This window comes from Mesorhizobium sp. WSM4848, from assembly GCF_055811375.1.
Genome location: NZ_JBVVPX010000002.1, coordinates 24,888 through 82,558 on the forward strand (window position 1 = coordinate 24,888; position 57,671 = coordinate 82,558).

General features: G+C 63.7%; 43 protein-coding genes and 2 pseudogenes (1 of these 45 only partly in view). 30 read left to right on the top strand and 15 right to left on the bottom strand.

Annotation, left to right across the window (positions count from 1 at the left end; genetic code table 11):
- Positions 1–203: 203 nt before the first annotated feature.
- The 4 genes from AC0L16_RS02535 to AC0L16_RS02550 are packed head-to-tail and all read left to right on the top strand — an operon-like array spanning position 204 to position 4,268.
- Positions 204–1,751 carry a sugar ABC transporter ATP-binding protein gene (locus tag AC0L16_RS02535; protein ID WP_473618818.1) on the top strand — a complete coding sequence of 516 codons (1,548 nt, stop codon included), beginning with the start codon at positions 204–206 and terminating at the stop codon, positions 1,749–1,751.
- On the top strand, positions 1,748–2,728 hold the full coding sequence (locus AC0L16_RS02540; protein WP_473618819.1) for an ABC transporter permease: 981 nt from the start codon (positions 1,748–1,750) through the stop codon (positions 2,726–2,728). Before AC0L16_RS02535 ends, AC0L16_RS02540 begins: the two co-directional genes overlap by 4 nt.
- A complete protein-coding gene (locus AC0L16_RS02545; RefSeq protein ID WP_473618820.1) occupies positions 2,725–3,711 on the top strand; it encodes an ABC transporter permease in 987 nt (328 codons plus the stop codon). Before AC0L16_RS02540 ends, AC0L16_RS02545 begins: the two co-directional genes overlap by 4 nt.
- An 8-nt stretch (positions 3,712–3,719) precedes the next feature.
- A complete protein-coding gene (locus tag AC0L16_RS02550; RefSeq protein ID WP_473618822.1) occupies positions 3,720–4,268 on the top strand; it encodes a gluconokinase in 549 nt (182 codons plus the stop codon).
- Positions 4,269–4,309: 41 nt separating this feature from the next.
- Here the strand turns inward: AC0L16_RS02550 and AC0L16_RS02555 are convergent, their stop codons facing one another.
- Positions 4,310–4,768 carry an RrF2 family transcriptional regulator gene (locus tag AC0L16_RS02555; protein ID WP_473619134.1) on the bottom strand — a complete coding sequence of 153 codons (459 nt, stop codon included), beginning with the start codon at positions 4,766–4,768 and terminating at the stop codon, positions 4,310–4,312.
- 245 nt (positions 4,769–5,013) lie between these two features.
- A complete protein-coding gene (locus tag AC0L16_RS02560; RefSeq protein WP_473618823.1) occupies positions 5,014–6,000 on the bottom strand; it encodes a sulfate ABC transporter substrate-binding protein in 987 nt (328 codons plus the stop codon).
- A 252-nt stretch (positions 6,001–6,252) separates the two neighbouring features.
- Between AC0L16_RS02560 and AC0L16_RS02565 the strand changes: the two genes are divergently transcribed.
- Both AC0L16_RS02565 and AC0L16_RS02570 read left to right on the top strand, forming a co-directional pair.
- Positions 6,253–6,525, top strand: a complete 273-nt coding sequence (locus AC0L16_RS02565) for an antitoxin (protein ID WP_473618824.1) — start codon at positions 6,253–6,255, stop codon at positions 6,523–6,525.
- An 86-nt stretch (positions 6,526–6,611) separates the two neighbouring features.
- A pseudogene (locus AC0L16_RS02570) lies at positions 6,612–6,712 on the top strand (type II toxin-antitoxin system VapC family toxin); the annotation flags it as partial.
- A 14-nt stretch (positions 6,713–6,726) separates the two neighbouring features.
- On the opposite strand, the gene AC0L16_RS02575 reads toward AC0L16_RS02570, so the two are convergent.
- The 7 genes from AC0L16_RS02575 to AC0L16_RS02605 form a co-directional block, all read right to left on the bottom strand.
- Complete coding sequence (locus AC0L16_RS02575) at positions 6,727–7,767, bottom strand: sulfate/molybdate ABC transporter ATP-binding protein (protein ID WP_473618825.1); 1,041 nt, start codon at positions 7,765–7,767, stop codon at positions 6,727–6,729.
- Positions 7,768–7,835: 68 nt separating this feature from the next.
- The gene (gene cysW, locus AC0L16_RS02580) at positions 7,836–8,720 is read right to left on the bottom strand and encodes a sulfate ABC transporter permease subunit CysW (RefSeq protein ID WP_473618826.1); all 885 of its coding nucleotides are present in this window, start codon (positions 8,718–8,720) and stop codon (positions 7,836–7,838) included.
- Entirely contained in the window at positions 8,713–9,564 is an 852-nt protein-coding gene (gene cysT, locus AC0L16_RS02585; protein ID WP_473618828.1) for a sulfate ABC transporter permease subunit CysT, read from the bottom strand. The genes cysW and cysT overlap by 8 nt, the downstream gene beginning before the upstream one ends.
- A 32-nt stretch (positions 9,565–9,596) precedes the next feature.
- The gene (locus AC0L16_RS02590) at positions 9,597–10,625 is read right to left on the bottom strand and encodes a sulfate ABC transporter substrate-binding protein (RefSeq protein WP_473618829.1); all 1,029 of its coding nucleotides are present in this window, start codon (positions 10,623–10,625) and stop codon (positions 9,597–9,599) included.
- Positions 10,626–10,866: 241 nt separating this feature from the next.
- A complete protein-coding gene (locus AC0L16_RS02595; RefSeq protein WP_473618831.1) occupies positions 10,867–11,589 on the bottom strand; it encodes a M15 family metallopeptidase in 723 nt (240 codons plus the stop codon).
- Between the two features lies 1 nt (position 11,590).
- Complete coding sequence (gene pbpC, locus AC0L16_RS02600; RefSeq protein WP_473618832.1) at positions 11,591–13,681, bottom strand: penicillin-binding protein 1C; 2,091 nt, start codon at positions 13,679–13,681, stop codon at positions 11,591–11,593.
- 260 nt (positions 13,682–13,941) lie between these two features.
- Entirely contained in the window at positions 13,942–19,422 is a 5,481-nt protein-coding gene (locus AC0L16_RS02605; protein WP_473618833.1) for an alpha-2-macroglobulin family protein, read from the bottom strand.
- 302 nt (positions 19,423–19,724) lie between these two features.
- Here AC0L16_RS02605 and AC0L16_RS02610 point away from each other — a divergent pair, with 302 nt between their 5' ends.
- The 6 genes from AC0L16_RS02610 (at position 19,725) to AC0L16_RS02635 (ending at position 36,180) form a co-directional block, all read left to right on the top strand.
- Positions 19,725–21,653, top strand: coding sequence for an autotransporter assembly complex protein TamA (locus AC0L16_RS02610; protein ID WP_473618835.1), 1,929 nt, complete (start codon positions 19,725–19,727; stop codon positions 21,651–21,653).
- Positions 21,653–29,569, top strand: a complete 7,917-nt coding sequence (locus AC0L16_RS02615; RefSeq protein WP_473618836.1) for a translocation/assembly module TamB domain-containing protein — start codon at positions 21,653–21,655, stop codon at positions 29,567–29,569. Before AC0L16_RS02610 ends, AC0L16_RS02615 begins: the two co-directional genes overlap by 1 nt.
- 381 nt (positions 29,570–29,950) lie before the next feature.
- Positions 29,951–31,606, top strand: a complete 1,656-nt coding sequence (locus tag AC0L16_RS02620; protein ID WP_473618837.1) for an ABC transporter substrate-binding protein — start codon at positions 29,951–29,953, stop codon at positions 31,604–31,606.
- Positions 31,607–31,695: 89 nt separating this feature from the next.
- On the top strand, positions 31,696–32,730 hold the full coding sequence (locus AC0L16_RS02625; protein WP_473618839.1) for an ABC transporter permease: 1,035 nt from the start codon (positions 31,696–31,698) through the stop codon (positions 32,728–32,730).
- Between the two features lie 12 nt (positions 32,731–32,742).
- A complete protein-coding gene (locus tag AC0L16_RS02630) occupies positions 32,743–33,900 on the top strand; it encodes an ABC transporter permease (protein ID WP_473618840.1) in 1,158 nt (385 codons plus the stop codon).
- Positions 33,901–33,951: 51 nt separating this feature from the next.
- A complete protein-coding gene (locus AC0L16_RS02635; protein ID WP_473618842.1) occupies positions 33,952–36,180 on the top strand; it encodes a dipeptide ABC transporter ATP-binding protein in 2,229 nt (742 codons plus the stop codon).
- 13 nt (positions 36,181–36,193) lie between these two features.
- Here the strand turns inward: AC0L16_RS02635 and AC0L16_RS02640 are convergent, their stop codons facing one another.
- Positions 36,194–36,784, bottom strand: a complete 591-nt coding sequence (locus AC0L16_RS02640; protein ID WP_473618843.1) for a transglycosylase SLT domain-containing protein — start codon at positions 36,782–36,784, stop codon at positions 36,194–36,196.
- A gap of 103 nt (positions 36,785–36,887) precedes the next feature.
- Here AC0L16_RS02640 and AC0L16_RS02645 point away from each other — a divergent pair.
- Positions 36,888–37,217 (top strand): annotated as a pseudogene (locus tag AC0L16_RS02645) (glycine cleavage T C-terminal barrel domain-containing protein); the annotation flags it as partial.
- 114 nt (positions 37,218–37,331) lie between these two features.
- On the opposite strand, the gene AC0L16_RS02650 reads toward AC0L16_RS02645, so the two are convergent.
- Positions 37,332–38,108: a VOC family protein gene (locus tag AC0L16_RS02650; RefSeq protein ID WP_473618844.1), complete on the bottom strand. Its 777-nt coding sequence runs from the start codon at positions 38,106–38,108 to the stop codon at positions 37,332–37,334.
- A 218-nt stretch (positions 38,109–38,326) separates the two neighbouring features.
- Between AC0L16_RS02650 and AC0L16_RS02655 the strand changes: the two genes are divergently transcribed.
- The 6 genes from AC0L16_RS02655 to AC0L16_RS02680 all read left to right on the top strand — a co-directional run bounded on the left by AC0L16_RS02655 (position 38,327) and on the right by AC0L16_RS02680 (position 43,281).
- Positions 38,327–39,691, top strand: a complete 1,365-nt coding sequence (locus AC0L16_RS02655; RefSeq protein ID WP_473618845.1) for an NAD(P)-dependent oxidoreductase — start codon at positions 38,327–38,329, stop codon at positions 39,689–39,691.
- Between the two features lie 2 nt (positions 39,692–39,693).
- Entirely contained in the window at positions 39,694–41,007 is a 1,314-nt protein-coding gene (gene preA / locus AC0L16_RS02660) for an NAD-dependent dihydropyrimidine dehydrogenase subunit PreA (RefSeq protein WP_473618846.1), read from the top strand.
- A 242-nt stretch (positions 41,008–41,249) separates the two neighbouring features.
- Positions 41,250–41,768 carry an RrF2 family transcriptional regulator gene (locus AC0L16_RS02665; RefSeq protein ID WP_473618847.1) on the top strand — a complete coding sequence of 173 codons (519 nt, stop codon included), beginning with the start codon at positions 41,250–41,252 and terminating at the stop codon, positions 41,766–41,768.
- 15 nt (positions 41,769–41,783) lie between these two features.
- Positions 41,784–42,242 carry a carboxymuconolactone decarboxylase family protein gene (locus tag AC0L16_RS02670; protein WP_473618848.1) on the top strand — a complete coding sequence of 153 codons (459 nt, stop codon included), beginning with the start codon at positions 41,784–41,786 and terminating at the stop codon, positions 42,240–42,242.
- Between the two features lie 63 nt (positions 42,243–42,305).
- Entirely contained in the window at positions 42,306–42,683 is a 378-nt protein-coding gene (locus tag AC0L16_RS02675) for a DoxX family protein (protein WP_473618849.1), read from the top strand.
- Between the two features lie 103 nt (positions 42,684–42,786).
- Positions 42,787–43,281 carry a DUF3592 domain-containing protein gene (locus tag AC0L16_RS02680; RefSeq protein ID WP_473618850.1) on the top strand — a complete coding sequence of 165 codons (495 nt, stop codon included), beginning with the start codon at positions 42,787–42,789 and terminating at the stop codon, positions 43,279–43,281.
- A gap of 108 nt (positions 43,282–43,389) precedes the next feature.
- Here AC0L16_RS02680 and AC0L16_RS02685 read toward each other — a convergent pair whose 3' ends face one another.
- Positions 43,390–44,019 (bottom strand): TetR family transcriptional regulator C-terminal domain-containing protein, encoded by a 630-nt coding sequence (locus AC0L16_RS02685; protein ID WP_287077245.1) that lies wholly within the window; start codon positions 44,017–44,019, stop codon positions 43,390–43,392.
- Between the two features lie 254 nt (positions 44,020–44,273).
- Between AC0L16_RS02685 and aptA the strand changes: the two genes are divergently transcribed.
- The 5 genes from aptA to hydA are packed head-to-tail and all read left to right on the top strand — an operon-like array spanning position 44,274 to position 49,275.
- Positions 44,274–45,602 (top strand): omega-aminotransferase AptA, encoded by a 1,329-nt coding sequence (gene aptA, locus AC0L16_RS02690; RefSeq protein WP_473618851.1) that lies wholly within the window; start codon positions 44,274–44,276, stop codon positions 45,600–45,602.
- A gap of 54 nt (positions 45,603–45,656) precedes the next feature.
- Positions 45,657–46,907: a Zn-dependent hydrolase gene (locus AC0L16_RS02695; protein ID WP_473618852.1), complete on the top strand. Its 1,251-nt coding sequence runs from the start codon at positions 45,657–45,659 to the stop codon at positions 46,905–46,907.
- A 4-nt stretch (positions 46,908–46,911) separates the two neighbouring features.
- The gene (locus AC0L16_RS02700) at positions 46,912–47,595 is read left to right on the top strand and encodes a hypothetical protein (RefSeq protein WP_473618853.1); all 684 of its coding nucleotides are present in this window, start codon (positions 46,912–46,914) and stop codon (positions 47,593–47,595) included.
- Positions 47,592–47,810 carry a hypothetical protein gene (locus tag AC0L16_RS02705; protein WP_473618854.1) on the top strand — a complete coding sequence of 73 codons (219 nt, stop codon included), beginning with the start codon at positions 47,592–47,594 and terminating at the stop codon, positions 47,808–47,810. The genes AC0L16_RS02700 and AC0L16_RS02705 overlap by 4 nt, the downstream gene beginning before the upstream one ends.
- A gap of 13 nt (positions 47,811–47,823) precedes the next feature.
- The gene (hydA, locus tag AC0L16_RS02710; RefSeq protein ID WP_473618855.1) at positions 47,824–49,275 is read left to right on the top strand and encodes a dihydropyrimidinase; all 1,452 of its coding nucleotides are present in this window, start codon (positions 47,824–47,826) and stop codon (positions 49,273–49,275) included.
- A gap of 122 nt (positions 49,276–49,397) precedes the next feature.
- Here the strand turns inward: hydA and AC0L16_RS02715 are convergent, their stop codons facing one another.
- Entirely contained in the window at positions 49,398–49,802 is a 405-nt protein-coding gene (locus AC0L16_RS02715; RefSeq protein WP_473618856.1) for a cupin domain-containing protein, read from the bottom strand.
- Positions 49,803–49,912: 110 nt separating this feature from the next.
- Here AC0L16_RS02715 and AC0L16_RS02720 point away from each other — a divergent pair, with 110 nt between their 5' ends.
- The 6 genes from AC0L16_RS02720 (at position 49,913) to AC0L16_RS02745 (ending at position 54,919) form a co-directional block, all read left to right on the top strand.
- Positions 49,913–50,704 carry an ABC transporter ATP-binding protein gene (locus tag AC0L16_RS02720; RefSeq protein ID WP_292408458.1) on the top strand — a complete coding sequence of 264 codons (792 nt, stop codon included), beginning with the start codon at positions 49,913–49,915 and terminating at the stop codon, positions 50,702–50,704.
- Positions 50,694–51,224, top strand: a complete 531-nt coding sequence (locus AC0L16_RS02725; RefSeq protein WP_473618858.1) for an endonuclease domain-containing protein — start codon at positions 50,694–50,696, stop codon at positions 51,222–51,224. Before AC0L16_RS02720 ends, AC0L16_RS02725 begins: the two co-directional genes overlap by 11 nt.
- Positions 51,224–52,102 (top strand): ABC transporter permease, encoded by an 879-nt coding sequence (locus AC0L16_RS02730; RefSeq protein WP_473618859.1) that lies wholly within the window; start codon positions 51,224–51,226, stop codon positions 52,100–52,102. Before AC0L16_RS02725 ends, AC0L16_RS02730 begins: the two co-directional genes overlap by 1 nt.
- Positions 52,099–53,235, top strand: coding sequence for an ABC transporter permease (locus AC0L16_RS02735; RefSeq protein ID WP_473618860.1), 1,137 nt, complete (start codon positions 52,099–52,101; stop codon positions 53,233–53,235). Before AC0L16_RS02730 ends, AC0L16_RS02735 begins: the two co-directional genes overlap by 4 nt.
- A gap of 83 nt (positions 53,236–53,318) precedes the next feature.
- A complete protein-coding gene (locus AC0L16_RS02740; RefSeq protein ID WP_473618861.1) occupies positions 53,319–54,290 on the top strand; it encodes an ABC transporter substrate-binding protein in 972 nt (323 codons plus the stop codon).
- A gap of 179 nt (positions 54,291–54,469) precedes the next feature.
- On the top strand, positions 54,470–54,919 hold the full coding sequence (locus AC0L16_RS02745) for a CHRD domain-containing protein (protein WP_473618862.1): 450 nt from the start codon (positions 54,470–54,472) through the stop codon (positions 54,917–54,919).
- Between the two features lie 90 nt (positions 54,920–55,009).
- On the opposite strand, the gene AC0L16_RS02750 is transcribed toward AC0L16_RS02745, so the two are convergent.
- Together AC0L16_RS02750 and AC0L16_RS02755 are read right to left on the bottom strand one after the other, a co-directional pair.
- A complete protein-coding gene (locus AC0L16_RS02750) occupies positions 55,010–56,659 on the bottom strand; it encodes a thiamine pyrophosphate-binding protein (RefSeq protein ID WP_473618864.1) in 1,650 nt (549 codons plus the stop codon).
- Positions 56,656–57,671: the 3' portion of a CaiB/BaiF CoA transferase family protein gene (locus tag AC0L16_RS02755; RefSeq protein WP_473618865.1), read on the bottom strand. The gene runs 160 nt beyond the window's last position; only the last 1,016 of its 1,176 coding nucleotides appear in the window; its start codon lies off the right edge, out of view; the stop codon is at positions 56,656–56,658. The genes AC0L16_RS02750 and AC0L16_RS02755 overlap by 4 nt, the downstream gene beginning before the upstream one ends.

Below are 57,671 nucleotides of genomic sequence, written 5' to 3' on the forward strand. Positions count from 1 at the left end.
CCCCCCCCCCCCCCCCCCCCCCCCCCCCCCCCCCCCCCCCCCCCCCCCCCCCCCACCTCTCCCCCCCCCCCCCCCCCCTCACCCCCCCCCCCCAACAACCCCCCCCCCCCCCCCCCCCCCCCCCCCCCCCGCGGGCGGGGGCGGCCCCCCCCCCCCCCCCCCCCCCCCCCGGTCCCGATGAACAAGCGCCTTGGGAGGGGCCGATGGACGGTGCGGTTCCGCTCTTCCGCATGGAGGGCATATCCAAGCGCTATGGCGGTGTGCGGGCGCTGGAAAAGGCCGAGCTTTCGGTCACGCCAGGCAGCATCCACGCCATCCTCGGCGAAAACGGCGCCGGCAAATCGACGCTGATCAAGGTCATGGCCGGCGTCGTCGCGCCCGACGAAGGCCGCATGATGCTGGACGGAAGCGAGGTGAGCTTCGCGTCGCCGGCCGCGGCCAACCAGGCCGGCATCGTCTGCATCTTCCAGGAATTGTCGCTCGTCCCCGAACTCAGCGTCGCTGACAACATCGTCATTTCCGATCCGCCGAAACGCTTCGGCATGATCGACCGCAAGGCGCAGCGGCGCATCGCGGAAGAAGCCCTGGCTCGCGCAGGCGCCGCCGACATCCACCCGCTGGCGCTGGTCAAGGACCTTCCGCTTTCAAGAAGGCAGATGGTCGAGATCGCCAAAGCACTTGCCAGGAAGCCGCGCATCCTGATCCTCGACGAGGCGACCTCGGCGCTGACTGCGGCCGACGTCGCCAAAATTTTCGGTGTCTTGAAGCGGCTGCGCTCGGAAGGGCTGGCGCTGCTCTACATCTCGCACCGAATGAATGAGATCGCCGAGCTTGCCGACCAGTGCACGGTGTTCCGCAACGGCCGCAACGTCGCCAGCTATGCTGCAGGTTCGAAGAGCGACAATGAAGTCGTCGAGCTGATGATCGGCCGCGAATACAGCCATATTTTCCCACCGAAGCCGGTGCGCACGCCAGCTATCACCGCTCCGGTACTGGAGGCGCGAAAACTGTCGTGGACCGACCGGCTGGACAATATCTCGCTCACGGTCGGCGCAGGCGAAGTCGTCGGCCTCGGCGGTCTTGACGGCCAAGGTCAGCGCGAATTGCTGCTCGCCTTCTTCGGCGTGCTGCGCGGCCTCAGCGGCCAGATACTGATCGACGGCAAACCGGTGGCGATCGCCAGCCCGGCCAGGGCCCGTGGCGACCGGATCGGCATGGCGCTGATCCCGGAGGACCGCAAGACCGAAGGCCTGATGCTGCCGATGACGGTGCGCGAAAACCTCTCCTTCGCCGCACTCGACCGGTTGTCCAGAGCCGGCATCATCGACCGTGCCGCCGAGCAGCGGCTGATCGACGACATGGTCGCCCTGCTGGCGATCAAGACAGCCGGCCTCGACATCCCGGTCGGCGCGCTGTCCGGCGGCAACCAGCAGAAGGTCGTCATCGCCAAATGGCTGATGCGGCAGCCGCGCATCATCCTGCTCAACGACCCGACGCGCGGCATCGACGTCGGCACCAAGCAGGAACTGTATCAGCTGATGCGCAAGCTTGCCGACCAGGGCGCGGCGATCCTGTTTTATTCGACCGACTATGACGAGCTGATCGGCTGCTGCGACCGGGTGCTGGTGCTCTATGACGGAGCGGTCAAGCGCGAGCTGGTCGGCGCCGAGATCACCGAGCGGGCGCTGATCGCCAGCGCGCTCAACATCCATGGCGAAGAGATGCCTGTTAGCCTGGGAGCGGACGCGTGAAAGATTGGCGCTACTGGCTTGCCGAGCAACGCGGAACCTTGCTGGCGTTCGGCATCTTCATCGTGATGTTCACGATCTACACCTCGAACCATCCGGCCGGCTTTAGCGCCAATGTCGTGCAGACGGCTTCCAACAAGGGCGTGCTGCTTGCCTTCGTCGCCATGGCGCAGACGCTGGTGGTGATCACCGCCGGCATCGACCTTTCCGTCGGCATGATCTTTCTGCTGACCAACTGCCTGGCTTCCTGGCTGGTCATCGGCACCGGCATCGAGACCGCATTCGGCGTCGTCGCGGTGCTCGGCACCGGGCTGCTGTGCGGGGCGATCAACGGCGCCATCGTCATCTATGGACGGCTGCAGCCGATCGTCACCACCATCGCCACCGGCGCGGTCTATTTCGGCATCGCGCTGCTGCTGCGACCGTTCCCGGGCGGTTCGGTCAATGAGGATCTTGCCGACGCGCTGACTGGGCGGCTGTTCGGCGTGGTGCCCGCGAGCCTGGTGGCGCTGCTGGCCATCGTGCTCGTCGTCTGGGTGCCGTTCAGCCGCTCCGTGCTTGGGCGCGCGGCCTATGCCGCAGGATCTTCGGAGATGGCAGCCTACATGTCCGGCGTGCCGATCCGCCGGGGAAAATTCGCCGCCTATGCGCTGGCCGGCCTGCTCGCCGCGATCGGCGGGCTGTTCCTGACCTTCTTCACCTATACAGGAGAGGCCGCCTATGCCAGCGGCAATGCCTATACGCTGTTTTCGATCGCCGCCGTGGTGCTCGGCGGCGTCTCATTGTTCGGCGGCAAGGGCAGCGCCATCGGCGCGATTTTCGGCGCACTCGCCTTCCGCACCATCGGCGACCTGCTCTTCGTCTTCGATTTCGATCCGCTCTGGCAGCCGCTGTTCCAAGGCGTCATCCTGCTGATCGCAGTCAGCCTCGGTGCCTTCGCCCTGTTCAGAGTCCGCAACCGCCTGGAGTGGTTCCTGTGAGCGAAACGACCGTCGGCGGCATCGCTGGCCGCATGCCGAAATTCATCCGCCGCGCCGACCCTGCGGTGCTGACGGCCTTTGCCTGCATCGTGCTGCTGCTGTTCGTCGGCAGTCTCTATTCGCGCAGCTTCCTGTCGCCGGAATATCTGCTGCAGCAGCTCAAGGTGGCCTCGTTTCTCGGCGTCATCGCCACCGGCATGATGCTGGTCATCCTGCTCGGCCAGATCGACCTGTCGGTGCCGTGGTCGGTGGCGGCGGGCGCAATGATGGCCTGCGCGGCAGCCGCCTACGGCCCGGTCGGCGTGGCGCTGGCGATACCGTTCGGCATCTTCTGCGGTCTGCTGATCGGCGTCGTCAACGGCATCGGCGTCGCTTATCTGCGCATTCCCTCGATGATCATCACGCTTGCCACCAATGCCGTCGCGCAAGGGCTGATGGTGGTCTATACGGGCGGCTTCTCGCCGCAGGATTCGGCGACCCGGGCTATGCGCTATCTGGCGACCGGCTTTGCCATTCCAGGCGTGCCCAACGCGGTCGTCATCTGGGCGCTGATCGGTGCTGCGATGGTTTTCGTGCTGACCCGCACCGGCTTTGGCCGCACGGTCTACGGCATCGGAAACCGCGAGCGCGCCGCCTACCTCTCCGGTATCGACACGCGGCGCGTGGTGCTGATCGCCTTCGCCGTCTCCGGCGGGCTCTCCGCCTTCGGCGGCGTGCTTCTGGCCGGCTATGCTTCAAAGGCGGCGCAGTCGATGGGCGACGCCTATCTCCTGCCGTCGATCGCCGCGGTCGTGCTTGGCGGCACCTCGATCCTCGGCGGGCGCGGCTCCTATCTCGGCACGGTCGCGGGCGTCATCCTGATCACGCTCTTGCAATCCATTCTCTCGGTCATGCAGATGCCGGAGGCGGGGCGGCAGATCATCTACGGCGTCGTCATCGTCGTCATGCTCCTGCTTTACGGCCGCGCGCCGGCCAGCCGCTGACCCGCACCGTGGACGAAAAGGCAGCACAAACGCAGAGGCATCGCGTTCGGCCCGCACCGGCCGTCGTGGTGATGGGCGTCGCCGGTTGTGGCAAGTCGGCCGTCGGCGAAGCGCTGGCCGCAGCGTTGGGCGCTGTCTTCGTCGAGGGCGACCGGCTGCATCCACCCGAAAACGTCGCGCGCATGGCAAGCGGTGAGCCGCTGACCGACGCATTGCGCGAAGGCTGGCTCGACGCGATCGGCCGGCGCATTGCCGGATCGGTCGGCGATGGGCAAGCCGTCGTCGCCTCCTGTTCGGCGCTGAAGCGCAGCTACCGCGAACGTCTGCGCGGCTTTTGCCAAGACATCGTTTTCCTCTATCTGGAAATCGATCCCGCGACCGCAAAGCAGCGTGTCGGCTCCCGCCAGGGCCATTTCATGCCGGCAAGCCTGGTCGACAGCCAGTTCGCCACGCTCGAAGCGCCGGCAGCCGACGAGAACGCATTGACGCTCGATGCGACGCGCCCGGTCGCCGACATTGTCGGCGATGTCGTGAGCCTGTTCGAGGCGAATTCATGAGCCGGCTTCGCCGGCGCGGATCCCGCTTTAGCGGCGGCTGATCAGATCTGCGACGTCAGTTCGACTGGAAAATCGTCATTGTCGGCGTCGCGCATCGCGGCGAGGCTGCGATTGTCCAGCACCTCGGCGATCGCCTGGCGCACCTCCAGCATCATGTTCCGGACCTGGCATGTCGCTTCGTCGCAATCCTCGCAGCGCTGATATTGGGTGCGGCTGGCGCAAGGGATTGGCGCCAGCGGCCCGTCGAGGACACGCACGACATGGCCGATCTTGATCTCGGAGGCCGGGCGGGCGAGGCGATAGCCGCCTTCCTTACCCTTGCGGCTCTGGACGAAGCCGGCATTGCGCAATTCGCCCAGAATGGCATCCAGGAATTTCTTCGGGATGTTGTTGGCGACGGCAATGTCGTTGACGAACGCAAGCTGGCCGACCGGCAAGCCTGACAGATGCACGAGGGCCTTGAGGCCGTATTTGCCTTTTTTTTGGTAAGCATGCCCGATTCAGTTCATGAAAACCCCAACCGCCCGCATCTGGCGGTTGTTTGTGTGCAAATCATGACGATTTGTCGCGCGATGCAGTTTCGCGAAACAAGCCGTCCCGGGGCACAGTAGGCACAAACACGTTGATTGTTCGTGACGTTTTGCACGGCGCGCTGGGAACGTGCGGGAAATCATCTCTCCGGAGCGCGAAAACGAAGAAAGCCGGCAAAAGCCGGCTTCCTCATCACGTTCGAAGATTGCTTGCTTCAGCGGCTACCATAGGTCTGGTCGAGCAGTCCGCCGGCTGCGAAATGCTCCACCTTGACCTTGGCCCAGCCGCCGAAGACGTCCTCCACCGTCAGCAGGCGGACATCAGGAAACTCGGCCTTGTATTTGGCGGCGACCGCCGCGTCGCGAGCCCGCAGACCGTTGCGGGCGGCGATGTCCTGGCCCTCCGGCGTATAGAGGAAATCGAGATAGGTCTTGGCGAGATCACGCGTGCCATGCTCGTCGGCGACCTTGTCGACGATCGCCACCGGAAACTCCGCCAGCAGGCTGACCGAAGGCGTCACCTGCTCGAACTTGTCATCGCCATACTCCCTGCGGACGCCGCGCGTTTCCGACTCGAAGGTGATCAGCACGTCGCCGATCTCGCGCTGCACGAAGGTGGTGGTGGCGGCGCGCCCGCCAGAGTCGAAGATCGGCACGTTGTTGAACAGCTTGGTGACGAATTCCTTCACCTTGGCGTCGTCGCCCTTGAAGGCCTCCTTGGCGTAGGCGGTGGCCGCCAGATAGGTGTAGCGCGCATTGCCCGACGTTTTCGGATTGGGGAAGATCACCTGCACGTCGTCGCGCACGAGATCGTCCCAATCCTTGATGTTCTTCGGGTTGCCGGCGCGCACCAGGAAGGACGGCAGCGAATAGAAAGGCGAGGCGTTGTCGGGGAAATCCTTCTGCCAGTCGGCGGAGATAAGACCCTTCGAGACCAGGAAGTCGATGTCGATGACCTGATTGAAGGTGACGACATCCGCGCCGAGGCCCTCCGCAATGGCGCGCGCTTGCGCCGACGTCCCGGCATGCGACTGATCGATGGCCACGCCGGGGTGCTCGGTGATGAACGCCTTGTTGACCTGCGCAAACAATTCGCGGCCGACATCATAGGACGCATTCAGCAGTCTGTCGGCCGACCAGGCTTGGGAGGATGCCAGGAACAGGCCGGCCAATGTGGCGACGCCAAGCAAAAATCGCTTCATGAAAACAGAACTCCAGTGCAGTACGCTTATTGCCGAACCATAGCGGCAAGGCACGGTGGGCGACGAGACACGGAGAGCGACTTCGCCACGCCCTCGCGAGAAAAATGTTCCCATTCCGGGCCGTCGCTAGGATTTTCTTTCACGCGGAGTCTTTCGAGGCACCTGGGCAGCGGTCCCCATGCGTTGGCAAAACGATTGCATCGCGACACTGTCTGGCATTTTACAAATGATATATACAAAGGAGCCATCGCTATGGCCCAGCGCCGCCCTTCCAAAACCCCGCCGAAAGAGGCGAAGCTGTTTTGCAACAATCGCAGCCAGGCGGTGCGTATTCCTGTCGAGTTCGAGCTCCCCGGCGAAAAGGTCTTGATCAGCCGTGAAGGCGACCGCTTGGTCATCGAGCCGGTCCGCAAACCTGGCCTCTCGGCGCTGCTCGCGCAATGGGCGAAAGAGCCCCCGCTCGGTCCCGAGGACGACTTCCCCGAGACCGACGATATGCCTGTCAAATCCGAGGAATTTTTTTGATACGGTTCATGCTGGACACCAACAGTATCAGCAACATGGTCCGAAACCCGGCGGGCAGAGCCACCAACTGGCCAAGACGGCCTTTTATTGCTGCCCACGCCTACGCACTGGGCACCACCCTGGTGACTGCCAACATGGGAGAGTTCAACCGGATCAAAGGCCTGAGGTCGAGAACTGGCTGGCGTAGCGCCGGATAGAGGATCAAGCAGCCGGAAAAAGTTTCCAGCGTCGCGGCCTGAACGCCACCCGGCTTTTCTGCGCCGCCGGATGGTCGACCGGCAGCTCGATCTCGACCCGCTGGCGTTCGCCGCCGATTTCGAGCTCCACCCGTCTGGTGCCGGCGACGCGGCGGCTGGCGGCGACCGTGCCGGCAATGCAGCCATTGCATTCGTCCACCAGGTCTACATCGTGCGGGCGGAAGAACAGCGTTGCTTCGCCTTGCGGCGCCTGCGGCGCCGACAGCCCGATCGGGCGGTCGGCGATCCAGACCTGACCGTCTTCGACCTTGACGGGAAGCGCGCTCGATTCACCGATGAAGCCGTAGACGAAGGGCGAGTTCGGCGTGTCGTAGATTTCATCGGCGGTGCCGACCTGCTCGATGCTGCCCTGGCTCATCACCACGACGCGGTCGGCAAGCTCGAGCGCCTCTTCCTGGTCATGGGTGACGAAGACCGTGGTGTGGCCGGTAGCGTCGTGGATGTCGCGCAGCCAACGGCGCAGTTCGCGGCGGACCTGGGCATCGAGCGCGCCGAACGGCTCGTCGAGCAAAAGCACGGCCGGTTCGATCGCCATGGCGCGGGCCAGCGCCACACGCTGGCGCTGGCCGCCGGAAAGCTGCGCCGGATAGCGTTTCTCCAAGCCGGAAAGCTGGACGAGGTCGAGCAGCTCTGAGGCACGGCGGCGGATTTCCTGCGCCGACGGCCGTGACGGCCCGTGCCGAACTTTTAAGCCGAAGCCGATATTGTCGGCCACCGTCATATGGCGAAACAGCGCATAATGCTGGAAAACGAAGCCGACATTGCGCTCCTGGATCGACTTTTGCGACGCATCCTCCTCGCCGAAGAAGATCTTTCCTTTCGTCGGTCGCTCCAGCCCGGCTATCAGCCTGAGCAGCGTTGTCTTGCCGGAGCCGGAAGGCCCGAGCAGCGCGATCAACTCGCCGGACTTGATGTCGAGCGAAACGTCGTGGAGGGCCGGAAACCGTTCAAACTCCTTGCGTACGTTGGCAACGCGAACTTCCATCAACCGTCCCTTTTTTGTCGATGCATGTCGTTATCCCAAAACCGCTACACACTTTTGGGCGACATGCATTAGTGTCCGCGCGTCGCGGCGAGCTCGGCGCCGTAGCGCATTTCGAGAAGTGTTTTCAAGACCAGCGTGACCAGCGCCAAGCCAGCAAGCAGCGAGGCGACGGCGAAGGCGGCGGCAGCATTGTACTCGTTATAGAGGATTTCGACATGCAGCGGCATGGTGTTGGTCAGCCCGCGTATGTGGCCCGACACCACCGACACCGCGCCGAACTCGCCCATGGCGCGGGCATTGCACAACAGAACGCCGTAGAGCAGCCCCCATTTGACGTTGGGCAGCGTCACGTACCAGAACGCCTGCCAGCCATTGGCGCCAAGCGATAGCGCCGCCTCCTCGTCGCCATTGCCCTGTTCCTGCATCAAGGGGATCAGTTCGCGGGCGACGAAGGGGAAGGTGACGAAGATGGTGGCCAGCACGATGCCCGGCACGGCAAACAGGATGACGATGCCATGCGCCTTCAGCCAGGCACCGAGCAGGCCCTGCGCGCCGAACAACAGCACATAGACCAGCCCGGAAATGACCGGCGAAACTGAAAACGGCAGGTCGATGAGCGTGGTCAGAAAGGCCTTGCCCTTGAACTCGAACTTGGCGATCGCCCAGGCGGCGGAGATGCCGAAGACGATGTTGAGCGGCACCGAGATCGCCGCCACCAGCAGCGTCAGGTGGATCGCCGAGCGCGTGTCGAGGTTGGTCAGCGCCTCCGTATAGGCACTGAGGCCCTTTGCGAAGGCTTCGTTGAAGACGACGATCAGCGGCAACAGCAGGAAAATTCCGAGGAAGGCAAAGGTCACGATCATCAGCACGGCTTTCGCCGGGCGGCTTTCGGTCACTGCCGCGGACTGGCTTTCGTGGTGCGGTGCGTAGGATTTGATCTCCGGATCAGCCATAGCGCTTGCGGCTCCATGTCTGCACCAGATTGATGACCAACAGCATCACGAACGACAAAGCGAGCATGATCGCCGCGATCGCGGTCGCCGCCGCATAATTGTATTCCTCGAGCCGGATGACGATCAGAAGCGGCGCGATCTCGGATTTGTAGGGCAGGTTGCCGGCGATGAAGATGACGGAGCCATACTCGCCGACGCCGCGCGCGAAAGCCAGCGCGAAACCGGTGACGATGGCCGGCGCGAGGCCCGGAAGCAGAACCCGGGAGATTGTCTGGAAGCGATTGGCGCCGAGCGTGGCAGCCACTTCCTCCACCTCCTTGTCGATCTCCTCCATAATCGGCTGGACGGTGCGCACGACGAAGGGCAGGCCGATGAAGATCAACGCGATGACGATGCCGAGTGGCGTGTAGGCGACCTTGATGCCGAGCGGCGCCAGCAGGCTGCCGAGCCAGCCGTTCGGCGCGTAGAGCGTGGTCAGTGCGATGCCGGCAACTGCCGTCGGCAGCGCGAAGGGCAGGTCGACCATTGCATCGACGATTCGGCGGCCAGGAAAGCTGTAGCGCACCAGCACCCAGGCGACGATCGTGCCGAAGACGACATTGACCGCGGCGGCAAAGAAGGCGGTGCCGAAGCTGATTTCAAGCGCATTGATGGTGCGGCGGTCGGTGGCGATCGCCCAGAAATCGGCCCAGCCAAGCGCGGCCGATCGCCAGATCAGCCCCGACAGGGGAATGAGGATGATGAGCGTGAGGTAGGCAAGCGAGAAGCCGAGCGTCAATCCGAAACCCGGAATGACGCTCGGCTGTCTGAACCGCCACCCCGCCTTGGCGGGTGCTGTGGTCATGTCGTCCTGATCTAGAATCTAGCTTACTGGGTCTACTGGGCCGGCTTGTAGATCTGGTCGAATATACCACCGTCGCCGAAATGGTAAGGCTGTGCTTTCTTCCAACCGCCAAAAAGCGGATCGTCGATGGTAATCAGCTTGATCTCAGGCAGTTTGGCGAGGTCCTCCGCCGGTACCAAATCGGGCTTCGACGGGCGATAGTGGTTCTTGGCGATCAGCGTCTGGCCTTCCTTGGAGTAGAGATAGCCTAGATAGGCTTCAGCGACTTTTCGCGTGCCCTTGGCATCGACATTGGCGTCGACCACGGCGACCGGCGGCTCGGCCAGGATCGAGGTCGGCGGGTAGACGATATCGAAATTGTCGGTGCCGAATTCATCGAGCGCCAGATAGGCCTCGTTTTCCCAGGCCAGCAGCACGTCGCCCAGGCCTTTTTGCGCGAAGGTCACCGTCGCACCGCGCGCACCGGTGTCGAGCACCGGAACATGGGCGTACAGGTTGCCGACGAATTCCTTGGTCTTGGCCTCGTCACCGCCATCCTTGGCGTTGGCATAGGCCCAGGCGGCGAGATAGTTCCAGCGTGCGCCGCCCGAGGTCTTGGGGTTCGGCGTGATCACCTGGACGTCGTCCTTGACCAGATCGCCCCAGTCGTGGATGCCCTTCGGGTTGCCCTTGCGGACGAGGAAGATGATGGTCGAGGTGTAGGGCGCCGAATTGTTCTCGAACTTGGTCCGCCAGTCGGGATTGATCTTCTTCGATTTCTCCACGATGGCGTTGATGTCGCCTTCGAGCGCCAGCGTCACCACGTCGGCGTCGAGGCCGTCGATCACGGCGCGGGCCTGCGCGCCCGACCCGCCATGTGACTGCTGGACGGTTACCGTCTCACCGGTTTCGGCCTTCCAGTGGGCGGCAAAAGCCTCGTCGAATTGCTTGTACAACTCACGTGTCGGGTCATAGGACACGTTGAGTATGGTAGTATCGGCAAACGCGAAACCGAGCGTGCCGAACTGGACAGATGTGGCAACCAGTGCGCCGAGCAGTTTCCTGAAACGAGGATTGGTCATTTCCGCCTCCGTTGAGATCACCTCAATCTACTGAATTGGTAGAAATTAGATGCAATCAATGTTGCTTTTTTTGGCCTTGCGAAGCAATTTTTCGCCGACCTTTGGTGTCATGAGGAAATTCTTTCCTCGCAACGCTGCATCGCAGACCCGGCTCATGAAGCGATCTATCTAGAGACAGGTCGCGCCTCGGCAATGGCTGGATGTGGTGCGAGCGCGATTTGCATTCGCCGCGGCAAGTGATTCAGTCGGCGGTGACGGCAAAATCAAAGCGCTGCTTTGGAAACGGCTCGTCTTCCAGCGTGAAGTGCCACCATTCGCGCGCATAATTCCTGAAGCCGCCGGCGCGCATGGCCTCGACAAGCCTCTTGTGGTTTGCGGTTGCTTCCCCGGCCAGCGGACGGTGCGCCGTTTCGCTCATCGGGTCGAAACAGTCGAAGCCGGTGCCGAAATCAAGCGTGTCGGCATCCGGTGCGCCGCAGGCCGGTTTGGGGGCGGTGTTGCGGTCGGCCTGCGCGATGGCGACATCGACGGTCGAGCCGCGCGAATGCTTCGACAGTTCGCCGATATAGCCCTTGGCGATGAGGTCCTTGCGCTTGACCGCCGGATACCATTGCGGGTCGGGTGGTCCGCCTTCCCTGGTCCATGCGCCCATGTCGGAAACGGCGCGCGCCGGGCGGTAGCAGTCGAACACAACCAGCGTCAGCCCCTCGGCGGCAATCGCTTTCTGGACGCCGGAAAGCGCTTCCGCCGCTCGCCCGGTGAGGATGCATACCGGCGCGTTGTAGCCGGCTGCCTTGCGGTGCAGGAAATTGTCTGTGCGGGCATAGCGGATGTCCTGCCGGATGGTGTGATCGATGTCGGCCAGCCGAACGAAGCCGGCGGGGAGGTCTGCGGAAAAGACGGGGACAGTACCGGCAGCCGACAGCAGGGCGCAAAACGCAATGCGCTGAATCGCTTGGCGCATTCTATTCAACGAACACTTTCACGCTTGCCGCACGCCCGACCGCGTCGATCACGGTGAGCGTCGAATAGCCGACGCCGTCCGGCTGCCAGGTCGCGGTGCGCCGCCGGTCGATGCCGACCAGCGGCTTGCCATTGGCCAGCCAGCGGAACGGGGCGCGGCCGCCTTGCAGCTTCAGCACCAGCGGCGTGGCCCTGGCGGCGGTGGTGCCGAGATCGACGCGGGCGCCGTCGGGCGGAAAGATGATCGTCGGCGCGGGCTCGGTCGGCGTTGCCTGGACCAGCCCGTCGGCGCCAGAACCGAAGCGCGCCAATGTCATCGGCAGATCGTCGCGCCTGGGTCTGGTGACGCCGGCCGGCTGGCTTGGCAGCGGTACGGCAGCCAGACCGGAGCGGACAAAGCCCTCGAACAGGATCGGTGCGGCCGAGACATAGCCGGACAGGCCGGGCACTGCGCCGGCATCGGGACGGCCGACCCAGACGCCTAGCACGTAGCGGCCGTCGAAGCCGACCGACCAGGCGTCGCGGTAGCCGTAGGAGGTACCGGTCTTGTAGGCGATGCCGCGCCGGGCGGCACCCTCGGGCGGCTTGACGCCCGACAATATGTCGGTGATCTGCCAGTTCGCCTGATCGTCGAGGATGGTAGCGGTTGAGCGTTCGGCATTCGCCGGCTCGGTGCCGTCATGCAGCGTGTGCGCCTTGCCGCCATTGGCAAGCCCGGCATAGAGCTGGACGAGGTCGCGCAGCGTCACGCCGACGCCGCCAAGGCCGATGGCGAGACCCGGCGCCTTGTTGATGGGCAGGATCGGCGCGACGCCGGCCCGCCGGAAGCGCGCGAGCAGCCGCGCCGGCCCGACCGCGTCGAGCACGCTGATCGCCGGCACGTTGAGCGACAGCTGCAGCGCCTGCCGGATGCTGACGTCGCCCTGGTAGCCCATGTCAAAATTCTTCGGCCGGTAGCCCGAAAAATCGGTCGGCCTGTCGTCGATCAGTGTTTCCTGCGCGACCAATCCCTGTTCGAAGGCGAGCCCGTAGATGAACGGTTTCAGCGTCGAACCGGGCGAGCGGACGATCCTGGTCATGTCGATCCAGCCGGAGCGGCTGGCGTCGAAATAGTTGGCGGAGCCGACTTCGCCGAGGATCTCACCGGTGCGGGCGTCGGCCAGCACCATGGCGACGGAGAGGCGGGAGCCGAGCCTGGTTGCGGCATCCCTGGCCACCTGTTCCAGCCCTTCCTGGACGCTCTTGCGGATCGTCAGTCGCAGCGGCTGGCCTGCGACGGCCTTGGGAAGCACTGCATAAGCGGCGTGGGCGGCGAGCGCCGGCAGCGTGCGGCGGATGGCGGAAACGTCGTCGAGCGCGGCACGTGCGGCCTCGCGCTCGCCGAGCAGGCCTGACGAAACCATCCGCATCAGCACGCGGTCGCGGGCGGCGTGGGCGATTGAAAGGTTGCGGTCGGGCCGGCGCTTTTCCGGCAATTGCGGCAATGCGACGAGCAGGGCCGCCTCCGAGACCGTCAGCCGCTTCGGCTCCTTGCCGAAATAGGCGAGCGAGGCGGCGCGCACGCCTTCGAGATTGCCGCCATAAGGGGCCAGCGTCAGATAGCGTTCGAGGATTTCGCGCTTGGTGAGCCGCCGCTCGATCTGTAGGGCGCGCAGCAGCTGCTTGACCTTCGAGCCAAGGCTGCGGCTGTCGCGCGGTTCGGTCAGCCTGGCGAGTTGCATCGACAGCGTCGAGCCGCCGGAGACGATACGGCCATTGGCCACGAACTGGCCGGCGGCGCGGGCCAGCGCCAGCACGTCGACGCCGTCATGGCTCCAGAAACGCTTGTCCTCGTAGGTCACCAGCATGTCGACGAACTGTCTGTCGACCTGATCGAGGCGGGTGGCGAGCCGCCAAAAACCGTCCGGCGTGGCAAAGGCCCGCAACAGCTGGCCGTCGCGGTCCTGGACTTCGGTCGATACCGTCAGCGCCGCCGGCAGCGGCGGCGGAAAGGCGCGGTCGAGCTGCCAGAGGACGGCAGCGGCGATTGCTGCGAAGCCGGCGAGGGAGGCGGCGGCGATGGCCGAACGGCGGAGGATTTTTCGGGAAAGCACGGCGCTGCCCTTCTTCCTTCTCCCCTTGTGGGAGAAGGTGGATTGGCGCGCAGCGCCAAGACGGTTGAGGGGTGCTGGCCAGAGCGCTATTGGTGCCAAGCTGGAACACCCCTCATCCGACCTCGCTTCGCGAGGCCACCTTCTCCCACAAGGGGAGAAGGGAGAGCCGGCCGCGACCTCGGCTCCCTTTCTGCATCGCTGAAGATTGGCAAAATCCTTTGCGAAGGCGCCATCACCATGTCCCTGTTCGCCACCTTACCTTACGGCGCCTTGACCTCCATCATGCCGGTCGCGGTGCGGGCCGAATATTGCGGCCGGTACATGTCCTCGACGGTTGCCGCCGGGTGGGCATAGGTGCCCGGCGTCACCGCACGCACGACATAGGCGAGCGTGATGTTGCGGTCGCCTTCGCCGTCGTTCGGATTGAAGGCGGCGACGAAACGGTCGTCGCGGAATTCGAGATGGGCGGCGTCGGTCTGGGCCAGCCAGGAGAAGTTCGACAACTGGGCGCTGGAAACCAGGCCCGGATTGTCGATCTCGAACCCGGCCGGCAGCAGATCGGTGATCACCAGCCGCGACGGCCATTTGTTCTGCTCGTAGATATTGAGCACGACGACATAGCGTTCGTTCTGGGTCGCCTCTGTGACATTGGCTTCGGTGCCGTCGAGCTTGTAGTAGGTGCGGCCGATGGTGAAGCCGTCGCCGCCGGCCGGCAGCGGCTGGATCGGCGAGGCCACCGTGGTGACGACCGCCTGCAACGGGTTGCTGCCGGTGTTGGCGACGGTCAGCGGACTGTCGGCAATGTCGCTGCCGGCGATCTGGTCCGAATAGGCGCCGGCATGCGGCGCGCCATTGATGGTCAGCGCGATCGCATCATTGCCGGCCTTCAGGGCACGCGCCGCCAGCAGCATCCAGGACTCGTCCTGCGTGCTGGTCCATCTGACGGCAGCGCGCTCCTGCGTCACCCGCTTGATCAGCGCCGGCACGATCGTCGGCACCGGCTTTGATTCGGCGGCAAGCGCCAGCATCGCCGCGCCGTCACGCAGCGGCGAGCCATAATCGGACCTGTAGTAGTCGTATGCTGAGGTCGAATTGGCCAGTTGCAGGGCGGCCTGGAAGGTGACTTCCGAGCGTTGCGTGTCGCCATAGAGCGCCAGGCCCGCCGCCAATTGGGCGACGGCCATCGGGCTGGTAAAGGCTTCGAGCTGGGTGTCGGCATAGTAGCGCAGATCGCCGATCGAGGCCTTCTTGTTGCGGGCCAGAACATAGAGCGCATAGGCGATCTCGCTGCCGCGATCCTTGACGTCCTGGTCATAGCCGATAGCGTTTTGCAGATTGCTCAGCGCCTGGTTCATCGCCAGCGCAGGCACGTCGTATTTCTGCTCGCGCGCCCGGGTCAGGAAGTCGGTGACATAGGCGTCGAGCCACAGGTCGCCGGAGCCCGGACCCCACAGGCCGAAGCTGCCGGCCGAGGCCTGGTAGCTCAGCACCTTGTAGATGGCGTCCTGGATGCGGCCGTGCAGGTCGGCGTCGCTGGCCATGCCGGCGCCCGACGCCATCTCGTTGACATAGAGCAGCGGCATGGCGCGGCTGGTGGTCTGCTCGGCGCAGCCATAGGGGTAGCGGTCGAGCGTCATGAGCAGCGACGGTACGTCGAAGGCCGCCGCCTGTGAAACGCCGACGCTGACCGAAGCGCCGTCGAGCAGGCTTGCCGCCAAGAGCTCCTTGTCGACGCGCAGCGAGCCGCCGTTGCCCTTGAGGTCGACCACCATGCGGGTGGTCACCGGCAATTGCGCAGGGCGCACCGGGACATGGAGCGTCTGCTCGACAGCGGTGCCGTCGGCATGGGCGAGCTTGATGGTGATTGAGGCGTTGCCCGGCGCCTCAGCGATCAGCGGCACGGTCAGCGTCTGCCGCTTGCCCTTGGCCAGCGTCAGCTTGTCGGGCAGGGCGGCATTGCCGGTTGAAAGGTCGCCGGTGGTATCTATCGACAGTGCATATTCCCCCTCGGGGCCGTCGGCGTCGGTGACGTCGAGCCGCATGACGGCCGAATCGCCGGGCGCCAGGAAGCGCGGCAGGCCGGCAGTGATCACCACCGGATCGCGCACGATCACGTCGGACTGGGCATGGCCGACCCCGTCCTTGGTCCAGGCGACGGCCATGACGCGCACGGTGCCGTTGAACTGCGGAATGTCGAAGTCGACCCGCGCCTTGCCGTCAGCGTCGAGCTGAACCGGACCGGAGAAGAAGGCGACCAGCTTTTCGGTCGGCGGGCTGCCTTGCGACTGGATGTTGGCGCCGTCGCCGCCGCTGCGCAGCTTGCCGGTCGTGCCCAGCGAGCCGTCGATCAGGCGGCCGTAGAGGTCGCGTACTTCAAGGCCGAGCATGCGCTGGCCGAAGAACCAGGTCTCCGGATCCGGCGCCTTGTAGTTGGTCAGGTTGAGGATGCCGACATCGACGGCCGCGACAATGACATAGGCGTTGGCGCCCGGCTGCACGCCGGCCACCGAAACCGGGATCGACAGCTGCTGGCGCGGCATGGTCTTGTCCGGCGGCGTCAGGCTGACGGCGAGCTTTTTCGAGCCAGGATCGACCTTCAGCCATTTGACGCCGATTGCGCGCGCCGGCATGCGGGTTTCCTGCGCATCACCCGGCCTGAACAGCGTTGCCGTGACATAGGCGCCGGCGCCCCAGTCGTCACCGACCGGGATGTCGATGGTGCTGCCGCCGGCCGGCACGCTGGCGGTGACGGTCTTCAAGAGCTTGTCGGCGCCGATGGTGACGAGCAGCTCGCCGGCAAAATGCGGCGACACTTTGAGCTTGGCCACTTCGCCCGCCGCGTAATTGTCCTTGTCGAGGGCGATTTCGAGGCCGTCGGGCGTTTCGGTGGTGGTGGAGCTGACATACCAGCCGGCGTCGAATTCGTAGCTGGTCGCCGGGCCTTCCGGGTCCGATGTCTCGATTTCGAGCCGATAGCGGCCCCAGTCGACCGGCAGCGACACGGTGGCCTCGCCGTCAGCGGTCAGGTCGACCTGGCCGCTGGCCACCGACTTGGTGAAGGTGACCGGCTCATAATTCCAGGAATTGCTGGAGCGGTACCATTGGTAATTGCGTTCGACCTTGACCAGCGACCATTGCGCGCCCTGCAGCGCCTCGCGCTTGCCGTCGGGGTCGACGGCAATCAGGCTGAACTTCGCCGTGCCGCCTTGCGGCACCTCGTCGCCGTCGAAATCCGGGCGGATGCCGATCATCTGGCCCTGCGGCCGGATGGCGATGTTGAGCGAGCGTTCGACGGCGCGGCCGCCGGTCTCGCGCATCCTGACGGTAACCTTGGCGTCGACCAGCCTGGTGGTCGAGGGCAACTGGTCGACGGAAACCGGGAAGGCCGCCTTGCCGTCCTCGCCGACCACCGGCAGGCCGGTGAACGGCGTGACCGACGGTTCCGCCGACTGCTCGTCGGCGAGGCCGAAGGAATAGCCCTTGAAGCGGTCCCAGGCGCAGGTGGTCGACAGCGTCAGCTCGCCTTCGAGCGCCAGCCCGGCGGCCGGCGCGCCATAAAGGAAGCGGCCGTCGACGGTAACGTTGGCGGTCTCGCCCTGCGCGATCTCCCGGGTGTCGGAGGACAGGTCGAACTCGATGCGATCCGGCACGAAATCTTCGACCAGGAACATCTGGCTGGCGACCGCCGCCTGCTTGGGGTCGGTGTGGATCGCCACCGTCCAGGTGCCGCGCATGGCGTTGGGTTCGAGCGGCAGGTCGACGGCGTGGCCGCCGGCCGATGCGCTGTCGCTGACGATGCGGCGGTTCTCGACGCCGTCGGGACGGGTGAAGATGAAGGTCAGCGGCAGGTTCTCGACCGCCTTGGCGGCGCCGTCGCGGGCAAGTGCTGCGACATGGACGTCCTCGCCGGCGCGGTAGATGCCGCGTTCGGTCCAGGCATAGACATCGAGCGCGCCTGGCGCCGGACGCCCGGTGACGCCGCGATCGGAAAGATCGAAGCCGGCGCGGCCCATGTCGAGGAAGACGAAGTCGCTGTCGCCCTGCTTGGCCGTCAGCACGGCCGGCACCATGCCGCCGTCGCCGCGCGTCAGTCCCGGGTTGAACACGGCGCGGCCTTCCGCGTCCGTGGTCGCGGTGCCGAGGATCTCGTTGTTCCTGGCCAGCAGCGTCAGTTCAGCGCCTGATATCGGCTTGGCGGTTCCGAGCGAACGGGCAAAGACGTTCAGCCCGTCCTGCCCGGTATAGGTCGACAGGCCGATATCGGAGACGACGAACCATTGCGTGGCGCGCGAATCATAGTCGTTGTCGTTCTCGTCGACCGGCTGCGCGGTCAGCACATAGACGCCGGGCTTGCGCTGCGGCAGCGCTTCGTCGACCGGGAAGGAGGTTGTGACCTCCTTGTTCAGGTCGTTGGCGATGTCGAGCTGGCCCTGCCAGACTGGTTCGCCCATCTGATCGGAAATGTTGGAGATGTCGTAGCCGTCAAGCTGGCGCAGGAACTGGTAGCCGGACAGAAGCTGGGTCAGCGAGCGATCGCCGATGCGATAAAGCTTCATTTCGGCGGCGCTCATGTTGACGGTGACGACCGGGATGCCGCGGCGCGCGCCGGCCGGCAGCACGAAGCTGTCGCCGGTGAAACGGGCGGACGGGGCGCGGTCCTGCACATAGATCGACAGCACCACCGGGGTGGAGATCACCTCGCCGATGGCGGCCGGCAGGCCGGGGCGGAAGGTCACGTCGTAATGCTGGCCGTGCTCGAGCCCTTCGACGCAGATCTGCTTGTCCTTGGCCTCGACGCCCTTGGGCGCGGCGTTGTCGACGGTGACGAATTGCGAATAGTCGACGCCGGTCTTGACCAGGTCTTCTGAAAACTGTGCGCAGATGCGTGGCGCGCTGGTATCGGCGTCGACCGTGTGATCGACGACGCGGAAGCCCTTGCGCGCCTTGAGGTCCTGATAGGCGGCGGTGACCCAGGGCGAACTGACCAACGCGAGGCTCGCTTCGTAGGCCTGCAGGGCCGGCCGAGCGAGGTCGCGGCGATCGAGCCCGTCGCCAAGCAGTGCCAGCGCTTCGGCGCGGGTTTTTGTGGTGCGCAGCAATTTGTAGGCGTTGAAGCCGGCGGAGGTGGCGTTCGCCGGCAGCGTCGATGCCTCGGCGCTGTTGGCGGCCGGCTGCACGGCAAGCGTTTCCCGCGCCAGTTCAAGCCAGAGTTGGCCATCGTCGGGCAATACCGAAACCACAGCTTCATATTTTTGAACGGCCAAGCGGTGGTCGCCGGTCTGCGAGGCTTGCTTTGCCGCCTCCCGCAGCGCCGTCAGCCCTTCGGTGGGCTTAGTGTAGGCGGGGCCGGTTAGCCTGTTGCGGTATTGCTGGGCCTGGTCGACCATCCAGGCGGGGAAGAAGGCGAGTTCCGGCGGCGCGCCGATATCGGGATCGCCTTCGACGTTGACGACCTTGCCGGCGACGGCGCCCTTGAAGGGCTTTAGCGTGTTGTAGTCGGATTTGAGAAAACACCATCTGGCCTTGGGGTTGTAGGTGAAGGCGCGGCAGGCGGGATCGCCGAGACATGTCGTCGTGCACTGATCGAGGCTGACGTTCTGGTCGGATCTGAGATCGAAGCCGAAATAATCGGAATTGTCCGATGTCACCACCCGGCGCGCTTCGGCCGCTTGCGCGACACCGCCCCAGGCGAAAAAGAGAAGAAAAAGAATCGACAGACCACGAGCCGCGCGCATTGCCATGACACCCCTCCGGACACTGCTTACGTTACGTCCACATTACGTCCAGACATGTTCAAGCTTCAGTCCAGCTTGTCAACACGAGGACGCGGCAGGTTCCCGCCTGCCAACGGTTTCCTTTCCGGCCGATGACCGGTAGTACCTTCATAGGACAGATCACGCTTTCTTGCGGCGACGCAGAAGGTGTGAATTCCAAGCCCTGTCCATTTCGGACACTTGGATTGTGGCATTTGGATTGTGGCCCGTTTACGAGCAATTCAGAACTTCATTCCAATTTTAGCTTTGGCCGCTAGTGTAGAGTTGTAATGTCGGCGTATGAAAGGCAGATTTCGGGAGGAACCGCGCCACGGCGCGTGGTTTCGCTCGCCCTGCTTTCCGCCTTGCTATGCTCGACAGCACTGGTTGGCGCGAGCGGAAATGCGGTCGCTTTCGAGATCTTCGGCATCAAGCTGTGGGGATCGTCCGAGGATGAAGATGCCGACATCGTCGATCCGCTGCGCTATGCGGCGACCATCGAGGCGCCCGACGCCGACGAGGATCTCGCCGAGAAACTCGAAAACGCCTCGGCGCTGAAGGACGACGAAGAACGTCCGGTCTCCGGTTCGCTCGGCCTGCTGGCCAAGGCGCGTGCCGACCGCGATCAGCTTGTCGCCGCCCTTTATGCGGACGCCCGCTACGAGGGCGTCGTCACCATTACCATCGAAGGCAAGCCGCTCGACGATTTGCCGCCCGACGCCGAATTCTCGGGTCCGCAGCCGATTCCGGTGGTGATCAACATTGCGGCCGGGCCGAAGTTCACGCTTGGCGACATCAGGCTGGAGGGCGACGCGGCGGGGCTGGCTGGCGCCGATTTCGGCCTGATCGCCGGCGGCGATGCCGGTTCCGGTGCCGTGCTCAAGGCCGAGGCGTCGATCGTGCGGGCGCTCAAGGAGGGCGGCAGGCCGCTGGCCAAGGTGACGGCCCGCGAGATCGTTGCAGACCACGCCACCTCGACGCTCGACGTGACGCTGACTGTGGCCGCCGGGCCGGTTGCCGGCTACGGCGACACCACCGTCGAAGGCACCGACAAGGTCGACCGCGATTTCACCGAATATATGACCGGCCTCAAGCGCGGCCGCCAATATTCGCCGGAAGAGGTCGACGAGGCGCGCGACCGGCTGCTCGGGCTGGAAGTTTTCAACAGCGTGACGCTGAAGGAGGCCGACAGCCTCGACGCCGACGGCAACATCCCGATCGGCGTCGAAGTCAGCGAGCGCAAGCCGCGCTATTTCGGCATTGGCGGCACCTTCTCCAACACCGAGGGGCTCGGCCTCGAGGGCTATTGGGGTCACCGCAATCTGTTCGGCCGTGCCGAAAAGCTGCGCATCGAGGGCGCAATCAGCGGCATCGGCAGCAATGAGTTTACCGAGCTCAACTACAATGCCGGCATCATGTTCGAAAAGCCGGGCGTGGTCGGGCCGGCATCGAAATTCTTCGCCGGCGTCAGCACCGTATTAGAGCATCCCGACGCCTACGACAATTTCTCGGTTAAGGGCAACACCGGCCTGTCTTATGAACTCGACAGGCAGCAGACGGTTTCCGCCGAAGTCGCGCTCGATTATTCGAAGATCACTGATTCTTTCGGCAAGCACACCTATCTGATTGCCAGCGTTCCGCTGCGATATGTCTATGACAACCGCGACAGCCGGCTCAACCCGACGACGGGATTCAGGGCGTTGGCCTATGCCGAGCCGAGCTACGACATTTTGAACGGTGCGGCCTTCGTCAAGCTGAGGGGCGAAGGATCGGCCTATCAGTCGCTCGACACGGCTTCGAAATTCATCCTGGCCGAACGCGTCGTCATCGGCTCGATCGTCGGCGCCGGCCTTCAGGATGTTCCGGCCAACCGGCGCTTCTATGCCGGCGGCGGCGGCTCGGTGCGCGGTTATGCCTATCAGGGCATCGGTCCGAAGGACGCCGACGGACAGCCGATCGGCGGGCTTTCGTTGTTCGAGACCTCGGTCGAGATGCGCATCGCCATCACCGACACGATCGGCGTCGTGCCGTTCGTCGATGCCGGCACCGTCTCGACCAATCAATTCCCGGATTTTTCCGGCATGAAGGTCGGCGCCGGCGTCGGCTTGCGCTATATTACGCCGTTCGGACCGTTGCGCATCGATGCGGCGGTGCCGCTCAACCCGGATCCCGATGACCCGGATTTCGGCATCTATGCCGGTATCGGCCAGGCGTTTTGATGACAATGTTCAAGCGCATCCTCCGCATTGTCCTTTACACGCTGCTCGTCCTGGTGGCGGCGGTGATCGGTGCGCTCGTCGTGCTGACCAAGACCGAGCGCGGCCGCGCCAATCTCGCCGGCATCATCTCGACCGTGGCGTCGAGCGATGACCGGAAGGTCACGGTCAGCGGCATCGACGGCATCTGGTCCGGAGCGCTGACAGTCGACCATGTGGTGCTGGAGGATCGCCAGGGCGCCTGGCTGGTGGCGCGCAAGGTGGCCGTCGACTGGTCGCCGCTGGCGCTTCTGTCGAAGAACTTCAGCGCCGGCCGCGTCGGCGCCGATCGCATCGAGCTGGCGCGGCTGCCGGTGGCCGGCACGCAGCCGAGCCAAGCTGGCGCCACCACGCTGCCGGTGTCGCTCGACATCAAGCAGATCGACCTGCCGGAAATCGCGCTCGGGCAGGCGCTGGCCGGCAGCGGTATCGCCGAGCTCGCGGCCAAGGGATCGTTCAAGGCCGACGCGGCGCCATTGGCGCTCGAAACCAGCCTCAACATCACTCGCCGCGACGGCAGGCAAGGCAAGGTCGACGCCAACATCCATTTCGCGCCCGCCGATAACAAACTGGACCTCGATCTGAAGGCATCGGAGCCGGCCGGCGGCATCATCGCCAATCTCCTCAAATTGCCCGATGCGCCGCCGGTCAACATCGTCGTTACCGGCACCGGGCCGGTCGCCAACTGGAGCGGCATCGGTACCTTCGTCGTCGACGGCCAGATCGTGACCCAACTCACCGGTCGCCACCAACTCACCGACAAGGGCAACTATGTCGAGGCCAAGGGCGACGGCGACTTCCAGCGCTTCTTGCCCAAAAATCTGAAATCCTTGTTTGCCGGCAAGACCAGCTTCGACCTCGCCGGAACCGCGATTGTGACGGGCGGCGTCGAAGTCGAGCGCGCCAGCATCGACAGCGATGCCGTGCATGGCACCGCTGCGGGCATCGTCGACCCCAATGGCGCCAGCGATCTTTCGGTGGAGCTCGCCGCCAAGGGTCCACCGATCGTGCTCAGCCTCGGTGCCGCGGCGCAGCCGGTGACGGTGGCGATCACCGGCGCTACGGCCCGCGCGTTCGGCGGCGGCAAAGCGCCGATAATCGACATCGGCGCGTCCCTGGTCTCGGTGGTGGCGGGCGGCACGCGGGTGGACGATCTGGCGGCCGAAATCCATTCCGACGGCTTCGACATCCAGGACCGCAGCGGACCGGTCACCATCAAGCTTGTCGCCGGCGGCCTGAACACCGACGTGGCGACGCTGGCGCCGCTGGTGACCGGCAGGGTCACCGCGGACCTCGCCGGGTCGGTCAGCAAGGACGAGATCGTCGTCGATCAAGGCACGCTGCGCAGCGATGCGCTCAATGCCTCGGTGACGTCCAAGGTGACGCTGGCCGATCTGGCGATGACGCTCAAGATGAATGCCGATGCCGTCTCGACGGCGCTGCCGCCGCAGATCCGCCAGGTTCTCGGCGAGCGCGTGACATTCTCGGCGACCGCGACCCGCGACCCGCAAGGCTTGTTTGCCGCCAATGCGCTGCAACTCAATTCGGGCTCGCTCAGCGCCAGCGGCACCGCCAGCGCGACAGGCACCGACATCCAGGCCGACATCAGGGGCACGCTCGGCGACGTTTCGGTGCTGTCGCCGATGGTCGGCGTACCGGTCGGCGGGGCCGTCAATTTCGCGCTGACGGCGAGCGGCGCGCGCTCGGCGCCGGATTTCTCGGTCTCGGCCGACAGCGACAGCCTGACCGCGTCGGGCCGTACGGTCAAGACGATCAAGCTGACTGCGACGGGCAAGGCCGACATCGTCAATCCGGCTGCCGATGTCGCACTGACCGGGTCCGTCGACGACCAGCCGCTCGATCTCAGGGCATCTTTGGTGACGCGTGACGGAACGCGTTCCCTCAACGGGCTTAGCCTGTCGCTGGCCGACAACAAGGTCTCGGGCGATCTCGTGCTCGACGACAGTTTGCTGCCGCTCGGCACGCTGACCCTCGAAGCGCCCGATATCGGCCCGCTGGCGGCACTTGCCGGGCAGACGGCGGCCGGCGACGTGCAGGGCAGCATCCGCCTCTCGAATGATGGTGGCGCGCCGACGGTAGCCATCGATATGACGAGCGGGTCTATTTCGCGCGGCGATCTGGCGGCGAAGACCATCGCCGTCAACGCGCTGGTCGCCAACTATCTCAAGGCACCGGCGATCTCCGGCACGATCAAGGCCGATACGGTCAAATCAGGCGCCGCCGTGATCAGCGGCATCGGTGTCGATTTGAAGCGCGACGGCGACTGGACCGGGTTTTCCGGCGGCGCCACGGTCGTCGGCATTCCGGCCACCGCCGAAGGCAGGGTGAAGATCGCCGACGGCACGACAAGCGTCGAGATCGCTTCCGGCGAAGCGACCATTCGCGGCATCAACGCGGCGATCGCGCAGCCGTCGAGCTTAAGCATCGCCAATGGTACCGCAAGCATCGAAAGGCTGATGCTCGATGTCGGCGGTGGATCGGTGACCGTGTCCGGCACCGCCGGCCCGACGCTCGACCTCGCGGCGGAGTTTTCCGCGCTGCCGGCCGCCCTGGCCAATGATTTTTCACCCGGCCTCGTCGCCGCGGGCACGCTCGGTGGAACGGCGCAAGTGACGGGACCGTCGGCAGCCCCTGACATTCGTTTCAATGCGCAGCTCAGCGGCGCCGAGACCAGCCAGACCCGCCAGGCGGGGCTCGGGCCGCTCACCTTCGATGCGGCAGGCAGTTTCTCGTCCGCCGGCGGCATTGCCATCGACCGTGCGACACTTTCAGGTGACAAAATTTCCGGCAAGGCTGCCGGCACCATCAATCCGAACGGCGCCAGCGATTTTTCGCTGGACCTGGCCTCGACCGGCCCGAGCCTGCCGCTGGCGCTCGGCAGCACCGAAAGCCCGATCAATCTCGAGTTGCAGGCGCTGTCGGTTGAGGTCGCGGGGCAGGGCATGCAATCGACGCTGAATATCTCCGCGACACTGCCGTCGGTCGCCACCAACCTGGCCAAGGCTGAAGGCATCGCGCTTGCGCTCCATTCCGACGCCTTCGATCTGAAGGGCCGGACAGGGCCGATCTCCGGCACGGTGACGGCGGGCAAGATCGGCCTGGACAATCCGACCATCGCGCCGCTGCTCGCCGGAAAGATCACTGCCAAGGTCGCCGGCGATCTCGCTACCGATACCATCATCATCGACAGCGGCTCGGTGACGAGCGAGGTACTGGACAGCGGCTTTAATGGAAGGATCTCCCTGGCCGATGGCGCCATCGATCTCAACCTCAGGGCGGTTGCGGCTTCTGCAGCACTGCCGGCGGCAGTGCGCGGCGTGCTCGCCGAGCGGACGCAGCTCAGCGCGGCACTGAAGCGCGACGCCAACGGCAATGTTACCGCCAACGCCATCAGGCTGGTATCAGGTGCATTCAGCGCCGACGGGCAGGCCAGCCTCGCCGACAACAAGGTCAGCGCCGACGTCAAGGGCGCGCTGGCCGACATCTCGCTTCTGTCCGGGGATGCCAAGGGCGCCATAACGTTCGCGCTGAACGCGCAGGGCGCTGGTACAGCGCCGGACCTGTCGCTGACAGTCGACAGCGACCGGCTTTCGGTGGCGGCGCGAGAAATCACCGGGCTAAAGCTCACCGCGACGGGGAAGGGCGACATCGCCAGCCCGGCGGCCGATATCTCGCTCACCGGATCCGTCAATGACGAGCCACTCGATTTCAAAGCGTCACTGGTAACGCGCCAGGGAAAGCGGTCCATAAACGGACTAAGCCTGTCACTGGGCGACAACAAAGTTTCGGGCGACCTTGCTCTCGACGATCAATTCCTGCCGCTCGGCACGGTGGCGCTGGATCTACCCGATATCAGTCCGCTCGCAGCCCTGGCGCTGGAAAAAGCTAACGGCGACATGCGTGGCACGATCGTCTTCTCGAAGACCGGCAATGCGCCTGATGTCGCCATCAAGGCTTCGACGGCTTCGATTACACGCGGCGATGTTTCGGCAAAGACGGTCACCATCGATGCGCTGGTTGCCAACTATCTCGCCACACCGGTGATCTCCGGAAAAATCCGTGCCGACAGCGTCACCTCCGGCGGCACCGTCATTCGCGGCATCGATGTCGATCTCAAGCGTGACGGCGACTGGACAGGTTTTTCCGGCGGCGCCACTGTCAAGGACATTCCGGCCAGGGCCGAAGGCAGGGTGAAGATCGCCGACGGCACGACAAGCGTCGAGATCGCTTCCGGCGAAGCGACCATTCGCGGCATCAACGCGGCGATCGCGCAGCCGTCGAGCTTAAGCATCGCCAATGGTACCGCAAGCATCGAAAGGCTGATGCTCGATGTCGGCGGTGGATCGGTGACCGTGTCCGGCACCGCCGGCCCGACGCTCGACCTCGCGGCGGAGTTTTCCGCGCTGCCGGCCGCCCTGGCCAATGATTTTTCACCCGGCCTCGTCGCCGCGGGCACGCTCGGTGGAACGGCGCAAGTGACGGGACCGTCGGCAGCCCCTGACATTCGTTTCAATGCGCAGCTCAGCGGCGCCGAGACCAGCCAGACCCGCCAGGCGGGGCTTGGGCTGCTCAACCTCGATGCGGCAGGCAGCTTCTCCTCCGCCGGCGGCGTCGCCATCGACCACGCGGCACTTTCAGGAGACAAAATTTCCGGCAAGGCTGCCGGCACCATCAATCCGAACGGCGCCAGCGATTTTTCGCTCGACCTGGCCTCGACCGGCCCGAGCCTGCCGCTGGCGCTCGGCAGCGCCGAAAGCCCGATCAATCTCGAGTTGCAGGCGCTGTCGGTGGACGTCGCGGGGCAGGGCATGCAATCGACGCTGAATATCTCCGCGACACTGCCGTCGGTCGCCACCAACCTGGCCAAGGCTGAAGGCATCGCGCTTGCGCTCCATTCCGACGCCTTCGATCTGAAGGGCCGGACAGGGCCGATCTCCGGCACGGTGACGGCGGGCAAGATCGGCCTGGACAATCCGACCATCGCGCCGCTGCTCGCCGGAAAGATCACTGCCAAGGTCGCCGGCGATCTCGCTACCGACGGCATTGTCATCGACAGCGGGTCGGTGACGGGCGACGCGTTGAACACCGGCTTCAATGGAAGGATCTCGCTAACCGACGGCGCCATCGACCTCAACCTCAAGACCGACGCCGTTTCCGCGGCGCTGCCGGCGGCAGCGCGCGGCGTGCTAGCGCAGCGGACGGAACTCAGTGCCGCGCTGAAGCGCGACGCCAATGGCAATGTTATCGCCAACGCCATCAGGCTGGTATCAGGTGCATTCAGCGCCGAAGGGCAGGCCAGCCTTGCCCACAACAAGCTCACCGTCGACATCAAGGGCGCGTTGGCCGACATCTCGCTTCTGTCCGGGGACGCCAACGGCGCCATCACCTTCGCGCTGAACGCGCAAGGCGCCAGCACCGCGCCCGACCTGTCGCTGACGGTCAACAGCGACCGGCTTTCGGTTGCCGAACGCGAGATCTCCGGGTTGAGCCTCACCGCCACCGGCAAGGCCGATGCCGCCAACCCGGCGGCCAATGTCCAATTGACCGGAAATGTCGCGGGCCAGCCCCTGCAAGGCAGCGCCGTGCTGGCGACGTCAGACGGCAAGCGCGCCATCGACGGGCTTTTGCTGTCGCTCGGCAAGAACCGGATATCAGGCGACCTGGCGCTTGACGAGGCTTTCGTGCCTGAAGGAACCGTGGCGCTCGACCTGCCTGACATCGGACCGCTGGCAGCGCTTGCGCTGGAAAAGGCGGAAGGCGACGTGCGCGGGACGATCGTGTTCTCGAAGACCGGCAATGCGCCTGAGGTCACCGTCAAGGCTTCGACGGCTTCGATTACACGCGGCGATGTTTCGGCGAAGACGGTGACCATCGATGCATCGATCGCCAACTATCTCGCGGCACCGGTGATCTCCGGAAAAATCCGGGCCGACAGCGTCACCTCCGGCGGCACCGTCATTCGCGGCATCGATGTCGATCTGACCCGCGATGGCGACTGGACCGGCTTTTCCGGCGGCGCCACCGTCAAGGACATTCCGGCCAGGGCGGCCGGCCGCGTCAGGGTCGCCAATGGCACGACGACGGTCGAGCTCGCCTCCGGCGAGGCGACCATGCGCGGCATCAAGGCGGCGATCGCCCAGACCTCGACCATCACCATCGCCAACGGCACCACCAGCCTGGACAGGCTCGCACTCAACCTCGGCGGCGGCACGGCGACGGTTTCGGGCAAGGTCGGGGAGGCGCTCAATCTCAACGCGACGCTGGCGCGGGTGCCGATGTCGCTCGCCAACAGTTTCTCGCCCGGCCTCGATGCCGCCGGCTCGATCTCGGGCACGGTGAAGGTGACGGGCGCGCCGGCCAATCCGGCCGTCGCCTTCAAGGTCGACGCCGCAGGCGTCCAGACGTCGCAGACCCGCGGCGCCGGTTTCGGCGGCATGGGCGTTTCGTCCTCCGGCACGTTTTCCGGCAACAGACTGAGCTTCGAGGCCAGCATGAGCGATGCCGCAGGTCTCGGCCTCAAGGGCGGCGGCACGATGACGACCTCAGGCACGCCGACGCTTGATCTCGACTTTTCCGGCAAGGTGCCGTTCGCCTTCCTGACCCGGACGCTGGCCGCGCAAGGCCTGTCGTTGAACGGCACGGCCGACGTCAATTTGAAGGTGCGCGGCCCGGCGACGGCGCCGGTGATCTCAGGCACGGTCCGCACGTCAGGCGCCCGCCTGATCGATGCACGCTCGGGACTTGCGATCAACGATATCACTGCCGATGTGGCGATCGGCGATGGCGTCGCCAGGATCAACCGCCTGACCGGCAATTTGTCGACGCGCGGCAGCCTGTCGGCCAGCGGCACGGTCGGCATCAATCCGGCGCAGGGCTTTCCGGCCGACCTGTCGGTCAAGCTCGTCGACGGCCGCTACACCGATGGCAGGGTGGTCACCGCCAATCTCGGCGGCGACCTGACCATCAAGGGGCCACTCGCATCGGCGCCGGTGATCTCGGGTACGATCAACCTGGCCAAGACCGTCATCACCGTTCCCGAAAGGCTGCCGGGCTCGCTGGCGGCGCTCAACGTCAGGCACAAGAACGCACCGGCCGCCGTGCGCGCGCAGGACAAGGCGTTGCGCCCGGCGACGGCGAGCAGCAGCAGCGGTGGCGGCGGACTCAACCTCGATGTCACGGTCAACGCGCCCAGCCAGATCTTCATCCAGGGCAGGGGCGTCGATGCCGAGCTTGGCGGTTCGCTGCGGCTGACCGGCCCGGCATCGTCGCCGCAAGCGGTCGGCACCTTTGACTTGCAGCGCGGTCGGCTGTCGATCCTGGCCAAGCGGCTGACCTTCACCGAAGGCACGGTCGGCTTTTCGGGGTCGCTGGTGCCTTATCTCAATCTCACGGCGACATCGACGACGAGCAGCACCACCGTCACCATCGTGGTGTCGGGCGAGGCGACCAATCCGAAATTCAACTTCTCGTCGGTGCCGGCGCTGCCGGAAGACGAGGTTCTGGCGCAACTGATTTTCGGCCGCTCGATGTCGAACCTGTCGCCGCTGCAGATCGCCCAGCTTGCCGAAGCCGCCGCGCAGCTGGCCGGCATCGGTGGCTCGACCTCGCTGCTCCAGAACCTGCGCAACGCCATCGGCGTCGACGATCTCGACGTCATCACCGACGAGGAGGGCGGCACCGCGGTCTCGGCCGGCAAATATCTCAACGACCGCACCTATGTGACGATCCAGAAGGGCGACAAGCCGGGTTCGGGCAAGGCGGCGATCGATCTCGACGTCGGCCGCGGCGTCAAATTGCGCGGCGAAGCCACCGACGCCGGCGAAGCCAAGGGCGGCGTGTTTTATGAGCGCGAGTACTGAAGCCGGCCGACTCGAAAGGGCCCGACAGCCCTCGTCGCCGTATTGGCATTATCCGGGATCGGGTGGCGCGGTGCAAAGCTTCGCGCATGTCCGCGAGAATTCGAGATCGATTTCGGCGCAAAATCAACCTACTACAGCGTCCGCTGCGCGCCCGACGGGACGTGCGGCGCGGTAGTGGATGTCTCAGTTTGATCGCTGCCGGAGATTCGAACGAAATCTGCCGGGCAATAGCAATTTTGCGCCAAGACTGTCGTTATCACGCGAACTGCTTCCCTTCCAAAGTTGCACATTCCTTGGCATGTTCCCAGTCCGTGCCGTTTTTGACATCACGGCCCGGATGCGGAATGGTAAAAGGCAGAAAGCCAACAATGGGAGTTCTCGATGACAATCTACAAGAGTAATGGCGACCGTGTTCCGGATCACATCCTGGCGATGGCCCAAAAAGCCAAGGCAAGCAAGGTGGATCGCCGCGAATTCCTGGCTCTGGCCAGCGTGTTCGGAGCGTCGACCGCGATGGCTTACGGAATGCTCGGTCTGGCCGCGCCGACGCCGGCACTCGCTCAAGAGCCTAAGAAGGGCGGCGTGATCAGGGTTTCGATGTTCGTCAAGGACCAGAAGGACCCTCGCTCCTACGACTGGCCAGAAATGGCGAATGTGGCGCGCCAGTTCCTTGAGCCATTGGTCAAGTACACGCGCGAATTCACATTCGAGCCGGCTTTGCTCGAAAGCTGGGAAATTAACGACGACGCCACCGAATACACGCTCCACGTTCGCCAAGGCGTGACGTGGAACAATGGCGATGCCTTCGGTGTCGATGACGTGATGTTCAACCTTCTGCGTTGGTGCGACGGAGCAGCAGAAGGCAATTCGATGGCGGCGCGCATGGGCGCACTGGTCGATCCGGCGACGAAGAAGGCCAGGGATGGCGCGATAACGAAGGTCGATGACCATACGATCAAAGTCAAATTTCCGGCGCCCGACATCACCTTCATTCCGGGCGTCTCCGACTATCCCGGCATCATCGTGCATCGCGATTTCGAGAAGAACGGGTCGAACCTCGTCTCGCACCCGATCGGCACCGGGCCGTTCGAGCTTGTGTCCTACGATGTCGGCTCCAAGGCAGTGCTGAAGCGGCGCGAGAACGGCAAATGGTGGGGCGGCGAGGCCTACCTCGATGGGGTCGAGTTCATCGACTATGGAGCAGACCCGTCGGCCGCTGTCAGCGCCTTCGAGGCAGGAGAGGTCGATACCAACTACGAAACCGTCGCCGACTATGTCGATATCCTCGACGGGCTTGGGCTTGTGAAGTCCGAGGTCAACACAGCCGCGACCATCGTGGCGCGCATGAACGTCAACAACAAACCCTATGACGACCAAAAGGTTCGCAACGCGCTGCAGATGGCGGTCGACAACGCCACCGTTCTTCAGCTCGGCTATGGTGGCCGGGGCACGGTGGCGGAAAACCATCATGTTTCGCCGATCCATCCCGAGTATGTGGAATTGCCCAAGAAGGCACGCGATGCGGCGGGCGCCAAGAAGCTGATGGAAGAATCCGGCCATGCCGATTTCGAGCACGACCTGATCACCACCGACGAGGATTGGCACAAGAACAGCGGCGATACGATAGCCGCGCAGATGCGCGAGGCGGGTCTGAAGGTGAAGCGCACCGTGCTGCCGGGTGCCACCTTCTGGAACGACTGGACCAAATATCCCTTCTCGATGACAACCTGGAACATGCGTCCGCTGGGTGTTCAGATCCTGGTGCTTGGGTATCGCAGCGGCGAAGCCTGGAACGAGACCGCCTATGCCAATCCCGAGTTCGACAAAAAGCTTGCCGAAGCGACAGCGCAGCCCGATGTCGAAAAGCGCAAGCTGCTGATGAAGGATCTCGAGCAGATCCTGCAGGATTCCGGCATTATCATCCAGCCCTACTGGCGCTCGCTCTACAATCACTCGGCCACCTACGTAAAGAACCACGGCATGCACCCGACCAACGAGCACGATTTCTACCGGGTATGGCTCGACAAGGAGGCATGACCAGCGCGTATAGAGAGAGGGGCTGCAGCCCCTTTCTCTAGCTCAATTGTTGATCTTTCTTACCCCAACCAAACCGGCAGGGGCATAAAATGTTTGCATTCGTTCTCAGACGGCTCGGCACCATGCTTCTCACCATGCTGTGCCTGACGATGGTCGTGTTCTTCCTGGTCAATCTCGAACCCAATCTGAAAAAGCTGGCGATCAGCCAGACCGAAATGCATACCTCGGCCGAGCAGCTCGAAAGCTGGCTGGTCAACCATGGCTACCGCCAGAATTTCTTCTCCCGCTATGGCCAATGGCTGGGTATCGTGCCCAAACAGCCGGTCACAGACCCGGCAACGGGCAAACCCGCGCGACGTTTTTCCTTCTGCAATGATCCTGTCGAGCCGACCTTCTCCGGCGTGCTGCAGGGTGACTTCGGCTGCTCGACCAAGTTCAAGACGACGGTCGCGTCGAAGCTTTTCCCGGCGCTCGGTGCAACCGGAATCCTGATGTTCTGGGTGCTTGTGGTGATGGTGCCGATCTCGCTGCTGATCGGCATCCTCGCCGGCATGCGCGAAGGCTCGCGAACCGACCGAACCTTGTCGGTCGCCTCGATCGCCTCGACGGCGACGCCCGAATATGTTTCGGGCGTCATTTTCACCGTCATCTTCGCCTCATGGCTCGGCCTGCTGAACGGTTCGGCGGCTTCCGCCAGCCGGGGCATCACGTTCTACAACTTCACGCTGCCTGTGATGACGCTGGCGATCTACGGCATCGGCTATATCGCCCGCATGACCCGCGCCTCGATGGTCGAGGTGATGACCCAGCAATATATCCGCACCGCCCGGTTGAAGGGCCTCTCCTTCGGCAGCGTCGTCGTCAAGCACGCGCTGCGCAACGCCCTGATCGCGCCGTTCACCGTCATCATGCTGCAATTTCCCTGGCTGCTCACCGGCGTCGTCATTGTCGAGGTGATGTTCCGCTACCAGGGGTTTGGCTACACGCTGGTCGAGGCGGCCGGCAACAACGATATCGATCTTTTGCTCGGCTGCTCCCTGGTCTCGGTGTTCATCGTCCTGATCACGCAGCTCATTTCCGATGTCGGCTACGCGTTTCTCAATCCGCGTATCAGAGTTCAATAGGGGATCGAGCGGATGCAGCTTGAATATATCGGCGCCTTCAATGTGGTGCTTGGCGTGCTTGCGCGTTTCTGGCCGGTCTGGATCGCTCTCGTCCTGGTGATGGGGGCGAGCTTCGCCTACAAGAAGAGGCTTGGCCTCTACGGTCAGCTTTTCGACAGCGGCGTCGGCATTGCCGGCGTCGGCATCTGCCTGTTCTGGCTGTTCACAGCGATCTTTGCGTCGACCATTTCGCCCTTCAATCCACTGGCGCAGGTTTCGATCATGAAGGACGCGCTGCCGGGCGCGGTCGAGCCGCAATCGGGACTTGTCTACCTGTTCGGCGGCGACAAGCTTGCCCGCGACGTGTTCAGCCGCATGGTCTACGGCAGCCAGATCGTGCTGATCATCGCGCCGGCGGCGACCGGGTTTGCGCTGATGGTCGGCATCACGCTCGGCCTGCCGGCCGGCTATTATGGCGGCAGGATCGATACGGTGCTGTCATTTCTCGCCAATCTGGTGCTCGCCTTCCCGGTTATCCTGCTGTTCTACCTCCTGGTGACGCCGGGCATCATGGAGACACCTATACCCTATGCGATGGCCGGCGTGTTCTTCATGTTTCCGATCATCTTCTTCAGCGTGCTGTTCTGGACGCGCTACAAGAAACGGCCCGACCGGCTTTACATCCTGCTGGGGCTGACGCTGATCATTGGCGGCTGGGTCTATGCCGGCCTGGTCTTCGATGCCGATCCGTTCAGGATCATCCATATCGATCCCAACCAGCTCAACATCTTTGTGGCGGTGGTGTTCGCCTCCAGCCCCGGCGTGTTCCGCATCGTGCGCGGCCTGGTCATGGACATCAAAACGCGCGACTATGTGGCGGCAGCGCAGACGCGCGGTGAATCGCCCTGGTACATCATGCTGTGGGAGGTCCTGCCCAACGCGCGCGGGCCGCTGATCGTCGATGGCTGCCTGCGTATCGGCTACACCACGATCCTGCTCGGCACGCTCGGTTATTTCGGCCTGGGGCTGGCGCCCGAGAGCCCGGACTGGGGCACCGCGATCAAGGATGCCAGCCGCCTGCTGCGCTCCTTCATCCATCCGGCGCTGCCGCCGACGATCGCGCTGATGTCGTTCGTGCTGGGCCTTAACCTGCTGGCCGACTCGCTGCGTGAGCAATCGATGAAAGATTGATGGACGGGTTCTCGACCCGATATGCTGAAAGAACCAGGATTGGAGCGACCCATGAATGAGGCAGTTCGAAATCCCGCCGAGCCGATCAATGGGCCGACCAATGAGCCGATCATCGAGATCGAGAACCTGTCGATCTCCTTCTTCACCCGCAAGGGCGAGATACCGGCCGTCATGGATTTTTCCTGCACGGTCATGCCTGGTGAAGCGATGGGCATCGTCGGCGAATCCGGTTGCGGCAAGTCAACCGTGTCGCTCGGCATCATGCGTGACCTCTCCAACATCGGAAAGATCGTCGGCGGCCGGATAAAGTTCCAGGGCAAGGACATGGGCGAACTGTCCGACGAGGAACTGCGCGCCATCCGCGGCAACAAGATCGCGATGATCTACCAGGAGCCGATGGCCAGCCTGAACCCGGCGATGAAGGTCGGCCAGCAACTGATGGAAGTGCCGCTGATCCACGACAAGGTGTCGAAGGAAGAGGCTTATAAACGCGCGCTGGAAATGGTGCGCTCGGTCAGGCTGCCCGATCCAGAGCGCATGATGCGCTCGTTTCCGCACCAGCTTTCCGGTGGCCAGCAACAGCGCATCGTCATCGCCATGGCGCTGCTGTCGAAACCGGCGCTGCTGCTGCTCGACGAGCCGACGACGGCGCTCGACGTGACGGTCGAAGCCGGCATCGTCGACCTGGTCAAAGGGCTCGGCGAGAAGTTCGGCACCTCGATGATCTTCGTGTCGCACAATCTCGGCCTGATCCTGGAAACCTGCGACCGCATCACGGTGATGTATTCGGGCGAAGCGGTGGAGACCGGCAAGATCAAGGACGTCTTCGACCGGATGCGCCATCCCTACACGCAGGGCCTGTTCCGCTCGATCCCGCTGCCCGGCGCCGACAAGAATTCGCGGCCTCTGATCTCGATCCCGGGGCAATTGCCGCTGCCGCACGAGCGGCCGAAGGGCTGCAATTTCGGCCCCCGCTGCCACCATTTCGTCGAGGGCGTCTGCAACGCCGCCGAAATCCCGATGATCGCGGTCGACGGCCATGAAGGCCATTTTTCGCGCTGCGTGCGCTTCAACGAGATCGACTGGGAGGCACTGCCGCCCGGCGCCAAGAAGGTCAACGAGCGCGTCGAGCCGGGCGCGCCGATGCTCAAGATCGAGGACCTGAAAAAATACTACAAGGTCGGCGGCAGCGAGGTGTTCGGCTCGAGCGAGGGCCGCGTCGTCAAGGCCAATGAGACGATCTCCTTCATGGCGCGCGAATCCGAGACCGTCGCCATTGTCGGCGAGTCCGGTTGCGGAAAGTCGACGCTGGCCAAGGTGCTGCTCGGACTGGAGACGGCAAGCTCCGGCAGCGTGACGCTCGGCAACCAACAGATCCAGTCGATCGGGGTCGAAAACCGCAGCGTCGAGACGGTGTCGTCGATCCAGATGGTGTTCCAGAATCCGTTCGACACGCTCAACCCCAGCCATACGGTCGGCTCCCAGATCATCCGCACGCTGGAAAAATTCAATGTCGGCAACACCGTTGCCGATCGCCGCCAGCGCATGCTGGAACTGCTCGACCTGGTGAAGCTGCCGCGAGCGTTCGAGACCCGCAAGCCGCGCCAGCTTTCCGGCGGCCAGAAACAGCGCATCGGCGTGGCGCGGGCCTTTGCCGGCGATGCCAAGGTGGTGGTGGCCGACGAGCCGGTTTCGGCGCTCGACGTGTCGGTGCAGGCAGCGGTGACCGAACTGTTGATGGACATCCAGCGCAAGAACAAGACGACGATGCTGTTCATCAGCCACGATCTGTCGGTGGTGCGCTACATCGCCGACCGCGTCGTCGTCATGTATCTCGGCTATATCGTCGAGCAGGGCACGACCGACCAGATCTTTTCACCGCCCTATCATCCCTACACCGAGGCGCTGCTGTCTGCGATCCCGATCGCCGACACCAGCGTGATCAAGAAGCACATCGTGCTGGAGGGCGACATCCCGTCGGCGATGAACCCGCCAACCGGCTGTCCGTTCCAGACCCGCTGCGGCTACAAGAAGCTGGTGCCGGACAATCTTTGCGAGACGCAGGTGCCGCCGGTGAAGAATCTCGGCGATGGCCATATGAGCCTGTGCTGGCTTGCCGACGACGTGCTGGCAAAAATGGAGCCGGTGATCAAGTTCGACAAGGAGCATGCCGCCCATGAGGGGGTGCCGGACGACGCGTCGCAGGGCGTCGGTCCGGGCTTTGCCGGCGCTCCGCCGAAGCGTCCACGCGGCAAGACGCCGAAGCTGACCGACGATTAGGTCCGTGGCGCCATCAAGGCGCGCATTGGCGTAGCTGCGCGGCGTAGTCCCGAGCCATCTGCTCGGTGGCCCGGGCATAGCGCTGCACGCCGGCATCGCCGCGGTTGCCGCGGCCATAGGCCGTCCAGCCGAGATAATAGGCCAGATAGAGATTGTAGGTGTCGTTGCGGGCGACGCCGAGCCTGTCTGATGTCTTGGAATGGTACCAGCCGACGAAATCGACGGCATCGGCGAAGCTGGTGCGGCGCGCCGCCCAACTGCCGGTCTCGCTCTGATATTGCGCCCAGGTGCCGTCAAGCGCCTGGGAGAAGCCGGTGGCGCTGGAGACGCGTTTCCAAGGAATGAAGCCGAGCAGCTTCTTGCGCGGTGGCCTGGCGTTGCTCTTGAAGCCGGATTCCTTGCGCACCGTCGCCATCAGCACGGGAACCGGCACGCCATGCTTCCGTTCGGCGCGTTCGGCCGCCGCCTGCCAGTTGTCGAACCAGCCGTCATTCTGGTCGAAGACGGCGCAGACATCGTTGATATGGCGCGGCGGCGCCGCGCAGGCCGACAGCGCCAGCAGCACGGCAACAGCAACAATTTTACGAAAACTCGACCTACCCATCGCAGGAGGATTAGGCCGAAAACATAAAAGGAATCTTGCGGCGTTCCTTAACGGCTGATAGGCCGCTTTGGCCGCGACACACCGAGGATAGATATTCCGACGCGGGAAAGAAACCGATTTCATCGGCAAGCAGGCGGCACTCGCCGAGCGCCAGCAAGGCGGCAAGCTGCGACTGCGCGCCTTTGTCGTCGATGCGGCAGACGCCGACGCCATCGGCGACGAGCCGATCTGGTTCGACGGCGCCGTGCGCGGCTGGGTCACGTCAGGCGGCTACGCACACCATTCGAAGACGTCCGTGGCGATGGGCTATGTGCCGAAGGAGATCGCCGACGAGGCCGATGGTTTCGAGATCGAGCTGTTGGGCAAGCGCTACACCGCCCGGGTGCAGGCGACGCCGCTGTTCGACGCGAATCTCGAGCGGATGCGGGGGTGATGGCGCCGCCAGGTGGGAGGCCACCCAAAATGCGCGGGGTCGGCAGGACAGAGGGGGGCGCCGTAGAGCGCCAACCGCGACAAACAAACCGCCCTTCGGGTTACGCTTAACCAGCTACCGCACAGGCGCCGTTAGCGCGAAATGAGCACCCTGTGGGTCCGTGCACATCACGATCCAGCCGCCACCGGGAACCTCCATCGGTCCCATCAGGATGTTGCCGCCATTGTTGGTGACGCGCTTGGCCGCCGCGTCGATTGCGGGAACATTGAAATAGAACTGCCAGACCGGCACCGGAATCTGCTCGGGCTTGTTCATCATGCCGCCGATAGGTTCGCCGCCGGCGGCAAACAGCTGGTAGGTGCCCATCGGCCCCATATCCATGGCGTCGCCCTTGGTCCAGCCGAATTGCCCGGCATAGAAATCGAACGCGGCGCGCCAGTCGGTCGTGTAAAGTTCATGCCAGCCGATATGGCCGGGAGTGGTAGCCGGCACCGGCGGCTGGTCAGGGCCGTCAGGCTGCAGGAAGTTGAAGACCGCGCCTTGCGGATCGGCGAGGACGGCAAAGCGGCCGACGCCCGGAATGTCATCGGGTTCGCGATGAACCGCACCGCCGGCGTCCTTCAGCGATTTCGTCGAAGCATCGACATCCCCGGTATGGATGTAACCGACCCAGGCCGGCGGCATGCCCGTTTGGCGCACTTCGTCCGGCTGCGTCATCAGCCCGGCTACGCCGCGCTCGCCGACATTCATGACGATATAGCGCGGCATGCCGGGCGCGCCGTCGAAGGGCTGCGCCTTCCAGCCCACGACAGCGGTGTAGAACGCTTCGGCAGCGTCGAGGTCGGTGGTCATCAGTTCGTACCAGAAGAAGGGCATCGGAGACTTTGGCATTGTCGTGCTCCTTGGGTTTCCAGTTATCGATCATACGTGATCCATCTAGGACGATCTTCGCGACGGAATTCCGACAGCCAAGGCCATTTAGAAAAACATGAGTATGGATGTCATATTTTTGTCGTGGCTTTTCAGCGGCTTGCGTCGAAAATTGACCAATTGATAAAAAAACAAAACGTGCTAGCCTTGCCCAAAACAACAAGGAATGGGGAAGCGGAATGGCGACTGGTCATTTCAAGCAGGGCATTGCCGGCGGCCGGCTTTCGCCCGAGCAATATGCGGATAATTTTTCCGACCTGCATCCGCCGCTCGATCATCACGAGGCGCTGGTCGAGTCCGATCGCTGCTATTTCTGCTACGATGCGCCGTGCATGAACGCATGCCCGACCTCGATCGACATCCCGCTGTTTATCCGCCAGATCTCAACGGGCAATCCGATCGGCTCGGCCAGGACGATTTTCGACCAGAACATTTTGGGCGGCATGTGCGCCCGCGTCTGCCCGACCGAGACGCTGTGCGAAGAGGTCTGCGTGCGCGAAGTGGCGGAAGGCAAGCCGGTGCAGATCGGCCGCCTGCAGCGTTATGCCACCGATGTCGCGATGGCTGAGAACAAGCAGTTCTATGCGCGCGCAGCCCCGACCGGCAAGACGATCGCCGTGGTCGGCGCTGGACCGGCCGGGCTTGCCGCCGCCCATCGGCTTGCCCGCCATGGACATGACGTGACCATTCTCGAGGCCCGCCCGAAAGCCGGCGGTCTCAATGAATATGGCATCGCCGCCTACAAGAGCATCGACAATTTCGCCCAGGCCGAGGTCGACTATATCATTTCGATCGGCGGCATCGACATCCAGAACGGCAAGGCGCTTGGCCGCGATTACCAGCTGTCGGACTTGACCAGGAATTACGATGCGGTGTTCCTTGGCATGGGGCTTGGCGGCGTCAACGCGCTGCGCGCCGACGGCGAGGACGCGCAAGGCGTCGCCAATGCGGTGGAGTTTATTGCGGAGCTTCGCCAGGCCGGCGATCTGGCCAGCCTGCCGGTCGGCCGGCGCGTCGTCGTCATCGGCGGCGGCATGACGGCGATCGACGCGGCGGTGCAATCAAAACTGCTCGGCGCCGAAGAGGTGACGATCTGCTACCGGCGCGGCCAGGAGCACATGAACGCTTCCGAATTCGAGCAGGACCTGGCCGCCGCCAACGGCGTCATCATCCGTCACTGGTTGCAGCCGAAGCGGGTCATTGTGGAAGGCGGCAAGGTCTCGGGCATCGAACTCGAATATACGGCGATGCAAGGCGACAAGCTCGTCGGCACCGGCGAGCGGCTGACGCTCACCGCCGACCAGGTGTTCAAGGCGATCGGCCAGAGCTTTGTCCCGGCGGCGCTCAACGGCAGCGGCGCCTTGCTGGCGCTGGAAGCCGGCCGCATCAAGGTCGATGCCGAAGGCCGCACCTCGCTGCCAAACGTCTGGGCCGGCGGCGACTGCATTTTTGGCGGCGACGACCTCACCGTCTCGGCAGTCGCGCAAGGGCGCGACGCGGCCGAATCGATCCACCGGGCACTGACCTCGAACGGGAGGGCATGAGCATGGCAGACATACGCAACAATTTCGTCGGCATCAAATCGCCGAATCCGTTCTGGCTGGCCTCGGCGCCGCCGACCGACAAGGCCTACAATGTCATCCGCGCCTTTAGGGCGGGCTGGGGCGGCGTTGTCTGGAAGACGCTCGGCGAAGAGGGGCCGCCGGTGGTCAATGTCAACGGCCCGCGCTATGGCGCGATCTGGGGCGCCGACCGCCGCCTGCTCGGCTTGAACAACATCGAGCTGATCACCGACCGCGACTTGCAGATCAATCTGCGCGAGATCAAGCAGGTCAAGATGGACTGGCCCGACCGCGCCATCGTCGTCTCGCTGATGGTGCCTTGCGAGGAGCATGCGTGGAAGGCGATCCTGCCGGTGGTCGAGGAGACCGGGGCCGACGGCATCGAGCTCAATTTCGGCTGCCCGCACGGCATGTCGGAACGCGGCATGGGCGCCGCCGTTGGCCAGGTGCCGGAATACATCGAAATGGTGGTGCGCTGGTGCAAGGCCAACACCCGCATGCCCGTCATCACCAAGCTGACGCCCAATGTCACCGATATACGCAAGCCGGCGCGGGCCGCCCTTGCCGGCGGCACCGACGCGGTGTCGCTGATCAACACCATCAATTCGATCACCGGCGTCAATCTCGATAGTTTCGCACCGGAGCCGACGATCGACGGCAAGGGTTCGCATGGCGGCTATTGCGGCCCGGCGGTGAAGCCGATCGCCATGAACATGGTGGCCGAGATCGCCCGCGATCCGGAAACGTATGGCCTGCCGATCTCCGGTATCGGCGGCATCACCACCTGGCGCGACGCTGCCGAATTCATGGCGCTCGGCGCCGGCAATGTGCAGGTGTGCACGGCGGCGATGACGTACGGCTTCAAGATCGTGCAGGAGATGATCGCCGGCCTCGAAAACTGGATGGACGCGAAGGGCCATGCCTCGCTCGACGACATCGTCGGCCGCGCCACGCCCAATGTCACCGACTGGCAATATCTCAACCTCAATTACGTCGCCAAGGCGCATATCGACCAGGAGGCCTGCATCAAATGCGGCCGCTGCCACATCGCCTGCGAGGACACCTCGCACCAGGCGATCACCAGCATGGTGGACGGCAAGCGGCATTTCGAGGTGATCGAGGCCGAATGCGTCGGCTGCAACCTCTGCGTCAATGTCTGCCCGGTCGAGAACTGCATCACCATGGAGCCGCTGGCCGCCGGCGTCATCGACCAGCGCACCGGCAGACCGGTGTCGCCGGTCTACGCCAACTGGACAACGCATCCGAACAACCCGATGGCCAAGGTCGCGGCGGAATAGGGACGGGCGAGGTGCAACTCCCCAGAACTTGGGTTCCTCGCCCCACGAAGTGGGGAGAGGAACCCAAGTCCTGTAAAGTGGCGCCCGCAGGGCAATAAGGGGCGGCGCAATGATCTGAAAGGATCAGTGCCGGAATGCCTGAAACGTCATAAACCCGCCACCGAATCTCCAAAGTGGGCATTTCCTATTGCGGATAAAAATTATCCACGATAAGATATATCCATGAATTTGGACTCAGAAAAATGAAGCTGAGCGAGGGCGTTGAAGCGGCCATCCACTGCGCCGCCATGCTTGCCGGCGTGGAAGGCGCGGCGACCGTGCCGGGTGCGGCCATGGCGGAAGCGTTCGGCCTGTCGCCAAGCTATCTGCTCAAGCATCTCAACGCGCTGACGGCGTCGGGTATCCTGGAATCGGTACCCGGGCCATCGGGCGGTTACCGGCTGGCGCGGCCGGCGGAGCGCATAACGCTGCTCGACATCGTACTCGCCGTGGAAGGACGCGAACCGGCCTTCCGTTGCGGCGAAATCCGGCAGCGCGGGCCTGCCAGGCTCGATGCCTCGGCCTATGTCAAACCCTGCGGCATCAGCGTCGCGATGCTGAAGGCCGAACGCGCCTATCGCGCCGCTCTTGCCGAGGCCCGGCTGTCCGACATCGTGGCGGAATATGTGAGCGATGCCGATCCCCGTTCGGTCGCCGCCAACTGCGCCTTTGTCGAGCGCCATCAACGACCGCAGAAATCCAGTTCAACCAAGCAAGCGTGAAAGGCAAAAAAGACGATGAAGCAGAGGCTGCAATTCTTCGGCGCGGCGCCGGAAATCATGAAGGCGGTGTCGGCGCTCAACAAGGCGGTCGACGAATGCGGGCTCGAGGAAGGCCTGCTGCATCTGGTCAAGCTGCGGGCGTCGCAGATCAATGGCTGTTCCTATTGCGTCGAGATGCACAGCCGCGAGGCGCGTCACGATGGCGAGACCGAACAGCGGCTCTATCTCGTCTCCGCCTGGAAGGAATCGCCGCTGTTTTCCGAGCGCGAACGTGCTGCCTTCGCCTGGACCGACGTGGTGACGAAGATCGCCGACAGCGGCGTGCCGGACGATCTCTACGCTCGCACGCTTGAACACTTCTCGGAAGAGGAACTGGTCAAGCTGTCCGTTGCGATCGGCATGATCAACACCTGGAATCGGCTCTGCGTTCCCTTCCACGCCATTCATCCGGTAGCGGCGGCCAAGGCCGCCTGAGCGCACGAAACTGGATGCGCGGCCTTAACGGCGCGCGTCTCTTTTTGCTTTGGGATCAAGACCATGTTGTTGAATTTTGAGAATGAGATTCTGGTTGCCGCCCGCCTGCTGCTCGGCGGCGCGTTCGTCTTTGCCGGCCTCCGCAACATCCAGAATGCAGGCTTCCTGACCCAGCTGATGACGACACGCGGCGTGCCGCAGGCGCGGCTGATGCTGTGGCTGGGGATCGTCCTGCAGATCGTTTCCGGAGCACTGGTAATATCAGGTGTCTGGACCGCCGCCGCCGCTCTGTGCCTTGTGCTGTTCCTAATTGTCGCCACGCCGATGTTCCACAATTTCTGGAATCATCAAGGGCCAGAGCGCGCGTCCCGCATCAACGGCTTTGTCGGCAACGTGGCGTTGACCGGAGGAATTCTGGTGCTGATGGGCCAGGCGCTTTAAGGGGTACCGCGCAGCCGATTTGGTATGAATTGTCGCCTGCGCATTAATCGCTCCGTTGCGATTGCCTCGTATGATTGGCTCAGTTTCGCTTGTCGGAGCGTTTATGGAGCAAAGCTGGAATAGCTTCTGGGAAAGCGTTTCGCAGGCCTTTCACCTCGCGCTCTCGCCGCTTCGGGCGCTTGCCGAAACATTCGGCTATTTTCCGAGCGATATACAACTCTGGTGCTTCGTCTGCGGTCTCTTTTTCCTGGTGCTTGTCGTTCCCCACACCTATGGCGATCTGGTGCTTCGGCGCCGTCGCGCCTACGCGACCGGCAAGGTGGTAAAGATTGACATGTCGGACGACGGGCCAAGCACTCCGATCATCGAATTCGTCGATCGTCTCGGCAAGGTCCGGCGTTTCGACTCGAACCTGCCGGTCAATGACGCGACCGGTTCGGTCGGGGTTGAGGTCGAGGTGATATACGATCCGCTGCATCCGAACCGGGCGCGAGAGGTCGGGCGGCCGCTCATGAAGATGGCCCACACGGTGTTTTGGTATGCGATTATCGCCGCGCTGATGACCCTGGCCTTCTGGCCCGGTCTGACGTCCGATTGAGCCTTCGTCTGCGACCGTGCGCTACTTACGCTGCAAATCGCAGACCGCCGTCGCAGGTCAGCACCTGGCGCTTCCCGCCGAGCGGCGCAGCGCACTGGACTATCGAGGTCAGCTCTTCGGCTTCAGCCCGTCGATGAACAATTGCTCGAGAAACCTTGCCGCGTCCTCGAAGCGGCCGTCGCCGCCGCGGTCGGGGCCGAGCACGGCGCGGACCTGAACGTCGAAATCGGCATAGTGCTGCGTCGTCGCCCAGATCGAGAAGATCAGGTGCCAGGGGTCGGTGGGCGCGATCTTGCCGGCGCGCATCCAGCCCTTGATGACTGCGGCCTTCTCGTCGACCAGCGTCTTCAGTTCGCCTTCCAGCATCGGCATGATGCGCGGCGCGCCCTGCAGGATCTCGTTGGCGAACAGGCGGCTTTCCCTAGGGAAATCGCGCGCCATTTCGAGTTTGCGCCTGATATAGCTGCGCAATTCGGTCAGCGGGTCGCCGATGTCGTCGAGTTCGCGCAGCGGCGCCAGCCAGGTATCCAGAAGCCGCTGCATCAGCGTCTCATGGATATCCTCCTTGCGGCGGAAATAGTAGAGCAGGTTCGGCTTCGACATGCCCGCGGCTTCGGCGATCTGGTCGATGGTCGAGCCGCGAAAACCGTTGGTTGAGAACACCTCGAGCGCCGCCTCCAGGATCAGTTCGCGCTTTTCCTGCTGGATGCGGGTACGGCGAGGGGCCGGAATTTCGATGTCGGCCGTCACCACGGCATACCATGGGTTGGAGAGCGATCTGGACCAATTCTCTGGCCCAGTTTTTCTCCGGCCTGTGGAGCGCGCCTCAGCTGCCGCATTTCCGCTAGTAATCCCTTGACCGCCGACAGGGCGGTGCTAACGTTTGTCCAATCGGTCAAAATTTGCGTAGCACGAAAACGCAGCAGAGACCAAGTGTCGGGAAGACCAAGCGTTAGCCGCACCGAAACAGGTTACAAGGGGAAGTCTTGGTCATGTCCAACCGGCTGAAAGTCACGCCGAACGATCTCAGCGCATTCTGGATGCCGTTCACGGCAAACCGGCAGTTCAAGCAGGCGCCGCGCATGATGGTGTCCGCCAAGGACATGCATTACACGACGAGCGACGGTCGCACGGTTCTCGACGGCACCGCCGGCCTGTGGTGCGTCAATGCCGGCCACTGCCGGCCCAAGATCACCGAGGCGATCCAGAGCCAGGCCGCAGAGCTCGACTATGCGCCGGCGTTCCAGATGGGTCACCCGATCGTCTTCGAATTGGCGAACCGTTTGGTCGACCTGGCGCCGGAGGGCATGGACCACGTGTTCTTCACCAATTCCGGATCGGAATCGGTCGACACCGCGCTGAAGATGGCGATCGCCTATCACCGCGCCAAAGGCGAGGGCTCGCGCACCCGCCTGATCGGTCGCGAGCGCGGCTATCACGGCGTCAATTTCGGCGGCATCTCGGTCGGCGGCATCGTCACCAACCGCAAGATGTTCGGCACGCTGCTCGGCGGCGTCGACCACATGCCGCACACCCATCTGCCCGAGAAGAATTCGTTCACCAAGGGCGTGCCCGAGCATGGCGCGGAACTGGCCAACGAGTTGGAGCGCATCGTCGCGCTGCACGACGCCTCGACCATCGCGGCCGTCATCGTCGAGCCGGTGGCTGGTTCCACCGGCGTCATCCTGCCGCCGAAGGGCTATCTCGAGAGGCTGCGCGAGATTTGCACCAAGCACGGCATCCTGCTGATCTTCGACGAGGTCATCACCGGCTTCGGCCGACTCGGCACGCCGTTTGCCGCCGACTATTTCGGCGTCACGCCCGACATCATGACCACCGCCAAGGGCGTCTCCAACGGCGTCATTCCGATGGGCGCGGTGTTCGTCAAGAAGGAAATCCACGACGCCTTCATGACCGGCCCCGAGCATATGATCGAGTTCTTCCACGGCTACACCTATTCGGGCAATCCGATCGCCTGTGCGGCAGCACTCGGCACGCTCGACACCTATAAGGAAGAGGGCCTGCTGACCCGCGGCCAGGAACTGGCGCCGTATTGGGAAGACGCGCTGCATTCGCTGAAGGGCGAGCCGAACGTCATCGACATCAGAAACATCGGCCTGATCGGCGCGATCGAGCTGGCGCCCATCCCCGGCAGTCCGACCAAGCGTGCCTTCTCGGCTTTTGTGAAAGCGTTCGAGCGCGGCGCGCTGATCCGCACCACCGGCGACATCATCGCGCTGTCGCCGCCGCTGATCATCACCAAGGGCCAGATCAACGAATTGATCGACCATGTGCGTGAAGTGCTGAGGGCTGTGGATTGAGAGACTGGGCGCAGCTTTCCCTGGGGACGCTGCGCAATCGATGAGGTTTTAGAAATGGCCGCTCCGGGCGAGAATCTGCGAATTAATTCAGACCGTTTGTGGGATTCGATAATGGAGATGGCGAAGATCGGCCCGGGCGTTGCCGGCGGCAACAATCGCCAGACATTGACCGACGCGGACGGCGAGGGGCGGCATCTGTTCAAGCGCTGGTGCGAGGCGGCGGGACTCGAAATGGGCGTCGACGAGATGGGCACGATGTTTGCCCGCCGCGAAGGCACCGAGCCCGATCTGCCGCCGGTCTATGTCGGCAGCCATCTCGACACCCAGCCGACCGGCGGCAAGTATGATGGCGTGCTCGGCGTTCTTGGCGGGTTGGAGATCGTGCGCTCGCTCAACGAGCTCGACATCAAGACAAAACATCCGATCGTCGTCACCAACTGGACGAACGAGGAAGGCGCGCGCTTTGCGCCGGCGATGATGGCATCCGGCGTCTTCGCCGGCGTCCTCGACCAGGCCGACGTCTACGAACATATCGACAAGGACGGCAAGAAGTTCGGCGAGGAGCTCGAACGCATCGGCTGGAAAGGCAGCGAGAAGGTCGGTGAGCGCAAGATCCACGCCTTCTTCGAGCTGCATATCGAGCAGGGCCCGATTCTCGAGGACGAGGGCATCGACATCGGTGTCGTCACCCATGGCCAGGGGCTGAAATGGCTGCAGGTGACGCTGATCGGCAAGGAGGCGCATACCGGCTCGACGCCGATGCCGAAGCGCCGCAATGCCGGGCTCGGCATGGCGCGGGTGATCGAGCTGGTGCACGAGATCGCCATGGACTACCAGCCCGACGCCGTCGGCGCGGTCGGCCACATGGAGGTCTATCCGAACTCGCGCAACATCATCGCCGGCCGCACCGTCTTCACCATCGACATCCGCTCGCCGGAAAAGGAAGTGCTCGACGCCATGGACGGGCGCATCCGCGAAGGCATCGACACGATCTGCGAGGCGCTCGACATCAAATATCAAATCGACCAGGTCGGCCATTTCGATCCGGTGACTTTCGATCCGGGCTGCGTCAAGGCTGTGCGGGATGCGGCCGAGCGCCTGGGTTACACGCATCGCAACATCGTCTCCGGCGCCGGCCACGACGCCTGCTGGATCAACCGCGTCGCGCCGACGGCAATGGTGATGTGCCCTTGCGTCGACGGGCTGTCGCACAATGAGGCTGAGGAAATCTCCAAGGAATGGGCGGCGGCCGGCGCCGACGTGCTGTTCCACGCGGTGGTGGAGACGGCGGTGATTGTGGAGTGAACTTGTGGGCGTCCGGGAGGAAGATCGAAAACGCAAAGAGTATGAAAAGGCTTGGGAAGCAGGGCTGCGGCCCGCGATCAAAGGAAAGGGATGGCGCAAGTATTGGAGTTCGATTTCTAGGCAAGACGGATCTTGGTTCATCTGTGCAGAGTGTGTTCTCCTTTGGCCGACACGTAGGCTGCAATTTCATCTGCAAGCCAAACCAATGACGTTGGATCCGTTGCTTTGGAAAATCATGGGGATACAGGGCAACGAAGCGAAGCCCTTGTCGTTCAGGAAATGGGGTGCGTTTACCTGTGAAGCGCCGACTCTTGCAGAGAAAATCGTTGAATGCGGAGATCCGGAGCAGATGGCTTCTGATTTTGTGCAGTTCGCGACCTCCGAGGGGTCGTCAGTTTTGCGCGAACTGTCTTCGAAATCCTTCTCCGGTGTTCTGGCCGAAAAGACAGGCCAGGATTTATTTGGAATGCTTTCGACAACGAAGATTGTATCTTTGCTGAGCGAGGAAAAATACGAAGACGCAATATCGTTTCTGACAGGCAAATTCGAGAAGGGCGTTTCGATCAACGTTGTTCGGCTCGATGCCGAAGGGCGCGCGAGATCAACCAGTTTTTTCGACTTGGCACACGACTACGCACTGTCGTTGAAAGAACGAGCGGCGGTGGAGACGACGGGGATTGTGGAGTGAGAATCGTCAAGCAAAGCACCGGGCAAATGGCTGTCCCGGTCGACGGCCTCTACCAATGCTTCCCAAAGAACGAAAACAATCGCGGCAAAGCTGTTCGATTTGCCACCATCGAGAAAGCAGCAGCGTTTCTTTGTGAGAACGTCGATTGGGGAATCTACATGAATCCAGGAGGCGCCTTGGTTTATCGAGACATAGTGATCGAGCGGGATCAATAGTCGGGAGATAACAATGTCCAAAGTCATCAAGAACGGCACCATCGTGACCGCCGATCGAAGCTGGAAGGCCGACGTGCTGTTCAAGCACGGCAAGATCATCGCCATCGGGCCGGACCTGCATGGCGACCACGAGTTCGACGCCAGCGGCTGCTATGTGATGCCGGGCGGCATCGATCCGCACACCCATCTCGAAATGCCGTTCATGGGCACCTATTCGGCCGACGATTTCGAGAGCGGCACCCGCGCCGCGCTTGCCGGCGGCACCACGATGGTTGTCGATTTTTGCCTGCCGGCGCCGCAGCAGTCGCTGCTCGAGGCACTGCAGATGTGGGACAACAAGACCTCGAAAGCGTCCTGCGACTACTCCTTCCACATGGCGATCACCTGGTGGGACAAGCAGGTGTTCGACGAGATGGCCACTGTCGTCGACAAGGGCATCACCTCGTTCAAGCATTTCATGGCCTACAAGGGCGCGCTGATGGTCGATGACGACGAGATGTATTCGTCGTTCCAGCGCTGCGCCGACCTTGGCGCGCTGCCGCTGGTCCATGCCGAGAATGGCGACGTGGTTGCCGCCTTGTCGCAGAAATTGCTGGCCGCCGGCAACAACGGCCCCGAAGGGCACGCTTACTCGCGGCCGCCGGAAGTGGAAGGCGAGGCGACCAACCGCGCCATCATGATCGCCGACATGGCCGGCGTGCCGCTCTATGTCGTGCATGTCTCCTGCGAGCAGGCCCATGAAGCCATTCGCCGGGCGCGGCAGAAAGGCATGCGGGTGTTCGGCGAGCCGCTGATCCAGCATCTGACGCTCGACGAGAGCGAATATTTCAACAAGGACTGGGACCATGCGGCGCGCCGGGTGATGAGCCCGCCGTTCCGCAACAAATTGCACCAGGATTCGCTGTGGGCCGGCCTGCAGGCGGGATCGCTGCAAGTGGTGGCGACCGACCATTGCGCCTTCACCACCAGCCAGAAGCGCAACGGCGTCGGCGATTTCACTAAGATCCCGAACGGCACCGGCGGGCTCGAGGACCGTTTGCCGGTGCTGTGGACGACGGGCGTCAACACCGGCCGGCTGACGATGAACGAATTCGTCGCGGTGACCTCGACCAATATCGCCAAGATCCTCAACATGTATCCGAAGAAGGGCGCCATCGTCGAAGGCGCCGACGCCGACATCGTCGTCTGGGACCCGAAGCGCACGAAGACGATCACTTCCAAGAAGCAGCAGTCGGTGATCGACTACAACGTCTTCGAAGGTTTTGAGGTGACCGGCCTGCCGCGTTTCGTCTTCTCGCGCGGCGAACTGTCGATCCAGGAGAACGAGGTCAAGGCGAAGCCAGGCCATGGCGAGTTCGTCGCTCGCGAGCCGAATGCCGCGGTCAACCGGGCGCTGTCGACCTGGAAGGAAATCTCCGCGCCGCGCAAGGTGGAACGGTCAGGTATTCCGGCGACCGGGGTGTGAGTTTGCGCGGGTTTGTCGAAGTCGGCGCCGCCCCTCCGGGGCAGCGCAAACCTGAAGCGATTGCACTGTCTCCATGCCCGATACCAATTGACCGGCGGATAGCCCGCCTGTCAAAGCCGGCCTCAGGCGACCAGCCCATCCAGTTCCGGCAGCAGCACGACGCTTTCCTGTTCGTTGGGATCGGTGCGAGCGATGACCGCCGAGGCCGGGCTGTCGCTCAGATTGGCCGGCAGATGCGGCACGCCGGCGGGGATATAGAAAAGGTCGCCGGCCTTGGCCACGGTCTGCTGCTCGAGCCTGTCGCCGTACCAGGTATGGACCTCGCCGGAGAGCACATAGATCGCCGTTTCATGGCTTTCGTGCATATGCGCCTTGGCGCGGGCACCAGGCGGCATGGTGAGCAGGTGCATGCAGATGCCGGTAGAGCCGACCGTCTCGGCGGCTATGCCGGTGAAATAACTCAGTCCCTGCTTGCCTTCATAAGAGCTTTCGGGGCGGATAAGATGGCATGTGGGTTTGGACGACATCGGGCAAACTCTCGATCGAGTGGGACAAGATAAGTGGTAAGCAGCATTTTGGCAAAAGCAACAGGAGTGCGGCCGGCGCGGCGGCGACGCGAAAAGCCAGGCTGTGGCCTATGACGGGACAGTCGCCAGCCGTCGTTTCGGCAAGCAAGCTCGGCCTGACCTTCCAGACCAGTGACGGTCCGGTGCAGGCGCTGTCGAATGTCGACCTGACCATCGGCAAGGGCGAATTCGTCTCCTTCATCGGGCCGTCTGGCTGCGGCAAGACGACCTTGCTGCGGGTCATCGCCGATCTGGAAAAACCGACATCGGGAAGCATCGCCGTCAACGGCATGACGCCCGAGCAGGCGCGCCAGAGCCGCGCCTATGGCTATGTCTTCCAGGCGGCCGCACTTTATCCGTGGCGCACGATCGAGCGCAACGTCGCGCTACCGCTGGAGATCATGGGTCTCTCGAAGGCAGAGCAGGCGGCGCGCATCAAGCGCACGCTCGACCTGGTCAACCTGTCCGGCTTCGAGCAGAAATACCCGTGGCAGCTTTCCGGCGGCATGCAGCAGCGTGCCTCGATCGCGCGGGCGCTGGCCTTCGATGCCGATCTTCTGTTGATGGACGAGCCGTTCGGCGCGCTCGACGAGATCGTGCGCGACCACCTCAACGAACAGCTTCTGGAGCTTTGGGAGCGGACCAACAAGACCATCTGCTTCGTCACCCATTCCATTCCCGAGGCGGTCTATCTATCGACGCGGATCATCGTCATGTCGCCGCGCCCGGGCCGCGTCAGCGACGTCATCGAATCGACGCTGCCGAAAAAGCGGCCGCTCGACATTCGCGAGACGCCGGAGTTCCTGGCGATCGCGGCGCGGGTGCGTGACGGGCTCAGGGCAGGGCACAGCTATGAGGATTGAGCGGGATGGGCTCCCTCCTCTCCCCGGCGGGGAGAGGGTGGCCGGAGCGAAGCGGAGGTCGGGTGAGGGGGCGGCGCCGACAGATCCGACCAAAAGAAATGCCGGGGCAACCGCTCGCGCTCGAAAGCTGCGGGTCGACGAAACCGAGGCTGAGTACCGACTTTGGGGGGATCTGAGAGGACGTCATCTCAACGGCTACAAATTTGTGAGGCAAGTGCCGCTTGGACCTTTCATCGCGGATTTCGTTTGTCGCGAGAAGGGTCTGATCGTCGAATTCGATGGCAGCCAGCATGCGGATTCACCAACCGACCCCGCCAGGACGGCCTGGCTGAATGGCCATGGTTATTCCGTTCTCCGGTTCTGGAACCATGAAGTTTTGGCCGAGCGCCGAGCGGTCCTTGATACGATCCTGGCTTGCCTCGACGGAAAGATTTCTACCCCCTCACCCGACCTCCGCTTCGCTCCGGCCACCCTCTCCCCGTTGGGGAGAGGAGGGCGCCAGTCGCCCGAGGGCTGCTGATGGACTCCTTTCGCGACAAGCTCGTTCCGGTGACCTCGATCCTCGCGGGCGTGGTGGTTGTCTGGTATGTTTTCGCCGTCATCCTCAACGCGCCGTTCCAGCGCGATCTCGACCGCCGTGCCGGCGCGACGCCTGATATTGTGGAATTTATCGGCAAGACGATGTCGCAGCCGAAGCCGACGCTGCCGGCGCCGCATCAGGTGGCGGTGAATTTCTTCGAGAACACGTTTCTGCGTAAGGTCACCAGCAACCGCAGCCTTGTCTACAATGCCTGGGTGACGCTGTCCTCGACGCTGCTCGGCTTCGCCTTCGGCACGGCGCTCGGCATCGTGATTGCCGTCGGCATCGTGCATGTGGCGACGCTCGACCGCAGCCTGATGCCGTGGATCATCGCCTCGCAGACCATTCCGATCCTGGCGGTGGCGCCGATGATCATCGTGGTGCTGGCGGCGATCGGCATCACTGGCCTGATCCCGAAAGCGCTGATCTCGACTTATCTGTCATTCTTTCCGGTGGTGGTCGGCATGGTCAAAGGGCTGCGTTCGCCCGAGCTTACCCATCTCGATCTGATGCACACCTACAATGCCAGCCCCTCGCAGACCTTCTGGAAACTGCGGGTGCCGGCGTCGGTGCCGTTCCTGTTCACCTCGATGAAGGTGGCGGTGGCCGCCAGCCTGGTCGGCGCCATCGTCGGCGAACTGCCGACCGGCGCTGTCGCCGGCATCGGCGCCAAGCTGCTCGCCGGAGCCTATTACAGCCAGACCATCGACATCTGGTCGGCGCTGGTGGCGGGCTCGGTGGTGGCGGCGCTGCTGGTGATGGTGGTCGGCATTGCCGGGCGCATCGTCGACCGCGCCATGGGCGGCAGGCCGGCATGAGCGGTCTCCTCAGCCTTTCGTCGATCACGCCCCGCTCGTGGCAGGGGTATGCTGCGCTCGCCCTGCTTGCTGTGGCTCTGCTTCTTTGGCCGCTTGTCGATGCGGCGCCCGGCTATGGCGTCGGTACTTCGGCTTTGATTTTCTTGTTGCTGCTCCTGGCAATCGAGGCCGACAATTTCCCCCCGGCACTTGGGGTGGTGTTGCTCTTCCTTGGCGCGCATGGCGCGGCGTGGCTGCTGCTCGCCGGCATAACCGGCAATGAGGGCACCGCTCGCGTGTCGTTCTATCTGCTGCTTGCCGCGGCATGGCTTCTGGCCTGGCGCTGCGTGACGGTGCTGTCCGCGCTTCGCCCGGCCTCGCGCTGGGCGGCGACCGCTTTGCGGCTGATCATTCCGGCGATCTTTGGCGCCTGGATCCTGATCATCTGGGAGGCGGTGACGCGGGGCGCCGGCATTCCCTTCATCCTGCTGCCGCCGCCTAGCGCCATCGGCGTGCGCATCGCCAATTCGCTGCCGGTGCTGGCCGCCGACGTGCGGCAGACCATCTTCAAGGCGGTTATCTTCGGCTACGTCGTTGGCAGCGGCGCCGGCTTTCTTGCCGCCATCGCGGCCGACCGCGTGCCGTTCCTGCGCCGCGGCTTGCTGCCGATCGGCAATATGGTGTCGGCGCTGCCGATCATCGGCGTGGCGCCGATCATGGTCATGTGGTTCGGCTTTGACTGGCAGTCGAAGGCCGCCGTCGTCATCATCATGACCTTCTTCCCGATGCTGGTGAACACCGTCGCCGGGCTTGCCGCCTCCGGCCATATGGAACGCGACCTGATGCGCACCTATGCGTCGAGTTACTGGCAGACGCTGTTCAAGCTGCGGCTGCCGGCGGCAGCCCCCTTCATTTTCAACGCGCTGAAGATCAATTCGACGCTGGCGCTGATCGGCGCCATCGTCGCGGAGTTCTTCGGCACGCCGGTGGTCGGCATGGGATTCCGGATTTCGACCGAAGTCGGACGGATGAATATCGACATGGTCTGGGCCGAAATCGCAGTTGCAGCACTTGCGGGTTCGGTCTTTTATGGCGTGGTCGCTCTTGTCGAGAGAGCAGTCACGTTTTGGCATCCCTCCGTCCGTGGTGGATAGGGCGGTGGCGGGTTTGGAATCAGGGGTTGAATTGAAGGTCCTGGTCCTAAAAGGGTGAACACTTAACTCCAGAGGGTAAAAGCATGAAAAGACTTGTTATCTCGATGCTGGCCGGCGCGATGTCGCTTGCCGCGTTCCAGGCGATCGCCGCAGACAAGGTGACGCTGCAGCTGAAATGGGTCACGCAGGCCCAGTTCGCCGGCTACTACGTCGCCAAGGACAAGGGTTTTTATGAGGCCGAGGGCCTCGACGTCGAGATCAGGCCGGGCGGTCCCGATATCGCGCCCGAGCAGGTGATCGCCGGTGGTGGCGCCGACGTCATCGTCGACTGGATGGGCGGCGCGCTGGCCGCACGCGAAAAGGGCGTGCCGCTGGTCAATATCGCCCAGCCGTTCAAGAAGGCCGGCATGCAGCTGGTCTGCCCGAAGGATGGCCCGGTCAAGACCGAAGCCGACTTCAAGGGCCATACGCTCGGCGTCTGGTTCTTCGGCAACGAATATCCGTTCTACGCCTGGATGAACAAGCTCGGCCTGAAGACCGACGGCGGCCCGGACGGCGTCACCGTGCTGAAGCAGAGTTTCGACGTGCAGCCGCTGATCCAGAAGCAGGCGGATTGTATTTCGGTCATGACCTACAACGAATACTGGCAACTCATCGATGCCGGCTACAAGCCGGAAGAGCTGATCGTGTTCAACTACTCGGCCATGGGCAACGACCTGCTTGAGGACGGGCTCTACGCGTTGGAGGACAAGCTCAAGGATCCGGCATTCGAGGACAAGATGGTGCGTTTCGTGCGCGCCTCGATGAAGGGCTGGAAATACGCCGTCGACAATTCCGACGAGGCGGCCGAAATCGTCATGGACAATGGCGGCCAGGACGAGAACCACCAGAAGCGCATGATGGGCGAAGTCGCCAAGCTGATCGACAATGCCGACGGCAAGCTCGACCCGGCGACCTACGCGCGCACCGCCAAGGCGCTGCTCGACCAGAAGATCATCAGCAAGGAACCGACCGGCGCCTACACGACCGCCATCACCGACAAGGCGATCAAGTAAGGGCCATCAAGTAACGGCGGTCAACGCCTCGGGGGCTGCAATTCGAAAAGGGGCGGGCGACCGCCCCTTTTTGTCAGGGATGTAACATAGCCGTTACCGGGTGGAAACATCCGCTCGCCACAACCGTTGTTCCAGTGCATCCTGCTTCAGCGGATGTCATCGCCACAACGGAGAATTCCATGCGCATGCAATCCTTCTCGCCGATGCTTTCGGCGCTCGCCGTTTCGGCTTCCCTCCTGGGCGCTTCACCGGCCTTGGCCGAGATGATGAAGATGAAGGCGACGCTCGATGGCGCTCAGCAGAACCCACCCGTCACCACGGAGGGCAAAGGCGAGGCCACTGTCGGCTTCAACACCGAGACGAAACAGCTGACCTGGAACGTGATGTATTCAGGTCTCAGTGGACCGGCGACGGCCGGACATATTCACGGTCCGGCAGCCAAGGGTGAAAATGCCGGCGTCGTCGTCCCGTTCAAGGGCGCGCCGAAAAGCCCGTTCAAGGGGGCGGCGATCCTGACCGACGCCCAGGCTGCCGACCTGATGGCCGGCAAATACTACATCAACATCCATACGGCGGCCCACAAGGACGGCGAGGTCCGCGGGCAGATCGAGAAGGCGGCAACGATGTAGCGCAATCGCCCGAGGGATCGCTGCATTACATTAGCCTGTCGAATTTTGCGGGACAGCGCTGCGAAGGATCTCGGCCTATGCCTCTGACGCTCAGGCCCTGTCCCTTATCTGGGTCATCGTCCGGGTCGGCGTGATCGCCTCGGGGTCGAGCCTGATCTCGACGATCGACGGCTTGCCGCTGGCACGGGCGCGTTCGAAGGCCGGCGCGAAGTCGGCCGTCTTCTCGACCGTTTCGCCATGGCCGCCATAGGCGCGGGCGAGCGCCGCGAAGTCGGGATTCTTTAGGTCGGTGGCGACGACGCGGCCCGGATACTCACGCTCCTGATGCATGCGGATGGTACCGTAGATGCCATTGTTGACGACGACGACGATGATCGGCAGATCATACTGCACGGCGGTGGCGAACTCTTGGCCGTTCATCAGGAAGCAGCCGTCGCCGGCAAAGGCGATCACGTCGCGCTCGGGAAACAATTCCTTGGCGGCGACCGCTGCCGGCGTGCCGTAGCCCATCGAGCCGGAGGTCGGCGCTGCCTGCGTGGCAAAGCGCCGGGAACGGTGGAAACGGTGCACCCAGGTGGCGTAGTTGCCGGCGCCGTTGGTGAGGATCGCATCGTCGGGCAGCATTTTTTCGAGATAGTTCATGATCGGCCCCATCTGGACGGCGCCGGGGCCGCTTTCGGGCGGTGTCGACCAGTCGAGATAGGCGGCGTGCAGCTTCGCTGTTTCATCCGCCCAGACCGGCGTGGCGGCCGGCTTGCGCCCGGCAAAGGCTTCGACGAAGGCGGACGGCGAGGCGTTGATCGCCAGCGTCGGCCGATAGACACGGCCGAGCTCGCCGGCGTCAGCATGGACATGGACCAGCGACTGGTCGGGATAGGGGCTCTTGAGCAGCGTGTAGTCCGAGGACGGCATCTCGCCCATGCGGCCGCCGATCAGCAGCACGAGGTCGGCCTGCTTGATAGCGGTCGCCAGCTTCGGGTTGATGCCGATGCCGACATCGCCGGCATAGTTCGGGTGGAGATGATCGAACAGCATCTGGCGGCGGAAGGAGCAGCCGACCGGCAGCGACCAGGCTTCGGCGATCGACCGCATCCGCGCGACGGCCGCCGCATCCCAGCGCGTGCCGCCGAGGATCACAAAGGGGCGCTTTGCCTTATTGAGAAGCTTTTCCAGAGCATCGAGTTCGGCCTCGCCCGGCCGCGTTTCGACCGGCGTGTGGGGCAGGGCTTCCGGCGCTTCCGCCAGGCTGGTCAGCATGTCTTCCGGCAGCGAGATGACGACCGGGCCGGGGCGGCCGGACGTTGCCACCGCGAAGGCGCGGGTGACGAATTCGGGAATGCGCGCGGCGTCGTCGATCTCGACCACCCATTTGGCGATGTCGCCGAAGAACCTGACATAGTCGACCTCTTGAAACGCCTCGCGCTGCTTGGCGTGGCTGGCGACCTGGCCGATGAACAGGATGACGGGCACCGAATCCTGCATGGCGATGTGGATGCCGGCCGAGGCGTTGGTGGCGCCGGGGCCGCGGGTGACGAAGCAGATGCCTGGCTTGCCGGTCAGGCGGCCATGGCAGTCTGCCATCATCGCGGCACCGCCTTCCTGGCGGCAGACGATGGTGCGGATCGGCGAGTCGTGCAGCGCGTCGAGCACCGCAAGGTAGGATTCGCCGGGCACGCAATAGATACGGTCCGTTCCGTTGGCTTCGAGCGCATCGACAATCAATTGTCCGCCGGTCTTCATTTTCCTGACCTCTCCAGTTCGGCAAGGATTTCTTCGGTGTGTTCGCCGAGGCGCGGCGAGGGCCGCTCATAGACCAGCGGCGTGCCCGACATGACCATCGGCGCGCGCACCGAGGGCAACAGATTGCCATGGCTGTCGTCGAGGTCGAGCCGCATGCCGCGCGCGATGGTCTGCGGGTCGGCGAACATCTCGCCGATCGTGTTGATCGGGCTGGCAGGCACGCCTGCCGTCTCCAGCCTGGCCAGAAGCGGATCGCGATCGAAGGTTTTTAGCGCCTCGATTAGATGCTCGCGCAGCTTCGCCCGGTTGGCGACCCGGGCGGGGTTGGTGGCGAAATCGGGGTCGGATGGCAGCTCGTCCAAGCCGACGGCGGCGCAGAATTTGGCGAACTGGCCGTCATTGCCGATGGCCAGGATGATATGGCCGTCCTTGACCGGCACCACTTCATAGGGCGCGATGTTCATATGCGCGTTGCCCATCTGCACCGGCGATTTTCCCGAGACCAGATAGTTGAGGTTCTGGTTGCCGAGCGCCGAGATCTGGCTGTCGTAGAGCGCCATGTCGATATGCTGGCCTTCGCCAGTCTTTTCGGCATGGCGAAGTGCGGCCTGGATGGCGATCACCGAGTAGAGGCCGGTGAAAATGTCCGAAATGGCGACACCGGCCTTTTGCGGCTCGCGGCCAGCCTCGCCGGTGATCGACATCATGCCGGCCATGCCCTGGATGATGAAGTCATAGCCGGCACGCGGCGCGTAGGGCCCGTCCTGGCCGAAGCCGGTGATCGAGCAATAGACCAGCCGCGGGTTGATTTCCCTGAGGCTTTTATAGTCGAGGCCGTATTTCTTCAGCCCGCCGAGCTTGAAGTTCTCGATCAGCACATCTGATGTCGCGACCAGCCGGCGCACTGTCTCGGCGCCCTCCGGCGTCGAGAAATCGATGGCGATGGAGCGCTTGCCGCGATTGCAGGAATGGTAGTAGGCGGCCGAGAGGTTTTCGCCGTCATGGCTCATGA

Coding starts and splice junctions, on each gene's coding strand:
- AC0L16_RS02535 (WP_473618818.1), top strand. CDS start 204: ATGGACGGTGCGGTTCCGCTCTTCCGCATGGAGGGCATATCCAAGCGC.
- AC0L16_RS02560 (WP_473618823.1), bottom strand. CDS start 6,000: ATGAAGCGATTTTTGCTTGGCGTCGCCACATTGGCCGGCCTGTTCCTG.
- AC0L16_RS02565 (WP_473618824.1), top strand. CDS start 6,253: ATGGCCCAGCGCCGCCCTTCCAAAACCCCGCCGAAAGAGGCGAAGCTG.
- AC0L16_RS02575 (WP_473618825.1), bottom strand. CDS start 7,767: ATGGAAGTTCGCGTTGCCAACGTACGCAAGGAGTTTGAACGGTTTCCG.
- cysW (WP_473618826.1), bottom strand. CDS start 8,720: ATGGCTGATCCGGAGATCAAATCCTACGCACCGCACCACGAAAGCCAG.
- cysT (WP_473618828.1), bottom strand. CDS start 9,564: ATGACCACAGCACCCGCCAAGGCGGGGTGGCGGTTCAGACAGCCGAGC.
- AC0L16_RS02590 (WP_473618829.1), bottom strand. CDS start 10,625: ATGACCAATCCTCGTTTCAGGAAACTGCTCGGCGCACTGGTTGCCACA.
- AC0L16_RS02595 (WP_473618831.1), bottom strand. CDS start 11,589: ATGCGCCAAGCGATTCAGCGCATTGCGTTTTGCGCCCTGCTGTCGGCT.
- AC0L16_RS02605 (WP_473618833.1), bottom strand. CDS start 19,422: ATGGCAATGCGCGCGGCTCGTGGTCTGTCGATTCTTTTTCTTCTCTTT.
- AC0L16_RS02610 (WP_473618835.1), top strand. CDS start 19,725: ATGTCGGCGTATGAAAGGCAGATTTCGGGAGGAACCGCGCCACGGCGC.
- AC0L16_RS02615 (WP_473618836.1), top strand. CDS start 21,653: ATGACAATGTTCAAGCGCATCCTCCGCATTGTCCTTTACACGCTGCTC.
- AC0L16_RS02620 (WP_473618837.1), top strand. CDS start 29,951: ATGACAATCTACAAGAGTAATGGCGACCGTGTTCCGGATCACATCCTG.
- AC0L16_RS02625 (WP_473618839.1), top strand. CDS start 31,696: ATGTTTGCATTCGTTCTCAGACGGCTCGGCACCATGCTTCTCACCATG.
- AC0L16_RS02630 (WP_473618840.1), top strand. CDS start 32,743: ATGCAGCTTGAATATATCGGCGCCTTCAATGTGGTGCTTGGCGTGCTT.
- AC0L16_RS02635 (WP_473618842.1), top strand. CDS start 33,952: ATGAATGAGGCAGTTCGAAATCCCGCCGAGCCGATCAATGGGCCGACC.
- AC0L16_RS02640 (WP_473618843.1), bottom strand. CDS start 36,784: ATGGGTAGGTCGAGTTTTCGTAAAATTGTTGCTGTTGCCGTGCTGCTG.
- AC0L16_RS02650 (WP_473618844.1), bottom strand. CDS start 38,108: ATGCCAAAGTCTCCGATGCCCTTCTTCTGGTACGAACTGATGACCACC.
- AC0L16_RS02655 (WP_473618845.1), top strand. CDS start 38,327: ATGGCGACTGGTCATTTCAAGCAGGGCATTGCCGGCGGCCGGCTTTCG.
- preA (WP_473618846.1), top strand. CDS start 39,694: ATGGCAGACATACGCAACAATTTCGTCGGCATCAAATCGCCGAATCCG.
- AC0L16_RS02665 (WP_473618847.1), top strand. CDS start 41,250: ATGAAGCTGAGCGAGGGCGTTGAAGCGGCCATCCACTGCGCCGCCATG.
- AC0L16_RS02670 (WP_473618848.1), top strand. CDS start 41,784: ATGAAGCAGAGGCTGCAATTCTTCGGCGCGGCGCCGGAAATCATGAAG.
- AC0L16_RS02675 (WP_473618849.1), top strand. CDS start 42,306: ATGTTGTTGAATTTTGAGAATGAGATTCTGGTTGCCGCCCGCCTGCTG.
- AC0L16_RS02680 (WP_473618850.1), top strand. CDS start 42,787: ATGGAGCAAAGCTGGAATAGCTTCTGGGAAAGCGTTTCGCAGGCCTTT.
- aptA (WP_473618851.1), top strand. CDS start 44,274: ATGTCCAACCGGCTGAAAGTCACGCCGAACGATCTCAGCGCATTCTGG.
- AC0L16_RS02695 (WP_473618852.1), top strand. CDS start 45,657: ATGGCCGCTCCGGGCGAGAATCTGCGAATTAATTCAGACCGTTTGTGG.
- hydA (WP_473618855.1), top strand. CDS start 47,824: ATGTCCAAAGTCATCAAGAACGGCACCATCGTGACCGCCGATCGAAGC.
- AC0L16_RS02715 (WP_473618856.1), bottom strand. CDS start 49,802: ATGTCGTCCAAACCCACATGCCATCTTATCCGCCCCGAAAGCTCTTAT.
- AC0L16_RS02720 (WP_292408458.1), top strand. CDS start 49,913: ATGACGGGACAGTCGCCAGCCGTCGTTTCGGCAAGCAAGCTCGGCCTG.
- AC0L16_RS02725 (WP_473618858.1), top strand. CDS start 50,694: ATGAGGATTGAGCGGGATGGGCTCCCTCCTCTCCCCGGCGGGGAGAGG.
- AC0L16_RS02730 (WP_473618859.1), top strand. CDS start 51,224: ATGGACTCCTTTCGCGACAAGCTCGTTCCGGTGACCTCGATCCTCGCG.
- AC0L16_RS02735 (WP_473618860.1), top strand. CDS start 52,099: ATGAGCGGTCTCCTCAGCCTTTCGTCGATCACGCCCCGCTCGTGGCAG.
- AC0L16_RS02740 (WP_473618861.1), top strand. CDS start 53,319: ATGAAAAGACTTGTTATCTCGATGCTGGCCGGCGCGATGTCGCTTGCC.
- AC0L16_RS02745 (WP_473618862.1), top strand. CDS start 54,470: ATGCGCATGCAATCCTTCTCGCCGATGCTTTCGGCGCTCGCCGTTTCG.
- AC0L16_RS02750 (WP_473618864.1), bottom strand. CDS start 56,659: ATGAAGACCGGCGGACAATTGATTGTCGATGCGCTCGAAGCCAACGGA.